We start from the raw sequence: 56962 nt of genomic DNA, 5'->3' as shown, positions 1-56962 counted from the left end.
TGCTGAACTGGTTCTTCACGCCCCCGGTCGACCGGATCACCATCGCCGATCCCCGGAACATGCTGGCGCTGGCCATATTCGTGGGCGTCGCGCTCTCCGTGGCCTCCGTCGTCGACGTCGCGGCCCGCCGCACCCACCAGGCGGCCCGGCTGCGCGCCGAGTCCGAGATCCTCTCCTTCCTCGCCGGCGACGTGCTGCGCGGCGAGACCAGCCTGGAGACGCTGCTGGAGCGGGTCCGCGAGACGTTCGGCATGGAGTCGGCCGCCCTGCTGGAACGGGAGGACGACGTGGCGCCCTGGACCTGCGCGGGCCGGGCCGGGACAGGCCCCGCGGTGCGACGACCCGAGGACGCGGACGTGGACATGCCGGTCGGGGACCACATGGCCCTCGCGCTGACCGGCCGGGTCCTGCCCGCCGAGGACCGGCGGGTGCTGGCCGCCTTCGCCGCCCAGGCCGCCGTCGTGCTGGACCGGCGGCGCCTGCGCGAGGAGGCCGACCGGTCCCGCGCCCTCGCCGAGGGCAACCGCATCCGTACGGCGCTGCTGGCCGCCGTCAGCCACGACCTCCGTACCCCGCTCGCCGGCATCAAGGCGGCGGTCACCAGCCTCAGGTCCGACGACGTCGCCTGGTCCGAGGAGGACCAGGGGGAGCTGCTGGAGGGCATCGAGGAGGGCGCCGACCGCCTCGACAACCTCGTGGGCAACCTGCTCGACATGTCCCGCCTGCAGACCGGCACGGTCACGCCGCTGATCCGGGAGATCGACGTCGACGAGGTGGTGCCGATGGCGCTCGGCGGGGTGCCCGAGGGGAGCGCCGAGCTGGACATCCCCGAGACCCTGCCGATGGTCGCCGTGGACGCCGGGCTGCTGGAGCGGTCGATGGCCAACCTGGTGGAGAACGCCGTCAAGTACAGCCCCGCCGGCCGCACCGTCCTGGTCGCCGCCAGCGCCCTCGCGGACCGGGTCGAGGTACGGGTCGTCGACCGGGGGCCGGGCGTGCCGGACGAGGCCAAGGACCGCATCTTCGAGCCCTTCCAGCGGTACGGCGACGCACCGCGCGGCGCCGGGGTCGGTCTCGGCCTGGCGGTGGCCAGGGGCTTCGCCGAGGCGATGGGCGGCACCCTCAACGCCGAGGACACCCCCGGCGGCGGCCTCACCATGGTGCTCACCCTCCGCGCGGCGGGCTCCTCCCCCGCCGCGACAGCGCTCTTTGAGGCAACGCGGTCCACGACCGCGGAAAGGCAGGCCGCCCGATGACCAGGGTGCTCGTGATCGACGACGAACCGCAGATCGTGCGTGCCCTCGTGATCAACCTCAAGGCCCGGCACTACGAGGTCGACGCCGCCCACGACGGTGCCACCGCCCTCCGGCTCGCCGCCGCCCGCCAGCCCGACGTGGTGGTGCTGGACCTCGGCCTGCCCGACATGGACGGCGTCGAGGTGATCAGGGGCCTGCGCGGCTGGACCCGGGTGCCCATCCTGGTGCTGTCCGCCCGGCACGCCTCCGACGAGAAGGTCGAGGCGCTGGACGCGGGTGCCGACGACTACGTCACCAAGCCCTTCGGCATGGACGAACTGCTGGCCCGGCTGCGGGCCGCCGTCCGCCGGGCCGAGCCCATCCCGGGCGACGCGGGCGACGTGGTCGTGGACACCGAGGAGTTCACCGTGGACCTGGCCGCCAAGAAGGTGCACCGGGCCGGGAAGGACGTACGGCTCACCCCCACCGAGTGGCACCTCCTGGAGGTGCTGGTGCGCAACTCCGGGCGCCTGGTCAGCCAGAAGCAGCTCCTCCAGGAGGTGTGGGGGCCGTCGTACGGGACCGAGACGAACTACCTGCGCGTCTACATGGCGCAGCTGCGCCGCAAGCTGGAAGCGGACCCGGCGCATCCGCGGCACTTCATCACCGAGCCGGGCATGGGGTACCGCTTCGAGAAGTGAGCCTCGCGATACCGGCCCGGAGAGGGTGTCTGCCTGTCGGCGACCCCCGGTACGCTCTAGATATGAGTGCTGCTCCGCGTTCCGACAAGCCGGTGGGCCGGTTCCGGCGCATGTTCGACCGGCTCTCCTCGTCCCAGGAGGACCTGGAGTCCGAGGAACTGCGCGAGGACGCAGACACCGCCGGCTGCACCCGTATCTGCGACTGCCAGGACCGGCAGATCGTCTCGGTTACTGGTACCTTGCGCACGGTCACCCTGCGTCCCCGTGCGGGCGTCCCCGCCCTGGAGGCCGAGCTGTTCGACGGTTCCGCCGCCCTGGACGTGGTGTGGCTGGGCAGACGCTCCATCGTGGGCATAGAGCCGGGGCGCAAGCTCATCGCATCGGGCCGGATCTCGATGAGCCGGGGCCGCCGGGTGCTCTTCAACCCGAAGTACGAACTGAGACCCCTCGGACGGGAGTAGCCGGTGACGTCGCTCGACAAGCCGACCGAACAGACGGAAGCGGACGACGCCCGGGCGGTGACGGAGGCCGCGCTGTTCGAAGCGTTCGGCGGCGTGCGGGGCATGATCGAGACGGTCCTGCCGGGTCTGCTCTTCGTCACGATCTTCACGCTCAACAACGACCTGCACATGTCGGCGATCGCCGCGCTCGCCGTGTCCCTGGTGCTGGTCGTGGTCCGGCTGGTGATGAAGGACACCGTCAAGCACGCCTTCAGCGGGGTCTTCGGCGTCGCCTTCGGCGTGGTCTTCGCGATGATGACCGACAACGCCAAGAACTTCTACCTGCCCGGCATGCTCTACACGCTGGGCCTGGCCCTGGCCTACATCGTGACCTCGCTGGCCGGTGTCCCGCTGATCGGCCTGATCCTCGGCCCGGTCTTCAAGGAGAACCTCTCCTGGCGCACCCGTAACCCGGGCCGCAAGAAGGCGTACACGAAGGCCAGCTACGCCTGGGGCCTGATCCTGCTCGCCAAGAGCGCGATCCTCTTCCCGCTGTACTGGTGGGCGGACACCGAGCAGCTCGGCTGGGTGCTGGTCACCCTGAAGATCCCGCCGTTCCTGCTCGCCGTCTGGCTGACCTGGGTCTTCCTGGCCAAGGCGCCGGCGCCCATCGACGTGTTCGCGGAGATGGAGGCGGCGGAGCAGGCCGAGAAGGAACGCGAGGAGCGGGCGAAGGCCGAGCGTGAGGCACTGGGCGGCGACGCCGTGGACCCCGCGCAGAGCGGCAGGCACCGCAAGGGCTGACCGCGCCGAGGGCGGGCGGGAGCGAAAGGCTGCCCGCTCGCCACGCCGGCGACGGGGGGCGAAGGCCGCCAGCTCGTCACGCCGACGTCGTACGACGGTGGGGGCGCCCGGAGATCTCCGGGCGCCCCCACCGTCGTACCGCCCGGCGTCCCCGCGGCGCACCGCGGGTCCCGCCCCGGCTCAGCGCGCGGTGTCGGTCCGCCGTGCCGACAGCAGGTCCTCCAGCTGCTCCTCACGGGCCTGTGCCGCCACGAACAGCAGCTCGTCGCCCGCCTCCAGCGAGTCCTCCCGCGACGGGGTGAGGACCCGGGTGCCGCGGATGATCGTGACCAGTGAGGTGTCCTCGGGCCACTCGACGTCGCCGACCTGGGTGCCGGCCAGCGCCGACTCCTCCGGCAGCGTCAGCTCCACCAGGTTGGCGTCGCCGTGGCTGAAGCGCAGCAGCCGGACCAGATCGCCGACGCTCACCGCCTCCTCGACCAGGGCCGACATCAGCCGCGGGGTGGAGACGGCGACGTCCACGCCCCAGGACTCGTTGAAGAGCCACTCGTTCTTCGGGTTGTTCACCCGGGCGACGACCCGCGGAACGCCGTACTCCGTCTTGGCCAGCAGGGAGACGACGAGGTTGACCTTGTCGTCGCCCGTCGCGGCGATGACGACGTTGCAGCGCTGGAGCGCCGCCTCGTCCAGGGACGTGATCTCGCACGCGTCGGCGAGCAGCCACTCCGCCATCGGCACGCGCTCGACCGAGATCGCGGTCGGCGCCTTGTCGATGAGCAGCACCTCGTGGCCGTTCTCCAGCAGCTCGCCCGCGATCGAACGGCCGACCGCACCGGCTCCGGCAATGGCGACCCTCATCAGTGACCGCCCTCCTCTTCGGGACCCTTGGCGAACGCCGCCTCGACCTTGTGGACCTCGTCGGTGCGCATCATCACGTGCACCAGGTCCCCCTCCTGCAACACGGTCTGCGAGGTGGGCACGATGGCCTCCCCGAGCCGGGTGAGGAACGCCACCCGCACCCCGGTCTCCTCCTGGAGCCGGCTGATCCGGTGGCCGACCCAGGACGTGGAGGTGTGCACCTCGGCGAGCTGGACGCCGCCGGTGGGGTCGCGCCACAGCGGCTCGGCGCCCGAGGGCAGCAGCCGCCGCAGCATCTGGTCGGCCGTCCAGCGCACGGTGGCGACGGTCGGAATGCCCAGGCGCTGGTAGACCTCGGCGCGGCGGGGGTCGTAGATGCGGGCGGCGACGTTCTCCACGCCGAACATCTCGCGGGCCACGCGGGCGGCGATGATGTTCGAGTTGTCGCCGCTGGAGACGGCCGCGAAGGCACCGGCCTCCTCGATGCCGGCCTCGCGCAGGGTGTCCTGGTCGAAGCCGATACCGGTGACCCGCCGACCGCCGAACGTGGAACCGAGACGGCGGAACGCGGTCGGGTCCTGGTCGATCACGGCGACCGTGTGCCCCTGCTGCTCCAGGGTCTGCGCCAGGGCGGAGCCCACGCGTCCGCAGCCCATGATGACGATGTGCATCGCCTCACACCCCGCTTCCTGCGGGGCGCCCGCCGGCCTCTGTGGATGTCCTGCTCATGTCTCTCTTTCGGCTCGCCTGGCGACACGTCGCGGCCGGTGTGCGGGCCGCAGGGGAACATCATGCCGGTGGGCGGCGACACCGGACCCTCTCGGGGCCCGGGAAGCCGGATCCCCCCGTCCGGGAAGCCGGAGCCCCGCCCGGGACAACCGGGTCTCCTGCCCGCACCCACCACACGTAGGCACCCAACGTAGTGCCAAGCCTCCGGAGCCCGCAGGACCGTCTCAGCCCCCGGCGGACGACCCCCGTCGGCCGATGCTGCGGATGCTCGCAACGGTCAGGAATCCGAGGCCGACGAGCGTCGCGGCGCCGCCGATCAGCTCTGCGCTCAGGTGCATGGGACCTCCCGGACGCGGCAACGGCCGCGCACTCGACGGCAATCGGGCGATGTTTGTCATATAGGCAGCCATATAGACACGCAGACCTCGCAACCTACGGAATCCGCAGCCGCACCGCCCTCGAATTCACCCGTAGGGCAGACGGTGGAGCGATCGGGGGTGGCGGGTGGGCGGGCGCTCGTTCGAACGCTTACGATCCTCTGTTGTGTCCAAACTGACCGACGTGCCCAAACGGATTCTGATCGGGCGCGCACTGCGCAGCGACCGGCTGGGGGAAACGCTCCTGCCGAAGCGCATCGCCCTCCCCGTCTTCGCCTCCGACCCGCTCTCCTCCGTGGCGTACGCGCCCGGCGAGGTGCTGCTGGTCCTGTCCATCGCGGGCGTGTCGGCGTACCACTTCAGCCCCTGGATCGCCGTCGCGGTCGTCGTGCTGATGTTCACCGTGGTCGCCTCCTACCGGCAGAACGTGCACGCCTATCCCAGCGGCGGCGGCGACTACGAGGTGGCGAACACCAACCTCGGCCCCAAGGCCGGCCTGACGGTGGCCAGCGCCCTGCTGGTCGACTACGTCCTGACCGTCGCCGTCTCCATCTCCTCCGGCATCGAGAACCTCGGCTCCGCGATCCCCTTCGTCGTGGAGCACAAGGTCCTCTGCGCGGTCGGCGTCATCCTGCTGCTGACGCTGATGAACCTGCGCGGGGTCAAGGAGTCGGGCAGTCTGTTCGCGATCCCGACGTACGTCTTCGTCACGGGCGTCTTCATCATGATCGCGTGGGGCGCGTTCCGCGGGTTCGTGCTGGACGACACCATGCGCGCGCCGACGGCGGACTACGAGATCAAGCCCGAGCACGGCGGACTGGCCGGCTTCGCGCTGGTCTTCCTCCTCCTGCGGGCCTTCTCCTCCGGCTGTGCCGCGCTCACCGGCGTCGAGGCGATCTCCAACGGCGTCCCGGCCTTCCGCAAGCCCAAGTCGAAGAACGCGGGCAACACCCTGGCGCTGATGGGCCTGCTCGCCGTCACCATGTTCTGCGGCATCATCGCGCTGGCGTCCGCCACCGACGTCCGCATGTCCGAGAACCCCGCCAAGGACCTCTTCCACGACGGCGTCCCGCTCGGCGCGGACTACGTCCAGCACCCGGTGATCTCGCAGGTCGCCGAGGCCGTGTTCGGCGAGGGCAGCTTCCTGTTCATCGTCCTGGCCGCGGCCACCGCCCTGGTCCTCTTCCTCGCCGCGAACACCGCCTACAACGGCTTCCCGCTGCTCGGCTCGATCCTCGCCCAGGACCGCTACCTGCCGCGCCAGCTGCACACCCGTGGCGACCGCCTGGCCTTCTCGAACGGCATCGTGCTCCTCGCCGGCGCGGCCATGCTCCTCGTCTTCATCTACGGCGCCGACTCCACGCGCCTGATCCAGCTCTACATCGTCGGCGTCTTCGTCTCCTTCACGCTCAGCCAGATCGGCATGGTCCGGCACTGGAACCGCCACCTGGCCACCGAGCGTGACCATGCCAAGCGCCGCCACATGCACCGCTCCCGCGCGATCAACGCCTTCGGTGCCTTCTTCACCGGCCTGGTGCTGGTCGTCGTGCTGGCCACGAAGTTCACCCACGGCGCCTGGGTCGCCCTGCTCGGCATGTGCATCTTCTTCGCGACGATGACGGCGATCCGCAAGCACTACGACCGCGTCGCCGAGGAGATCGCGGCCCCGGAGGACCCCGAGGAGGCCCAGAGCGACGACATGGTGCGCCCCTCCCGGGTGCACTCCGTCGTCCTGATCTCCAAGATCCACCGCCCCACCCTGCGCGCCCTCGCCTACGCCAAGCTCATGCGCTCCGACTCCCTGGAGGCGCTCAGCGTCAACGTCGACCCGCAGGAGACGAAGGCACTGCGCGAGGAGTGGGAGCGGCGCGGGATCGCCGTACCGCTCAAGGTCCTGGACTCCCCGTACCGCGAGATCACCCGTCCGGTCATCGAGTACGTCAAGAGCCTGCGCAAGGAGTCCCCGCGCGACGCGGTCTCGGTGATCATTCCCGAGTACGTGGTCGGCCACTGGTACGAGCACCTGCTGCACAACCAGAGCGCCCTGCGCCTCAAGGGCCGCCTGCTCTTCACGCCGGGCGTCATGGTCACCTCCGTGCCCTACCAGCTCCAGTCCTCCGAGGCCGCCAAGCGCCGGGCCCGCAAACGGCAGGACTGGAACGCCCCCGGCGCGGTCCGGCGCGGCCCGGCCCACCACGACCGGGCGAGGGACAGCTCCTCGTCGAAGTAGACTGGACGGCTGTTGTCCTTCGACGCTCGCCCTCCGGCGTCCGTCCCCCGTCGTCACCGTTCTCTGGAGTCACCCCGCCATGCAGGCAGAACCGAAGAAGTCGCAGGCGGAGTCCCGGGTGGGGTCCCACGAGGAGTCCCGGGCGGCCTCGCTGGTGGGGGAGGAGTACGAGGTCGAGATCGGCCCCGTCGCCCACGGCGGCCACTGCATCGCCCGCACCTCCGAGGGACAGGTGCTGTTCGTCCGGCACGCGCTGCCCGGCGAGCGCGTCGTGGCCCGGGTCACCGAGGGCGAGGAGGGGGCCCGCTTCCTGCGCGCCGACGCCGTCGAGATCCTGGACGCGTCCAAGGACCGCATCGAGGCACCCTGCCCCTTCGCGGGCCCCGGCCGTTGCGGCGGCTGCGACTGGCAGCACGCGAAGCCGGGGGCGCAGCGCCGCCTCAAGGGCGAGGTGGTCGCCGAGCAGCTGAAGCGCCTCGCGGGCCTCACGCCCGAGGAGGCCGGCTGGGACGGCACGGTGATGCCGGCCGAGGGCGACAAGGTGCCCGCCGGCCAGGTCCCGTCGTGGCGCACGCGCGTGCAGTACGCCGTGGACGACGAGGGGCGCGCGGGACTGCGCAAGCACCGCTCGCACGAGGTGCAGCCGATCGACCACTGCATGATCGCCGCCGAGGGCGTCAGCGAGCTCGGCATCGAGCGGCGGGACTGGAGCGGCATGGAGTCGGTCGAGGCGATCGCCGCGACGGGCTCCCAGGACCGCATGGTGATCCTGGAGCCGCGGCCCGGCGCCCGCCTCCCGCTCGTCGAACTCGACAAGCCCGTCTCGGTCATGCGGGTCGAGGAGAAGGACGGCGGAGTCCACCGCGTCCACGGCCGCGCCTTCGTCCGCGAACGCGCCGACGACCGTACCCACCGGGTGGGCAGCGGCGGCTTCTGGCAGGTCCACCCGCAGGCCGCCGACACCTTGGTCAAGGCGGTCATGCAGGGTCTCCTCCCACGCAAGGGCGACATGGCCCTCGACCTCTACTGCGGCGTCGGCCTCTTCGCCGGCGCCCTGGCCGACCGCGTGGGCGACAAGGGCGCGGTCCTCGGCATCGAGTCCGGCAAGCGCGCCGTCGAGGACGCCCGGCACAACCTCGCCGCGTTCGACCGCGTGCGCATCGAACAGGGCAAGGTCGAGGCGGTCCTGCCCCGCACGGGGATCTCCGAGGCGGACCTCGTCGTCCTGGACCCACCGCGCGCGGGGGCGGGACGGAAGACGGTCCAGCACCTCTCGTCCCTGGGCGCGCGGCGCATCGCGTACGTGGCGTGCGATCCGGCGGCGCTTGCGCGGGATCTGGGGTACTTCCGGGACGGGGGGTATCGGGTGCGGACGTTGCGGGTGTTCGATCTGTTTCCGATGACGCATCACGTGGAGTGCGTGGCGATTCTTGAGAAGGGCGCAAAGGACGTCTGACCTGCGGTCGCGCGGCCCAGGTGGGTCGCTCGACCTGTTTTCCTCCGTTCAGCGGGTCGGGCGCACCCACCGCTTGTTCAAACTCGCCTGACCTGCGGTTGCAGGGTGTGGCGGGGGTCGTACGAATGATTCGGCGACGTGCATTCGTCATTGTTGACGCTCGAATGACGCTCGATTCGTGAGACTGAAGCAGGGCCGCGTTGCTCGGCCGGCGATGGGCGAGTGGGGCCGGCAGGTTGCCCTCGGTGGCGCGGCACGTCCCGGGTGCTCCGATCCGCTTCAGCCGCCGATGGGCGTGACCCCTGAGGTCGCCGGGACCAGTCGGTACCCGCCGGCCTCGCGTAGCACGTGTCCGGCGGTCGGCGGCGGGAAGTGGCTCCCCAGCAGGAGAGTTGACGTACCGGCCAGTGAGCCGAGCACCTGGTTCCGGGTCCTGGCCGCGAGTTCGGGAGCGACGTCCACACAGCTGCAGAGCTCCGGATGCGCCATCTGGACCGGGTGGTGGATGCTGTCACCGGTGACCAATGCGGTCTCGCCACGGCTGCTCAGTTCCACCGCTACCTGTCCCGGTGTGTGGCCGGGGGTGGGCAGCAGGCGGATGCCCGGCGCGACGTCCGTCCCCTCGTCCGCGACATCGATGAGGTCGAACAGACCTGCTTCCCGGACGGGATGGACCGAGTCCCGGAACATCTGCCGACGCGCCTCCTCCATGTCGACACCCGCCCAGTAGTCCCACTCGGTGCGTGAGGTGAGATAGCGCGCGTTCGGGAAGGTGGGCACCCAGGCGTCGCCCTCGGCACGCGTGTTCCACCCCACGTGGTCGGCGTGGAGGTGGGTCAGGACCACGACGTCAACGCTCTCCGGCGCGAAGCCCGCCGCCCGTAGCCGTGCTTCGTAGTCGCTGTTCAGGTTGTGCCAGGCGGGGTTGGCGCGCCGCTTCCCGTTTCCGATGCCGGTGTCCACCAGCACCCGCATGCCGTCCACCTCGACGGCGAAGCTGTGACTCGCCAGGCGCAGGACGCCTTGTTCGTCGGCGAATTCGGGGCTCAGCCAGGGCGTCCGGCTCACGAGGTCGGTGGTTGCCCCGGGCAGCAGCCACGGACCGGTCCGGGCGGGCAGGACCACTTCGTCGATGCGTCGTACGGTGTGGTTGCCCACCGTCCAGGAAGAGGCGGGGGGAGTGATGGACTTGGTCGTTTGCGATGAGGTGAACACGGCGACTTTCCTTACCTGTTAGGGGTCGCGAGGACGGAGATGTCTGGAGCGGGTGTGTCGGGTGAGGCGGATGTGTAGTTGCTCGTTGCCGGGCGGGAGTGGGTGTCCGGGGACGGTGCCCGGCGTCGACTGCGCAGCGACGCGGTCAGCGTCGCGACTGCGACGGTCGCCAGTACGGCCACGCAGCCGGCATAGGCCAGTGCTGCCGCACGCAGCCCGAAACCGGCGGTGAGGGCGCCGGCGCCGATGGCGGGCAGACTCATCGCCAGGTAGCTGAGTACGTGATAGGAGGCGAGCGTGCCGCCCTTCTCCCGGGCCGGGACCGAGTCGACGACCGCGCGCAGCGCACCCTGGGAGACGGCTCCGAAGCCGAGCCCGGCCAGCGCCGCCGCGGCGAAGAGAAGTACGGGGCCGGCGAGATGGAGGGCACCCAGGGTCAGGACGGCCGCCGGAATCACCGCGCAGCTCCCGAGAAGAGCGGAGACGTCGGCACGCATCCTGCGCGTGAAGTACATCGTCGGGGCGGCGACGGCCGTCAGGGTGAAGAAGACCATGCCGCCGGCGCATTCGGGTCCGCCGGGAGAGATGAGCCGTGTGAAGCCCGGTCCCAGGGACGAGTAGAAGCCGCCGAGTGCCCAGACGGCGACGACGCCGGCGCCGTTGAGCAGGAGGGCGTGGGCGGCCGCCGACGGCAGCGCCAGGTGGGGCCGCGTCGAGCGCAGTGCTCCGGGACGGCGGCGGACGGTCTCGGGCGTCGAGACAAGGGCGATGGCCTGCGCGGCGAACACGACGATCAGGGCCGCGTACACCGTGATCGTCGGAACGGGGGCGAAGCGCACCATGAGGGTGGCTGCCAGGACGCCGGCCGCCATGCCCGTCGCCGGCGCGATGCTGTTGGCCAGAGCGGGGCGACCCGGCCGGGCGGGGTCTTCCAGGTCGAGGAGAGCCGCACCTGCTGCGCTGGTCGCCGCGCCAGTCGCGATGCCCTGCAGCACGCGGGCGCCGATCAGGTTGGTCAGGCCGCCGGCCGTCGCGAACAGTGCCATGGAGGCGACCTGGACCGCGAGCGCGCCCAGGAGCACGGGGCGGCGTCCGACATGGTCGGAAAGGGTTCCGGTCGTCAGCAGTGCGATCAGGAGCGCCAGGGCGTAGGCGCTGAAGACCACGGTGATGTCGAGGGACGACAACTGCCACTGAGCCTGGTAGTGGGGGTACAGCGGGGTCGGCGCGCTGGATGCGGCGAGCAGCGCGATCAGGATCGAGGCGTGCAATGCGAACGGCAGGCGTCCGGATGGGGAGGTGCGGGGCGGCGCGAGGCCCGCAGGGACGCTCTGCATGAGGGCCCTCCAGTGCTAAAAGCGATTGGTTTGCTTTAAGCCACCTTAGGTTCTACGATCGACTAAAGCAAACGATTCGCTTTTGCGGTGGTCGGAGGTCCTGTACCAGCCCCGGCCCGTCGCGCCGTACAGATCCGGAAGGAAGCCATGACCAGCGAACTCACCCCCCAAGAGGCAGCCCGAGGGGCGCTGCGGGCGGGGCTCCCCCTCGGGGACGGCCGACACGAAGGAGTGGCCATGACGGCCAACTACATCCACTCCGTGATCAGCACGTTGCGCGAGCTCGACTTCGGCGAGACCCCTCCCGCGTCCTCCTACCGAGCCGGACAGGGGAACGCCGATGCAACCGTTTGAGCTGTCGCTGACCGAAGCCTCCCGTGCGGTGCGCGCACGGGAGCTGTCCCCCGTCGAACTCACCGAATCGGTGCTCGCCCGTATTGCCGCCGTCGAAGGACGGCTGGGCGCCTACGTCACCGTCGCCGCCGACGCGGCCCTGGCCGCAGCGGTCCGCGCCGAACGGGAGATCTCCGGAAGCGGACCGCGCGGGCCACTGCACGGCATCCCCATGGCGCTCAAGGATCTGATCGACGCAGAGGGGATGCCCACCACGGCGAGCTCGCACGTCCGGGCAGGGCACGTGGCGGAACGCGACAGCCGGGTGGCCGAACGGCTCGGCGCCGCCGGGGCCGTCCTCCTGGGCAAGACGCACACGCACGAGTTCGCCTACGGCCTGACCACTCCGCAGACGAACAACGCCTGGGACCACAGCCGGGTTGCGGGCGGGTCGAGCGGCGGCTCGGCGGTAGCCGTCGCCGCCGGCGGGGCGACGTTCGCCATGGGCACGGACACGGGTGGTTCCATCCGGGTCCCCGCTGCCCTGAACGGCGTGGTGGGCCTCAAGCCGACCTACGGCCTGGTCCCACGCACAGGCGTGACCTCGCTGTCCTGGTCCCTGGACCACGTGGGCCCTCTCACCCGCACCGTCCAGGACGTCGCGCTGGTGCTGTCGGCGACCGCCGGCCACGACCCGCGCGACCCGGCGAGCGTGTCCGGCCCGATGCTGGACCGCTTCCCGGGAGGTGACCTGCGAGGACTGAAGGTCGGCGTGCCGCGGAACCACTACTTCGACCGGGTCGCGCCCGAGGTCGAGGAGTCCGTACGCGGCGCGATCGAGCGGCTGGCGGAGCTGGGGGCGGAGCTCGTCGACGTGGAGATCCCGATGGCGCGTTACGTCCAGGCCGTTCAGTGGGGGCTGATGGTGCCCGAGGCCACCGCCTACCACGAGCGGTCGCTGCGGGCCACCCCCGACCTGTACGCGGCGGACGTTCGCATCCTGCTGGAGGCCGGCGAACTCACCTCTGCGGGCGACTACCTCCGCGCCCAGCGGGCCCGCACCATGATGCGAGACGCCTGGGCTCGCATGTTCGACGGAATCGACGTCCTCGCCGCGCCGACGGTGCCGATGACCGCCGCCGAGGCCGGGCAGGAAGCCGTCGAGTGGGCCGATGGCACGACCGAGGCCGTGTCGGACAGCTACGTCCGCCTCTGTGCCCCAGCGAACATCACCGGCGTCCCGGCCCTCACCCTGCCGGTCGGTCACGACCGCGCCGGACTGCCGATCGGTATGCAGCTGATGGCGCGCCCCTTCCAGGACGCGACGGTGCTCCGTGTGGGCCGGGTCTACGAGGAGTCGGTGGCCGGCGCGGGGCGGCTTGCTCCCCTCGCTGCCTGAGGGGAGGCGGACGTTCCAGCCGGCATGTGGTCGCGTCGCTGCGGGGGCGTCCGCCGTGCTCGGGCGCCCGGACACGTAGCCCCGCGGGTCGCCGACGCCGGCCACCGCCTAGAAGCAACAAAATCGCATTAAGGTGGATCGCATGAGTCCCAAGCCCATGGTCCGCCCCGGCGGGCGCAGCGCACGCGTACAGGAGTCCGTCCATGCGGCGGTACGTGAACTCGTAGGGGAGGTGGGCCGCGACGCGCTCACGGTCCCGATGGTGGCCACTCGGGCGGGCGTGACTCCCTCCACGATCTACCGTCGTTGGGGCGACCTGCAGGAACTCCTGTCCGACGTGGCCGTCGAACGACTGCGCCCGGAAACGGATCCGGCCGATCTCGGAAGCCTGCGGGCCGATCTCGACGCGTGGGCGGAACAGTTCGTCGACGAGATGGCCTCGCCGCCCGGGCGCGCCTACATCCGGGATGCCCTGCTCGGCGACCCCGACGGAACCAATGCCGGTCAGTGTTCGGCGTATGCCGCAGAGCAGATCGACGTCGTGTTGGCCCGTGCGGCGCAGCGGGGGGAGCCGGTGCCCGAGACGGAACTGCTGATCGACCGTGTCGTGGCGCCGATCATGTACCGCATCCTCTTCCGCCCTGGCCGACTGGACGCCGCATACGCGCGCGAGCTCGTGACGAACGCCGTGTACGCCCAGCAGATCGAGGCAGGCGCTCGCCCCACCCAGGCCGCCGCCCCTCGGCGCTCGAAGAAGAAGACCGACAACTGACCACTTCGCTCATCGGGCGGTCTGGCCGCTGGGCCGTGGAGGCCAAGCGGCTGGCTGTACTGGCAGGGGTCATGAAATCCCCAGCAACGACCGACCAGGACGCCGGCCCCTGGGCGTGACGCCCGTTTGACGCTCCGTGCGCACGAAGGGCCCTCCGGCGGAGCAGAAAACGGCTCCTGACCTGGTGTTATGCGAGGCCGCGTTCCTCCCTCACGACCGCTGTCTCGGGGCTCAGGAAACGGGGAAACATACCCCAGGCACCCGGCGATGACCGGTACGTCAACCTGGTCCTGCACGACTTCCTCGACGAACGGGCCGGCCACGGAGACGGGCGGCGGGACAGCGTCGGCACGGACGCCGTTGAACCGCGGGAAGACAGGTCGAGCAACCCGCCCCGGACACCAAGAGCCCTGATCAGGACCCCTTGCCCGCAGGCTCCAGAATCGCCACGCACTCCAGGCACGAGCCGCGTGGCGAGGGCCGCCGCCGGTACGGCGGCGGCCCGGGGTCGTCAGTCATGTCCTCCCGGTGGGGCGGGCGGAGCCGCCTCGTAGGCCGTCATCGTGGCGGGTCCCGTCAGGTGCGGGTCCAGCGCTGGTTGCTGCCGTTCGAGCAGGAGTACAGCTGGATCAGGGTGCCGTTCGCGGTGCCGGCCGCCACGGCGTCGAGGCAGCGGCCGGACTGGACGCCGACGATGGATCCGTCGGAGTTGAGGCGCCACTTCTGGTTGTCGCCGCCCCAGCAGCTGTAGACCTGCACCTTCACGCCGTTGCCGGTGCCGGCGGCGTCCAGGCACTTGTTGCCCTGGATTCTCAGCTCGCCCGCGTCGGTGTAGGTCCATTGCTGGCCGGTGCCGCTGTTGCAGTCCCACAGGCGGACCTGTGTGCCGTCGGTGGTGCCGGGCGCGTCCAGGCAGCGGCCGGAACCGACGCCCTTGATCTGCCCGGAGCCCGTGGGGGGCGTGGTGGAGCCGCCGTTGAGTGCGTTGAGGACGGCGGTGTAGGCGGGCTTCTTGCTGCCGTCGCCGTTGAACAGCAGCGGCGTCTGCTCCGCTCGCCAGGAGTCGGTGTCGCGCACCCCCCAGACGGTGATGCCGAGGCAGCGCGGGACGGCCAGGCAGTCGTTGGTCACGTTGGCGTAGGTCGAGGCCGACGCGCCCTGGATGTCGAGTTCGGTGATGGCGACGTCGACACCGAGGGCCGCGAAGTTCTGCAGGGTGGTACGGAAGTTGGCGTTGTAGGGGCTGCCGCTGTTGAAGTGCGCCTGGAAGCCGACACAGTCGATCGGCACGCCCCGCTGCTTGAAGTCCCGGACCATCGCGTACATCGCCTGGGTCTTGGCCCAGGTCCAGTCCTCGACGTTGTAGTCGTTGTAGCAGAGCTTGGCCGCCGGGTCGGCGGCGCGTGCGGTGCGGAAGGCGACCTCGATCCAGTCGTTGCCGGAGCGTTGCAGGTTGGAGTCCCGCCGGGCCCCCGAACTGCCGTCGGCGAACGCCTCGTTCACGACGTCCCACTGGGCGATCTTGCCCTTGTAGTGGGCCATCACGCCGTTGATGTGGTCGATCATCGCCTGGCGCAGTGCGCTGCCGCTGAGGCTCTGCATCCAGCCGGGCTGCTGGGAGTGCCAGGCCAGGGTGTGGCCGCGCACCTGCTTGCCGTTCTGCACCGCCCAGTTGTAGACGCGGTCGGCGGCGGCGAAGTTGAACTGCCCCCGCTGCGGTTCGGTGGCGTCGATCTTCATCTCGTTCTCGGCCGTCACCGAGTTGAACTCACGGTTCGCGATCGTCGTGTACGTCGAGTCGTTCAGCTTGCCCGAGGCGATGGCGGTACCGAAGTAGCGGCCGCTCTGCGCCGCCGCGGCGCCGAGCGTGCTCTCGGCGGCCTGTGCGGTCGACGGTGCGACCAGCGCGGTGGCGACACCGAGGATGCCGACGAGCACCGCCAGCAGCAGGCCGCGGATCTGTCGGCGGATGCCGGGTCTGGGGAGGGCGTAGGAGCCCATCACTGTGCCTCCAAGGTCGAAATCACGGAAGGACTGAAGCGCAGGATTGGGTGTTGACCGAGCATCGTCAATACTCGACGCAGAAAATGTTTCTGTTCCTTCTTCGAAACTTTCGAGACGCCCTGACTCCAGGGGTGCCTCAGTTTTCGCGCTCTACCGAGGGCTTGAGGTGGCGAGCGGGGGACCTTATGTCGCGGCACCGGCTTGAATGTTTCGCTTCCTGAAGCGATAGGTGCGAGAGGGGTTGACGCCCGTCCTCGGCTCTCTAGCATTCAGCCTGCTCGATATTCCGGCTCTCGTTCGATATTCCGAACGTTCCGCATCGTCCCCTCACGGTAGAGGAAGTCCCCATGCGCAGAGTAAGTCCCACCCGCGGGCGCCCGTCCGCGCTGCTCGCCGCCGTGGTCGCCGCCGTCGCGGTGCTGGCGGCGCTGCTCGTCGTCACCCCGGCGCAGGCGGCCGCCACCGGAGCCCTGCGCGGTGTCGGTTCGGGCCGGTGCCTCGATGTGCCCGGTGCCGTCCGGACCGACGGCACGTACGTGCAGGTGTACGACTGCTGGGGCGGGGCCAACCAGCAGTGGACGCTGACGGACAGCCGGCAGCTGACCGTGTACGGCGACAAGTGCCTGGACGTTCCGGGTCACTCCACGGCGCCCGGGACGCGGGTGCAGATCTGGAGCTGTTCCGGCGGTGCGAACCAGCAGTGGCGGGTGAACCCGGACGGCACGGTCGTCGGCGTGGAGTCCGGGCTGTGCCTGGAGGTCGCGGGCGCCGGCACGGCCAACGGCACGGCGGTCCGGATCGGGACGTGCGGCGGTGGCGCCGGCCAGAAGTGGTCCGGTCTGACCGCGACGCCGCCGACCGACGGGGTGTGCCCCCTGCCGTCGACGTACCGGTGGACCTCGACGGGTGTACTGGCGCAGCCGGCGAACGGATGGGCGGCGGTCAAGGACTTCACCGCCGTGACCCACAACGGCAAGCGCCTGGTCTACGCGTCGAACGTGTCGGGGTCGTCCTACGGCTCGATGATGTTCGACCCCTTCACGAACTGGCCGGACATGGCGTCGGCCGGCCAGAGGGGGATGAGCCAGGCCGCGGTGGCACCCACCCTGTTCTACTTCGCGCCCAGGAACATCTGGGTGCTGGCCTACCAGTGGGGTGCGTCGCCCTTCGTCTACCGCACGTCCAGCGATCCCGCCAACCCCAACGGCTGGTCCGCCCCGCAGCCGCTGTTCACCGGGAGCATCTCCGGCTCCGACACCGGCCCGATCGACCAGACCCTGATCGCCGACGGACAGAACATGTACCTGTTCTTCGCCGGGGACAACGGCAAGATCTACCGCGCGAGCATGCCGATCGGGAACTTCCCGGGCAACTTCGGCTCCTCGTACACGACGATCATGAGTGACACCAAGGCCAACCTGTTCGAGGGCGTACAGGTCTACAAGGTCCAGGGCCAGAACCAGTACCTCATGATCGTCGAGGCGATGGGCGCGAACGGTCGCTACTTCCGCTCCTTCACGGCCTCCAGCCTGAGCGGCTCGTGGACCCCGCAGGCCGCGAGCGAGAGCAACCCCTTCGCGGGCAGGGCCAACAGCGGGGCCACCTGGACCAACGACATCAGCCACGGTGACCTGGTCCGCGACAATCCCGACCAGACCATGACCATCGACCCCTGCAACCTGCAGTTCCTCTACCAGGGCAAGTCCCCGACCGCGGGCGGGCCCTACGACCAGCTGCCGTGGCGGCCGGGCGTGCTCACCCTGCGGCGCTGACCTCCCGGCACCGGCCCGCGCGGACGCTCGCCCCGGGCGTCCGCGCCTTCGGACAGGGCCGCTAGGAACCCGCCCGACGGATGCGTACCGGCCCGCGGGCCTCGGTCTCCGTGACGGGTCGGCCGGCCTGCGTTCACCTCGACCTCGCCGGCCGCCACCAGACGCCAGGCCGCCCGGCGGGCGGGCTCCATCAGGGCTCGCCAGCCGTCGTCGTCACCCTCGTGGACCCGGCGCGCGGCGTCGGACGGACAGATGGAGGCCGTGGCCGCCCGTTGCTCCAGCAGGTCCCTGATGGCCTGCTCCAGCCGCTGAACGAGCTGCCGATCCGCCTCCGTCACGCCTTCCAGTGTGCGCCGGTCGCGGCGTCCCGGCCGCATGGTGCCCGTGCCCGGCGACCGGGGGCGGGGCGGGCCCGCCGACGGCACGTGGCCCGCGCGCAGCCGCCCCGCGCAGGGCGGGGCGGCTGACCGGCCTCGTGCCGGACTCCGTGCGGGGACCGGCACGGGGGAGGGTCAGGGCAGGGTGACCTCGCCCTGGTTCAGCACACGCGGGTGGAAATACGCCGCCTGAATTTCGGCGTTGGAATTGTTCCCGCGCAGATGCTCGGACCACATCATGAACCATGTCCACCGCGTCTGACTGTCCAGCAGTGCGGCGGTCGGCATTTTACCCAGCTCCGCGAGCGCCATGGGTTTTGTTCCCGCGATACTCCGCATCTGCTGGTAGTCGGCGGAACTCGGGTGGTTCTTGTACCAGACGTCCAGCGACACGACATCCACGTACTGGTCTCCCGGATAGTAGCTGCTCCAGTTTCCCGCCGGATTGTCCTGGACGTTCCAGACCCAGATCAGATTGTCCAGCCCTTTCGTCCCGGCGAGGTAATCGCGGGTGATCTGGTAGAGGCGCGCGCTGCCGTTCGCGCCGGGCCGGTTCCCCCACCAGTTCCAGGCCTCGTTCATCTCGTGCAGCGGCCGGAAGAGGACCGGGACGCCCGCGTTCTCCAGCTGCTGGAGGTAGGGGACGACCTCGTCGAGGCGCCGCTTCCAGGCGTTGTTCAGGGCACTGCCCTGCGTCAGGACCTGCGCGAACTGGGCGTTGGTCAGGTTGGACTTGACGCCGCCCTCGAACGCGCAGGTGCTGCCGCCGGTCGGCGGACAGACGTGCCAGGTGAGCGAGACCAGGGAGCCGTTCGCCCACTCGGTCCTGGCCTGGTCGACGACGCGCTGGCGGCCGGCCACGTCCGCCGCGGCGAACATCAGGTCACCGCCCCACAGGCCGGGGTACTGCCCGGTGACGTCCTTGACCTGCTGGGTGTACTGACCCGGAGCGGAAGCGGGTTCCTTGTTGTGCTGTCCGGATACGATGTGATTTCCGGAAAGGGAGCGGAGGTGGTTCAGTACCGTCTGCTTCGGGGTCGGGGGAAATGCTTGGGCGGATTGTGTCGCCGGCCCGAGAAGGAGGGTCGCGGCAACGGTCGTGAAGGCCACGGCGAGGCGGGCGGAATGTCGAATTGCTCTCATGGGCGTCCAAGCTCTTGGGGGTGAACTCGATATGTGCCGCCAATGTGGCCGCTGCGCCGGGGCGCGTCAATGGGTTGCCGTCCTTGGCAATCCGTCCGCCCAATTCTTTACTTAACTTTTCCTAAACACTGTCGCGAAGGTGGCGTCTTGTCCCACCTTCACGCGAAAGCCGGGGGAGGGGTGCGAAAGCCTCGGAAGGTCACCGGTCCGCGGGTCCGGAAGCCCAGGCGTTCGTACAGCGCGATCGCGCCGGTGTTGGTCTCGGCGACGTGCGGCGAGCAGCCCGGGGGTCGCAGGCGCTCTCCCGCCATGGCGACCAGCGTGCCGCCGGCCCGGACACCGAGGTAGGTGCCGGGTTCGTGGGTGCGGGGCCGGAAGGGGCCCGGCTCGGTCCGGGCGACGGGGCCGAGCATCTCGGGCACGTCGTCCGCGCCCAGTTCGACCGCGTCGGTCCCGGGCTCGGTGAGGGAAGGGGCGAGGGCGCGGTCGGGGCGGGCGGCGTCGGCCAGGATCAGTTGGCGGCGCAGCCCGGCGAGGTCGGCCCAGGCCTCGGCGCTCGGGTCGGCGGGCACGGCGGAGAAGGTCGCCACGTCCGCGACGTAGGTGGCGGCCCGGCCGAGCCGGCGGGCGAGGTGCGCGTGTCGGCCGCCGAGTGACCGGCCCACGGGGTCGTCGAGGGCGGCCTCGTCATCGGTCATCATCGTGCTGCTCCCGATCCCCATCGTGTTGTTCACCCGCCTGAGGCGGCGTCGGACGGTCGCGGGCCGGCCCGGGGACCGCGCACGACCACCCGAAGGTTCTCGGAGTCACCGGCCATCCGACCCGCCAGTACGGCGGCCGGGAGGTGCGGACGCACGAGGGGAGGGGGGCGGGGTTCGCTCAGTGGTGACCGGTTCCAGGTCGGCGCGGGTGGGGCGGGTCGCGGGGGTGATGCCGCGCTCGCGTTCGTAGCCGGCCGGCTCGGCGGCGGTCACGGCGGCCCCGCCGGGGTGCGGGACGACCACGGCCTTGACCGCCTCGCCCCACCGCTCGTCGGGGACGCCCACGACGCAGGCGCGCCCGTCAAGAGGGGCGTCGGCCCACACGGTCGAAAGGGAGGGGCGGTGGCCGGGTGGGGCCGGGGCGGCGACGGGCGTGCGCGGCGTGACGTCTTTCTGACGGTCCGTCATCCATGGAGGCCGCGCGATGACGGGATCGTCACCAGCTGTGGCCAAATGATTGCAGGCTGTGGCGAGTTGTGGTGCCCCGACACCCCTGCCGGGGTGCGTGCGGTGGGCTTCCCCCCACCACGCCGAGGAGCGGGAGTGCTCCGCGCGCGGGGCGTGGCGCCCGGGGAGCGAAGCGGAACGAGTGTGCCCGGTGTACCTGGGGAAGGCCGGGGTGCATTGGCGATGCTGGTCGCAGTCCACTCGCAGCAATGACGAGGCCCCCACGAGGACTCCTATGACCTTACGCACGCTTCGACCCGCCGGCGCGGCGCCCCCCTCGGGCCCCACCGCGGGGCACACCTTCGACTCGCTCGTCTCCGACGCATGTGCGGAGTTACTCGGTTCGCTCCGCCGCGCGGACCAGCGCAGAAGGGGGGAGCAGTACATCCGCGGACTGCTCACCGCCCAGGGACGCAAGACCGCCCGGAACCTGGCCGCCTTCGTCGGAGAGGGTGCGGCGGAGCAGAGCCTGCACCACTTCGTCGCCGGATCGACCTGGGACTGGGGTGAGGTGCGGGCCGCGCTGGCCCGCTACGTGGACGACAGGCTGACCCCCGACGCCTGGGTGATCGCGCCGATGGTGGTCTCCAAGGCGGGTGTGCGCTCCGTCGGGGTGAGCCGGCGCTTCGTGTCCGACCTGGGCCGGGTGGTGAGCTGCCAGCAGAGTCACGGACTGTGGCTGGCCTCGGGCCAGACGGCCGCCCCGGTCAGCTGGCGCCTGACGCTGGGCGGCGCCCGGAGCGGCGAGGGCGCTGCCCGGCACCCGGGCACACCCGGGGAGGAGGAGAACATCGTCCGCCTGGTGGCCGAAGCCGCCCAGGCCAACCGCGCCTTGGCGCGCCCCGTGGTGATGGACGCACGCGCGGCCGTGCTGCCACGCCTGGTGCGGGGGCTCGGTCTCGCGGGCCTGCCCTTCATGGTGCGGGTGGGCGGGAACCTCCGGCTGGCCTCGGCGAGCGGCCGCGGCCCGGTGGACCACCACACGGGGACCACCTCGGCCCAGCAGTTGATGGAGCAGCTGAAACGGCTGAGCCGCCCCGTGGAGTGGCGGGGCTCCCTCAGTCTCGTCGTCCCGCACCCCGTCGTGCTGCCGGGCGTGGTCCCGAGGCGGACCCTGGTGCTGATGGGGGTGTGGCGGGGCAACCGGCGGCGCCCGGCCGACCTGTGGCTGACCGACCTCACGTCCTGGGACCGCGGCGCCCTGCTGCGGCTGGCGATGCTCACCGAACAGGTCGACGCCGACTTCGACCGGGTGAGCGTGGGCGTGGGCATGCGCGACTTCGAAGGACGGTCGTTCCAGGGCTGGCACCGGCACGTGACGCTGGCGTCCATCGCCCACACCCTGCGGCTCGCGCAGCCCTCCGCGCGCGGCGACCTCGGTGAGGCGACGGCGGTGTGACCCCGCCCCGTCGCGGCCGGCCGGGCAGGCGTGCCGGTCGCGACGGGGGAGGAGTGCCCGGGACGGACGGCCGCCGAAATCGGCCGCCCGCTTTCACCGTTCACGACGAACCGCGGTACCGGAAGGAAGAAAGGGCCGCACCCTTTGGGTGCGGCCCTTTCCGCCCGCCGGAGGCGAGTCGCCCCGCGCTGCGGGAAATCGCGTTCAGATTCCCGTGCGATCACCGGCGGCGGGCACGGACTTGCGCACCCGTAAGCAGTCCTCGTACGTGGGCAGAATTCCCGCGGAAGCGGCCGCCCGCAAGGACGGCGCCGCCGCGTCCCTGGCGGAGCGGACGGGTTTCCCGGTCAGTTCCCAGGGCAGGCCGAGTTCGGGGTCCAGCGCGTCGACGTCGATGACCATGCCCGGGACGTACTCCTCGGTGCACAGGTAGTTCATGCAGGTGTCGTCCGCGAGGGCCACATAGCCCAGGCCGATGCCGTCCGGCAGGTAGAGCGCCGTGCCCGCCCCGGCGTCCTGCCGCAGCGCCTCGTACCGCCCGAAGCCCGGCGACCCGACCCGCATGTCGACCACCATGGTCAGCGCCGCCCCCCGCACACAGGTGAGGATCTTGGCCTGGCCCGGCGGCAGGCTGGTGGCGTGGAGACCGCGCAGCACGTTGCGCCCGGAGACGGTGCAGTGGACCTGCCGTATCTCCACCGCGTGCCCGACGGCGGCCTCCAGCGGGCCGCGGCGCACCGCCTCGTAGAACCGGCCCCGGTGGTCCGGCAGCGGCTGCGGATCGATGCGGAAGACGTCGGGCACTGCTGTCTCGGTGATGAGCATGGAGCGATCCCGCCGGTCGGTAGGTGGACGCGTGTCGGACGCGGGCGCTTCAGCCCACCCGGGGCAGCAGTCCCTCGATCGCGTCGGCCGCCGCGGGCGCCCCGCCGGCCGCCGTGATCTGCTCGCGCAGCCTCCGCAGGTTCCCTGGGACCGCGGGGTCCGCCAGTACCCGGCGTACCGTGGCGCGCAGGGACCCGGCCGTCAGCTCCGAGTTCAGCAGCTGGTCACCGACGCCCAGTTCGACGATCCGCCGCGCGGTGGCCCGGGGCTCGGGCATCACCGGGATCGCCACCACCGGCACACCGTGCGAGAACACCTCCATGGCGGTGCTCATCCCCCCGTGGTTCACCACCACCGCCGTGTGCGGCAGGACATCGCGCAGCGACACGAAGTCGGTCACCCGGACGTTGCCGGGCAGCGGGCCCAGGTCGGCCGCCGGCACCCCGCCGCCCAGCACCAGGAGCACGTTCCACGGCTCGTCGCCGAACGCCTCCAGACAGGTGCGGAAGAAGTCCGGCCGGTCGTTGTACAGGGTTCCGAGACTCACCAGCACCAGCGGCCGGCCGTCCTCGTCCCCCGGACTCCACTCGCCGTGGAACGCGGTGCGGGGCGGGCAGGGACCGACGAAGTGGTGCTGCTCGTCGAAGGTCTCGCCCGCGTACTGGAAGGAGCGGGGCATGTACAGCAGGGCCGGCCCGCCGTGCAGGACATCGGTGAAGCCGGCCAGGTCGTGCTCGACGCCCTGCTCCTCCAGCAGCCGCTCGATCCGCGCCAGCAGCTTGTGCAGCTCGGGGTCGTCCGGTGGCTCGGCCGAGTCGACCGGCGGATGCAGCGACCAGTGTTCGTTGGCGGCGTAGGTCGGCGTGCTGCGGATGACCGGGATGCCCCACCGGTCCGCCAGCAGCCGCCCCGTCCACAGCGACGACGGGTCGTTGACGACGACGTCGGGACGGTTCTCGGCGAAGTGCCGCTCCAGCGGTTCCATGGTCTGCGCCGTCATGTCCAGCAGCCACTCCAGGACCCGTACGAACTCGTCCTCGTCCGTGTACTCGTCCGCGTCCTGGCGAGGCACCATCTGGTCCAGGAACCGCTGCCGGTCCACCGGATAGGTGACCACCTCGGCGCCGATCAGCCGGGCCCGCTCGGCCAGGTCCTCGGAGAGCGCGAACGTCACCCGGTGGCCGCGCGCGACCAGTTCCTCGGCGACGCCCAGGGTCGGATTCACATGCCCGGCAACCGGAAGGATGAAGAATGCGATATGAGCCACGTGAAACCCTTCATGCGTCGAGGTCCTTCGAACCGCGGGTCCTTGGCGGACGGCGGACCCAATTCCGCCGTGCGTTCACCGGGCGCACTTTAGGGAGGGAACTCCGGGGCGGACAAGGCCGAGATGACATAGCCTCCGCCGGGCCCCGCCCCGCTTCCTAGGTGACAAAGTCACGGCCGGGTGATGGAGCGCGGAAGCGATTCGGGACAGCATTTCGCACAGCCGCCGCCCCCGGGATTCTGGAGGATCCGTGCCCGATTCCAAGGAAAACTCCCCGCTCGTCGTACTCGGCGCGGGCGTCATGGGCACGGCCATCGCGGCACTCGCCGTCGGACACGGGCACCCGGTCACCCTCGTCGACACCTCCCCGCAGGCGCGCGCGTCCGCCGCCGACGCGGTCGCACTGCACCTGCGTACGGCCCGGCTGATGGGCGCACTGCCCCACGACCGCCCGCCCGGCGAGCTGACCGTCGAGGAGACGCCGGCCGCCGTCGCCGGCGCGACCGCCGTGATCGAGGCCGTCACCGAGGACCCCAAGAGGAAGGCCGAGGTGCTGGCGGACCTGGCGTCCGTGGCGCGCCCCGGGACGCTGCTCGTCAGCAACACCTCGGGCGTCCCCATCGACGAGCTGGCCGACGCCGTACCCCGCCCCGAGGACCTGGTCGGCGTGCACTTCATGAACCCCGCGTACGTGATCCCCACGGTCGAGGTGGTCCTCGGCCCGCGCAGCTCGGAGGCGGCCGCTCGGGCGACCCGGGAGCTGCTGGCCGGACTGGGCCGCCGCGGCATCGTCGTCGGCGACGGCGCCGGCTTCGTCACCAGCCGCCTGCTGCACCGGATGCTGAACGACGCCATCGCGGTGGTGCACGAGGGCCGGGCCACCCCGGAGACCGTGGACGCGCTGATGCGCGACTGCATCGGCCACCGCACCGGACCCCTGGCCACGGCCGACCTGATCGGCCTGGACAACCTGGCCGACTCGCTGCGGGTGATGCACGAACGGACCGGCGACCCGGCGCTCCGCCCGAGCGAACTGCTGCTGGACAAGGTCCGGCAGGGCCTGCTCGGCCGCAAGAGCGGCCGGGGATTCTACGACTACCAGGAGGCCACGCGATGACCACGACGTCCGGCCGGCCGGACCCCACCGGCACCACCCCCGCAGCCGACGAGGTCGCCGAGGAACTGCTCGCCTTCCTCACGGACCGCACCAAGACCACCTGGGAGCGCGACCAGGACCTGTTCGCCGTCGGCGGGATGTCCTCGCTGTTCGCCATGCAGCTCGTCGTGCACCTGGAGAAGACCTACTCCATCGTCATCAGCGGCGCCGACCTGATGCTCGACAACTTCCGCACCGTCGACGCGATGGTCCGGCTGGTCGGACGGCTGGCCGCGCCCGGCGAGGCGACCGGGCACACAGGTGGCTGACATTCCCCACGCCGACGGCACCGAGGCCGAGGACCTGTTCACCGCCCTGGTCGGCGACCGGGCGGGCGACTGGGACCGGACGGGCGAGCTGCCCCTCGGCCTGCTGCGCGACCTCGGCTCCCGGGGCCTGCTGTGCGCCCAGGCGCCCGCCGTCCACGGCGGCCTCGGCTGGACCAGCCGGCGCAACGGCGAACTCACCGCGCACGTCGGCGCCCTGTGCAGCTCGCTGCGGAGCGTCATGACCTCGCAGGGCATGGCCGCCTGGACCCTGCGCCGGCTCGCCGGAGCGGCCCAGCAGGCCGTCCTGGTGCCCCGGTTGACCGGCGGTGAGCTGGCCGCCGTGGCGTTCACCGAGACCGGCGCCGGCAGCGACCTGTCCGCCCTGCGGACCCGCATCACCACCGACGGCGACGAGATCGTCGTCGACGGGGCCAAGGTGTGGGCGACCAACGCCGCCTACGCGGACCTGCTGGTGGTCTTCGGCCGCACGGAGCGGGGCGCCGGTGCCGTGGTGGTGCCCGCCTCGACCCCGGGTGTCCGCGTCGAGCGCATCACCGACGCGCACGGCTGCCGCGCGGCCGGACACGCCGACATCCACCTGGACGGGGTCCGGCTGCCGGCCGACGCCCTGCTCCAGGGCCACGACCGCACACCCGCCCTGCTGGTCACCACCGCCCTGAGCTACGGCCGGATGTCGGTGGCCTGGGGCTCCCTGGGCATCCTGCGCGGCTGCCTGGCCGCCGCCGCGCGGCACGCCGGCGGACGGGAGCAGTTCGGCACCCGGCTCTCGGACCACCAGCTCGTCGCCCGGCACCTCGCCGACCTGTTCGTCGCCGAACAGCACGCCACCCGGGCCTGTGAGCACGCCAGCGCCCAGTGGGACGAGGGCAGCCCCGAGATGGTGGTCGCCGCCGTCCTGGCCAAGCACGTCGCCGCCACCGGCGCCGCCCGCGGGGCCGAACGGGCCCTGCAGGTACTGGCGTCGGCCGGGGCGCGGGACGGACACGTCGTCGCCCGGGCGCACCGCGACGCCAAGCTCATGGAGATCATCGAGGGCAGCAACGAGATCTGCGAACTGATCCTGGCCCGGCACGTGATGTCCGCCGCCGGGTGAACCGGCCCGTGTCGTCGCCGGCCGCGAGCCGAGTACGCCCTGCCGAGGAGTCGCGGTCCGCGACCGCCGTAGCGAGAGAAGGGAACGACGTGCACCGGGACAACGCCGCCGAGCAACCGGTCAAATGCCTGGTCTGGGACCTGGACAACACCCTCTGGCAGGGCACCCTCCTCGAGGAGGACGAGGTCCGGCTCGCCCCGGAGGTCCTGCGGATCATCACCGAGCTGGACGCGCGCGGCATCCTGCAGGCCGTGGCCAGCAAGAACGACCACGACCACGCCTGGGCGAAGCTGGAACAGCTCGGCGTCGCCGAGTACTTCGTGCTCCCGCGCATCGGCTGGGGCCCGAAGTCCAAGTCGGTCCGCGAGATAGCCGACCGGCTGAACTTCGCGCCGGGCACCGTCGCCTTCATCGACGACCAGCCCTTCGAACGGGCCGAGGTCAACCACGAACTGCCGGAGGTCCGCACCTACGCCGCCGAACAGGCGACCCTGCTGACCGGCCTCCCGGAGTTCAGCCCCGGCACCGTCACCGTCGACTCGACCCGCCGCCGCTCCATGTACCAGGCGTCCTTCCGCCGGGACGCCGAACGCTCCGACTTCACCGGCCCCGACGCGGACTTCCTGCGCTCGCTCGACATCCGGATGCGGATCAGCCGCGCCACCCCCCTGGAACTCTCCCGGGTCGAGGAACTCACCCTGCGCACCAGCCAGATGAACGCCACCGGAGTGCACTACTCCGAGGACGAGCTGCGCGCCCTCATCGACGACCCCGACCACGAGGTGCTGGTCACCACCATGACCGACCGCTTCGGCCCCTACGGCGCGGTCGGCGTCGTGCTGCTGCGGCGCGGCCCCGAGGCCTGGCGGATCAAGCTGCTGGCCACCTCGTGCCGGGTGGTGTCCCTCGGCGCCGGCACGGTGCTCCTGCACTGGCTGACGGACCAGGCGCACCGGGCCGGGGTGCACCTCGGCGCCGACTTCCGCGCCACCGAACGCAACCGGATGATGGAAGTGGCCTACCGCTTCGCCGGCTTCACCGACGACCCCTGCCCCTGCCAGGACGCCTCCGTCGCCACCGGCGCGATCGGCCGCCTGCACCTGGTGCCGTCCCCCCGGCCCGCCCCCGACACCCTCCGTCTGGAAGCTCCCGACCTGGCCCCGGACCGGCGGCGCCCCGCCCAGGATCCCGAAAGGACCCCATGATTGCCACCGCGTGCCGCGTCTGCGGCAACAAGGAGCTGCTGTCCGTACTCGACCTGGGCGAACAGGCGCTCACCGGGGTGTTCCCGGCCACCCGCGACCAGGTCGTACCGTCCGTGCCGCTGGAACTCGTCGCGTGCTCACCGGCCGGATGCGGCCTCGTCCAACTGCGCCACACCCCCGACCCGGACCTCATGTACGGGGAGGGTTACGGCTACCGCTCGGGCATCCGGCCCTTCATGGTCGACCACCTGCACGGCAAGGTCGCCGCCGTCCGCCGGCTGGTGGACCTCGGCCCGGACGACCTGGTCCTCGACATCGGCAGCAACGACGCCACGCTGCTCAAGGGCTACCCCGCCGACGGCCCCCAACTGGTCGGCATCGACCCGACCGGCGGCAAATTCCGCGAACTGTACCCGCCGAACGCCGAGTTGATCGTCGACTACTTCACCCGCGCGACCTTCGAGAGCCGCTTCGGGGCGCGCCGCGCGAAGGTCGTCACCTCGATCGCCATGTTCTACGACCTGCCGGATCCGCTGCGCTTCATGAGCGACGTCCGCGACGTCCTCACCGAGGACGGCGTCTGGATGATGGAGCAGAGCTACCTGCCCGCGATGCTCGAAGCCGACGCGTACGACATCGTCTGCCACGAGCACCTGGAGTACTACGCGCTCCGCCAGATCGAGTGGATGGCCGAACGCGTCGGCCTCACCGTCATCAGGGCCGAGCTGACCGAGGTGTACGGCGGCAGCCTGTGCGTCACCCTCGCCAGGACCGGCTCCCCGCACCCGAGGGACGAGGCGGGCCTGGCCCGCGTCCGGGCCGCCGAGGCCGCCGCGGGACTGGACGGCACGGCGCCCTTCGAGGCCTTCGCCCGCCGCGTCACCGACCAGCGGGACGCCCTGCGCGGCTTCCTCGACCGCTCCCGCGAAGAGGGCCGGCTGACCCTCGGCTACGGCGCCTCCACCAAGGGCAACGTCATCCTGCAGTACTGCGGGATCACCGAGCGGGACCTGCCCTGCATCGGCGAGGTGAGCGAGGAGAAGGCGGGGCGTTTCACCCCCGGGACGGGCATCCCCATCGTGTCCGAGCAGGACGCGAAGGCGCAGAAGCCGGACCAGCTGCTGGTCCTGCCCTGGATCTACCGGGACGGATTCGTCGAACGGGAACGGGAGTTCCTCGACGGCGGCGGCCGACTGGTCTTCCCGCTGCCCGCGCTCGACGTCGTGTGACCGGCCGCATCGGCCGGCGGGACGTCGGCCGATGCACCCCGTTCAGCTGAGCCACGCGTCCGGCGCCCGGCCACCCTTGCCCAGGGGCGGGAAGATGGCGTCCAGCTCGGCCAGTTCGTCCTCACCGAGGACCAGGTCCAGCGACCGCAGCGCCGAGTCCAGCTGTTCCACCGTGCGCGGACCGATCACCGCGCCGCTGATCCCCGGCCGGGACAGCACCCAGGCCAGACCGACCTCGGCCGGATCCGCGTTGATCCGGCCGCAGAACTCCTCGTACGCCTCGATCGTCGCGCGCAGCTCGGGCAGCAGCAGCTGGGCCCGCCCCTGCGCCGACTTCACCGCGACGCCCGCCGCGAGCTTGCGCAGCACCCCGCTGAGCAGCCCGCCGTGCAGCGGCGACCAGGCGAACACGCCCAGCCCGTAGGCCTGGGCGGCCGGCAGCAGCTCCAGCTCGGCGTGGCGTACCGCCAGGTTGTACAGGCACTGCTCGGAGACCAGACCGAGGGACTGGCGCCGCCGGGCCGCGTCCTGCGCGGCGGCGACGTTCCAGCCGGCGAAGTTCGACGACCCCACGTAGGTCACCTTGCCACTCGCCACCAGACGGTCCATCGCCTGCCAGATCTCGTCCCAGGAGGCGGCATGGTCGACGCGGTGCATCTGGTACAGGTCGATGTGGTCCACGCCCAGGCGCCGCAGTGACTGCTCGCAGGCCGTCACGATGTGCCGCGCCGACAGTCCGCCGTCGTTGAGCCGTTCGCTCATGTCCCCGCCGACCTTGGTGGCCAGCAGGACGTCCTCCCGCCGTGCGGCGCTCTTGGCCAGCCAACGGCCCACCAGTTCCTCGGTGTGCCCCTTGTGGATCCGCCAGCCGTAGATGTCCGCCGTGTCGATGCAGTTGATGCCGCGGTCGACCGCCGCCTCCATCAACTGCATCGCGTCGCCGTCCTCGACCCGGCCGCTGAAGTTCACGGTGCCCAGCCAGAGCCGGCTCACCAGGGTCGCGCTGCGGCCGAGCCGCGTGTGCGCGGCCTGCTCCCGGTCCGTGCTCACGTTCGGATCCCACCCCTCGCTCCGTCGGCCACCATCGTCTCCGCCACGGCGTCGAGCCCCGTCCGCAACGGCACGAGGGGGGACCACCCGGTCACCGCGCGGAACGCGGAGGGGTCGCAGACCGCGCTCTCGAAGTCGCCCGCCTCGGCATGGTCGGGCGGCTCCGTGGACACCACCGGCACGGGCGGCCGCCCCGTCCGCTCGGCCACCAGCCCGGCGACGGCCGAGAACACCTCTCCCAGGGGCTCCGGCCGGCCCGTGCCGACGGGCCACGTGCCGCCCTCCAGCCCCACCACGTGGCCGAGCGCCGCCGCGAAGGCGCGGGCCGCGTCCTCCACATGGAGCAGATCGCGCCCGACCGTGCCGTCGTGCCACATCGTGACCGGCTCGCCCGCCACGGCCTGCCGCGCCACCGACGCGACCACCCCGCGACCGGTCCACCCGGTCAGCGGGCTGCGGCCGTAGACGGTCGGCAGCCGCAGCACCACCCCGCGGACCACCCCCTCGGAGGCGGCCCGCAGCAGCACCTCCTCGGCCGCCGCCTTCTGCCGGGCGTACGCGCCCTGCCGGGCGGCGTCGGCGCCGGCCTGGAGGGTACTGGCGAGGACCACGGCCGGGGCGGGCCCCGGCCGGTCCCGGAACGCGTCGGCCACGTCGTGCAGCAGGCCGACGTTCACCCGCCGCGACCGTTCGTCGGCCGCGCGCCACGACCGCGCCCCGCCGATGTGGGCGGCGAGGTGCACGACGGCGTCCGCCCCCTCGACGGCGGCCCCGACCTCGCCACTCCGGGCGAGGTCCGCGCGGCGGACCTCGACGGCCGCCCGCGCGTCCGCCGGGACGGGTGTCTCGCGGCGGGCCACCGCCCGCAGCCGCACCGGCATGCGCGCCAGCTCGGCGACCAGGGCCGAGCCGATGAAGCCGGACGCGCCGACCACCGTGATCAGCGGCCCGCGCGGATCGTTCGAACGGTTGAGTACTTCCAGATTCACGTCACACCGCATCCTCGTTCGGGTAACTCCGCGGCATGCCCGGCCGGGGCCCCGGGTGTTCCAGGAGTCCGACCGCCGCCGACGGCGACGGCAGCAGCGCCATCTCCTCGGCGAGCCCGGCTGCCGCCTTGGCATACAGGGCGTTCTCCAGCAGTTCGGCGCACCCCGCGGCCACGGCCGCGGGAGTGGCCCGGGACGGCGGTACGAGCAGGGCCGCACCCGCCCCCGCCAGTGCCCGCGCGTTGTCGAACTGGTCGTCCAGCCGGGGCATGACGACCTGCGGCCGACCCGCGGCCAGCGCGGTCAGGGACGTGCCCTGTCCGCCGTGGTGCACCACCGCGTCGCACGCGGGCAGCACCTCCGCCAACGGCAGCCGGCCGGCGTGCCGCACCGCCGGGGGCAGCGGTGGCCACCGCGCGACGACGTCGTCGTCGACCGCGACGAGCAGCTCGCAGTCCCACCCGCGCGTCTCCGCCACCAGCTCCGCCAGGAAGTCGCCCGTCGCGGCCGCGCCGTGCCGGGGCAGCATGGTGCCGAGCGTCACGCAGATCCGCGGCCCCCGACCGCGCGTGAACGCCCAGTCGGGAACGGGGACGTCCCCGTGGGCCGGTATGTGCCGGACGCCGTCGTGGGCGACCGCGTCCGGCCGGCGCAGCGACACCGGCCACGGGTCGAGCACGCGCGCCGGTTCCGGGAACCGGTCGAGGCCGAGCGCGGCCAGCTCGGGCGCGAACTCGGCCTCGGCCGCGCGCCGGTACTCCTCCAGGGACGAGACCGACCAGTGGTAGCGGACCCACGGCACGCCGAGGGCCGCCGCGACCAGCGGCCCGGCGTACTCGGCCCGCTCGCTGACGATCAGGTCCGGCCGCCACACCTCCGCCAGCCGGCGCACCCCGGCCAGTCCGCCCCGGGCGACGCGCGCAAGCGCCCCGCTCAGGACACCCCGGGCCTCGCCGCGGGGCCGCGCGAGCGCCCCCGCCCCGACCGCGCCGGCCAGGTCCGCGGGGGGCCCGCACGAGGCGGACGGCAGACCCGAGCGCAGGGCGACCGGCACGAAGTCCTCCCGGGTCGCGACCAGTACCTCGTGGCCGGCCGCCCGCAGGGCCCATGCGGTGGGCACGAGCGGAAGCAGGTGGCCCGCGAGCGGCGCGGTCGTGAAGAGGGCCCGCATCAGCACTCCAGTGTCGGGCGCGGACGGGCGAACCGGTCCACGGCTGAGTCGACGAGATCGATCACATGCGAAAGTCGGGGAAGGCGGCCACCGCCGGCGGCCGGCACGGGCCCGGTCAGGTCGCCCGGCGGTGCTCGGCCGTGAGGCGCTCCAGGGTCGGGACGATCCCCGCCGGACTGGGCATGGCCCGCATCCGCTCCTTCAGCCGCCGCGCGCCGTCGCGGAACTTCGGCTCCTCCAGCAGGCGTACCAGCGCGCTCCGCAGCGCCTCGCCGGTCACCTCCTCCGGGGCGAAGGTGAGGGCGGCGGAGGACTGCGCGAACATGTGCTGCCGCACCGCGGCGTCCAGGATGCCGCCGAGGATGATCTGCGGCACCCCGTGCAGCGCGGCGGTGTTGCACGTGCCCGAACCGCTGTGGTTGATGATCGCCGAGCACGTCGGCAGCAGCGCGTCCATGGGTACGAAGTCGACGATCCGCGTGTTGTCCGGGATCCGCGGCAGCAGGTCCCGCTGGGCGTCGTCCAGGGTCGCCACCAGCTCGATGTCCAGGTCGGCCAGCGCCTCGACGAACTTCTGCACCGGGACCTCGTCCTCACTGTGCTCCCGCGAGGACACCCCCAGGGTCAGGCAGACCCGAGGCCGCTTCGGCTCCTCGGTCAGCCACTCGGGAATCACCGCCGAGCCGTTGTACGGGGTGTAGCGCATCGGGACCGTCGGCAGGTCGAGGCCGAGACTCACGCCCTCCGCCATCGGGTCCACGCTCCACTGACCGAGCACGTCCTCCTCCCGGAAGTCGCACCCGTAGCGTGCCAGGGCCCAGGTCATCCACTCCGCGACCGGATCGTCGCGGTGCTCCTCGGGCTGGAGCGCCTGGGCCTGAAGGAACTTCGTCCGCAGCAGCCCGATCGTGTCCGGCCCCCACAGGACGCGGGCGTGCGCGGCCCCGCACGCCCGGGCCGCCACCGGCCCCGCGTAGGTGAACGGTTCCCAGAGCACCAGGTCGGGCTTCCACGCCCGGGCGAAACCGACGATGCTGTCGAGGGTCGTCGCCCCGTTGAGCGGTTCCAGCCACAGACCGGACAGGATCACCTGCTGGGCGAGCAGCTTCTCCCAGTCCAGCTCGTCCTTGAGGGTGCCGAGGAAGTCGAACTCGTCGATGCCGTGCTGGTACGGCTGGAGGTCGCCCTCGACCTCCTCGAAGATCTGCGCCAGCGACTCCTCCTCGGCCAGGGGGAACGCCGGGATGCCGCTGGCGGTGATGGCGTCGACCAGCGACGGCTGGCCGGCCGCCACCACCTCGTGCCCCGAGGCGCGCAGCGCCCAGATCAGCGGCACCAGGTGGTAGTAGTGCGTGTGGTGCGGGATGGAGGTCACCAGGACGCGCACGGCACTCCTTTCATCGGACTTCGTGGGGGGACTGAGGGGGCAGCGGCCGCGGGCCCGTCAGGAGTACGCGACCGGGAACCGCGCGTACCTGCCGAGGACCGGGGAACGGCGCCACCGGACGATGTCGCCGTCCCGCCGCAGTCCCGGGGCGGCCTCGGCCAGCACGCCCAGCGCGGTCTCCGCGGTCCGTCCGACGAACTCCCCGGACAGCGCGAACCACAGGTCGTCCGGCAGGCCCGCCGCCGGCGCGTCCGTCAGGTCCGCGGGCTCCCCGTCCTCGGCGACCGCGCGCCGTGCCGCGCCCACCAGCACCACCACGTGGCTCCCGGCGGGCAGCGCACGGCCCGCCACCGTCACGTCCTCGTGGGCCACCCGGCTCTCCAGCCGCACCGGGGGCGCGTACCGCAGGGTGTGCCGGACCGCCGCCGGCGCCAGGGCGGGGGAGTCGCACAACCGCCGCCACCACCCGGGCCGGTCGAGCAGCGACCGGACCGCCTCGCACACCAGCGTCGCCGTCGGCTCGACGGCCGAGAGCGCCAGGCACACGGCGGCGGCCACCGCGTCGTCCCGGGCGGCCCCGGCGCCGATCATGCGGGCCACCGCGCCCTCGCCGGAGCGTGCGGCGGCCACCTCCTCCAGCAGCGCGCGCAGGCCTTCGGCGGCATCGTCCGCCGCACGGGTGGCCGCCAGCGTCTGCGGGCACAGCAGACCGTCCAGCAGCGGCCCCGCCGCCCGCAGCGACTCCTCCCACGCGTCGAGCCGTTCGTCCGGCACCCCGAGCCAGGCGGCCAGGACCAGCGCGGGCAGCCGGCGGGCGAAGTCCGCCGCCAGGTCGAAGCCGGAACCGCGCCCGGCGAGCAGCCGGCGCCCGGCCTCCTCGCCGAGCCGACGCCACTCGGCGGCGGCGTCCGCGCCCAGCACGGGCTCGGCCACCCGCCGCAAACCCACGTACCCGGCACGGTCCAGCCCGAGGCACGAGGCGGGCGACGGCCGCAGGTACTCCTCCGGGCGCCGCCCGGCGCGGTCCAGCGCACCGAAGCGCGAGTCGCCCAGCACGGCCGTGGCCACCTCCGGGTCCGCGGTCACCCACGTCCCGGTACGGCTGCGGAACAACGGCCCGCCCTCGCGGACCCGCTCCTCGTACACCGCCGGGTCGTCGCACTGGCCGCGCAGGATGAGCGCGTACGGGTCACCGTAGTTGCCGAAGTACCAGTGGGCGCCGCGTATCCGGTGCAGTCTGCGGCCCAGTTCGCGGTCGGCCAGCTCGGTCGTGATCGCGTCCGTCACCCGCGTCTCCTCTCTCCAACGGCGTGCCCCGAGGGCCGCTTCGGACCGGCGTCGCGGTCACCGCGGGCGCCGCGCTCACCTAACCCGGGCGAGCGCCGCCCCGTCCACAGATTGGTCGGCGTCATGTCAGGTCAGCGGGTCCGCGGGGCACCCGGGGCCCCTCGGCGCGGCACTGTGTCAGATCGGCCTTGCCGTCCCGTCCCGCCGCCGGGTAGCTTCAGGGCCGCCCATTGCCGGAAGCGACTCGTGGGTGTGCGCCGGCCGTTCACCACGCTGTGCCGTGACCATCCGGACCGATTGACGGAACCATCCATGACCGCCCTGGGTACTTCTGCTGAACCGTTCGCCGCCCCCGGCCCGCCGCGGCCGGAAGCGTCCCCGGTGCTGCGCTTCGGAGCGATCGGCTGCGGCGACATCGCGGGCCGTCGCACCCTGCCCGCCCTGCTCTCCACCCCCGGCACCGTGCTGACCTGCGTCGGCAGCCGCGACCCGGAGCGCGCCAAGGCCCTGGGCAAGCACTTCGACTGCGAGGCGGTCGCGCCCTACGAGGCCCTGCTGGAACGCCCCGACGTGGACGCCGTCTACATCGCGGTGCCCAGCATGCTGCACGCCGACTGGGCCGCGGCGGCGCTGCGGGCGGGCAAGCACGTCCTCGTGGAGAAGCCCGCCGCCGCCAACCACGCCGACGCGCACCGGCTGTTCGCCATGGCGCGGGAGCGCGGACTGATCCTGATGGAGAACTTCATGTTCCTCCACCACTCACAACATGCGACCGTCAAGGCCTTGTTGGAGGCGGGCACGATCGGCGAGCTGCGCACCTTCTCCGCCGCCTTCACCATCCCGCCGCGCCCCGACGACGACATGCGCTACCGACCCGACATCGGCGGCGGCGCGCTGCTCGACAACGGCGTCTACCCGCTGCGGGCGGCCCTGCACTTCCTCGGTCCCGACCTGCGTCTGACGGGCGCCGTGCTGCGTCGCGACCGCCGCCGGGGCGTGGTCGTCTCCGGCAGTGTCCTGCTGGCCGCTCCTCAAGGAGTCGCCGCTCACCTCGCCTTCGGCATGGAACACGGCTACCGCTCGGCGTACGAGCTGCACGGCAGCACCGGCTCGCTCGCCCTGAGCCACGTCTTCACGACCCCGGACAGCCACCACCCCGTGCTGCGGCTGTCCCGCCAGGACCACCGGGAGGAGCGCGTACTGCCGGTGGACCGGCACTTCGTGAACATCCTGTCGGTCTTCCGCCGCGCGGTGATCCGGGCCGAGGACGTCTCCGCCGAGTCGTACGCCGCGCTGCGCCAGGCGGGGCTGGTCGACGAGATCGTCGCCCGCGCCGAGACCTTCACCGTGTAGGTGCGCGCGAGGCGCCCACGGGACGCGCGGCACGCGGGGCGGACACACGAGCACCGCTCCCCGCGAGCGGGAAGCGGCGTCGCCCTCCTCGGGGGCCGCGTCGTCAGCCCGCCGCACCGCCGCGAGCGTCCCACGCGGCGAGCAGCTCCTTCTCCCGGGCCAGGGACAGGCCGCAGCCGACCGCGAGCGGCAGTTCCGGAGCGGGCCGGTCCCGGACCACCTCCCAGGCGTCACGGACGGTGTCGGAGACGGGCCGGCAGGTCAGTCCCGCGGCCCGGGCGCGCGGTGCCCCGGCCGCCCACACCAGGGTGTCCCGCGCGGTGTCGGGCACCCACATCGGCAGATCCGTCCACGGACTCACCCCGTGCTCCGCGATGAACGCCTCGTCGACCCAGACCGGCTCCGCGGCCGAACCGGTGGCCTTGACGCACTCCGTGAGCAATTCCCCGAAGGTGGTGTTCTTCTCCGGCGGGTTGACGATGTACGCGCCGGTGCGGCCCTCGGCGAGGCAGTCGAGGCCGAAGACGGCGACATCGCGTGCGTCGATCAGGCGCATGCCCACCTCGGGGTTGCCCGGGGCCAGTACCCGGCGGTGCTCCCCCTCGGCGAGGCGCATGCGCCACAACCAGGCGTCCAGCATCCGCATGGTGTCGTGCGGCCCGAGGATGACTCCGGCCCGCAGGTGCAGCGTCCGGCCCGCGAAGTGCCGGTCCACGGCTCGCTCGCACCCGGCCTTCAGGGTGCCGTAGTCACCGTCGGCGTGGTCCGGACCGGCGTCCGGCGGGCAGTCGTAGGCGGGTGAGTCGTCGTCCACCGGGCGGACTGCCCGCGACCAGTCGGGCAGACAGGCGATGCTGGAGACGTAGAGGTAGGTGTCCGCGTGCCCGGACAGCGCCGCGGCCGAGGCCCCCACCGTGCGGGGCACGTAACCGCAGGTGTCCACGACCGCGTCCCAGTGCCTCCCGGTCACCAGCCGCTCCAGGTCACCGGCCTCCTCCCGGTCGCCCCTGACCGCCTCGACCCCGGGCAGGTCGGTGCCGCTGACACCCCGGTTGAACGTGGTGACCCGGTGCCCCGCCGCCAGTGCCTCGGCGGCGAAGGCCCGGCCCACGAACTGTGAACCTCCGATAATGAGTACGCGCATGACATCCACACTCACCCGCCTCACGCCCGCGGGCGCAGTACCCGGTGCACACTCTGTCAGCTGGGGGCGTGATCGCTGATACGTCCTTGCACACCACGGCGGGATGGCTAGGGTGGACGGCATGTGAGTTCCGGCAGCGACCTCCACGGCACCGGCCCCTGACGGCGAGGTGCGGACCCGTCGGCCCCGACCCCCCCCCGGCCCCCGCGCCCGGCCCCGCCGGCCGGTCGCACCCCGCGCCCGGAACGCAGCCGAACACCCCCCAGATTGGAAGTACTTTGACGCATCCCGAGGACTTCGCCGGCGCACCCCAGCGAGCCGACGCACTGATGGACGACACGATCGCCGGCGCCGACGCCGAGGAGTGGGACGGCGACCAGTTAGACCGCGAGGACCGGGCCTCCCTGCGCCGCGTCGCGGGGCTCTCCACCGAACTGACCGACGTCACCGAGGTCGAGTACCGCCAGCTGCGACTCGAACGGGTCGTGCTCGTCGGCATCTGGACCTCGGGAACGGCCGCCGAGGCCGACAGTTCACTCGCCGAGCTGGCGGCGCTCGCCGAGACCGCGGGCGCCCTCGTCCTGGACGGCGTCGTGCAGCGCCGGCAGAAGCCGGACCCGGCGACGTACATCGGCTCGGGCAAGGCGTCGCAGCTGCGCGACATCGTCGAGGAGACCGGCGCCGACACCGTGGTGTGCGACGGGGAACTGAGCCCCAGTCAGCTGATGCACCTGGAGAAGGTCGTGGGGGTCAAGGTCGTGGACCGCACGGCCCTGATCCTCGACATCTTCGCGCAGCACGCCCAGTCCCGGGAGGGCAAGGCGCAGGTGGCGCTGGCGCAGATGCAGTACATGCTGCCGCGGCTGCGCGGCTGGGGCCAGTCGCTGTCCCGGCAGATGGGCGGCGGTGGCAGCGGTGGCGGCGGCATGGCCACGCGCGGCCCCGGTGAGACGAAGATCGAGACGGACCGGCGCCGGATCAACGACAAGATGGCCAAGCTCCGCCGGGAGCTGGAGCAGCTGAAGACCGGCCGCGACGTGAACCGGGAGGAGCGGCGGCGCAACAAGGTGCTGTCGGTCGCCCTCGCCGGCTACACCAACGCCGGCAAGTCATCGCTGCTCAACCGCCTCACCGGAGCCGGCGTGCTGGTGGAGAACGCCCTGTTCGCCACCCTGGACACGACCGTGCGGCGGGCGACGACGCCGAGCGGGCGTTCCTACACCATCGCCGACACCGTGGGCTTCGTACGGCATCTCCCGCACCACCTGGTGGAGGCGTTCCGCTCCACGATCGAAGAGGTGGCGGACGCGCATCTGGTGCTGCACGTGGTGGACGGGTCGCACCCTGACCCCGGCGCGCAGCTGGCCTCGGTGCGCGAGGTGCTGCGGGACGTGGGCGCCGGCGAGTCCACCGAGGTCGTCGTCGTCAACAAGGCCGACGTCGCGGACCCGGACGTCCTCGCCCGGCTGCTGGAGCAGGAGCCGGAGGCGATCGTCGTCTCCGCCCGCTCGGGCCGGGGCATCGACGAGCTTCAGGAACTGATCGACCGCCTGCTGCCGCACCCCGAGGTGGAGGTGGAGGTCGTGATCCCCTACGACGAGGGGAGCCTGGTCGCGCGGGTGCACGACGAGGGCGAGGTGCTCAGCACCGAGCACACGCCGGAGGGCACCCTGCTCACCGCGCGGGTCCACCCCGACCTCGCCTCGGAGCTGCGGACACGTCCGCGGCCGTGAACGCCCTGGAGGGGAGGACCGCCCCGGCCCTCCCCTCCCCGTGTGCCGCCGCCCGTCAGGAGTGCTTGAGTACGAACTCCCGCACGGTGTCGGCGACATAGGCGATCATTTCCGGGGTGATGCCCGGGAAGACCCCGATCCAGAACGTCTGGTCGGTGATCAGGTCGCTGTTCTCCAGGGACCCGGACACCCGGTACTGGCGGTCGGTGTAGGCGGGGTGGCGCACGAGGTTGCCCCCGAACAGGCGGCGGGTGCTGATCCGGCGCGACTCCAGGTGGTCGACCAGGGCCGCCCTGCTGTACGCGGCGTCCGGGGACACCGTGATGAGGAACCCGAACCAGCTCGGATCGCTGCCCGGTGTGGCCTCGGGCAGCAGCAGACCGGGCAGCCCGTCCAACGCGGTGCGCAGATGACGCCAGTTGGCGCGCCGCGCCTCGGTGAACTCCTCGATCCGGGTCAGCTGGGACAGTCCGAGGGCGGCCTGGAGGTCGGTCGACTTCAGGTTGTAACCGACGTGCGAGAAGATGTACTTGTGGTCGTACCCGGGCGGCAGGTCGCCCATCTTCTGGTCGAAGCGCTTGAGGCAGCGGTTGTCCTCACCCGGCTCGCACCAGCAGTCGCGTCCCCAGTCGCGCAGTGATTCCACGATCCGCGCCAGGGCCAGGTTGTCGGTGAGCACGCAGCCCCCCTCGCCCATCGCGATGTGGTGCGCGGGGTAGAAGCTGACGGTCGACAGGTCGCCGAAGGAGCCGGTGAGCCTGCCCCGGTAGCGGGACCCCACCGCGTCGCAGTTGTCCTCGACGAGGAACAGGTCCCGTTCGTCCGCGAGGCGGGCCACCTCCTCGGCCTCGAAGGGGTTGCCCAGGGCGTGCGCGATCATGATCGCCTTGGTCCGGGGGCCGATGGCCCGCTCGATGCGCTCGGGCGTCGTGTTGTACGTGCCCAGCTCGACGTCGACGAAGACCGGCACCAGCCCGTTGTGGAAGATCGGGTTGACCGTCGTCGGGAACCCGGCGGCGACCGTGACGACCTCGTCCCCCGGACGCAGCCGTCGCTCCTCCAGTTGCGGCGAGGTGAGCGCGGTGAGGGCGAGCAGGTTGGCGGAGGAGCCGGAGTTGGTCAGGTGCGCCTTCCGGAGCCCGAGGTACCGGGCGAACTGCCGCTCGAAGCCCCGGGAGGCCGGGCCGGCCGCGATCCGCATCTCCAGCGCCGTCTCCACCAGCGCCAGCCGGTCCTCCTCGCTCAGCACCGCGCCGGAGACCGGTACGTGCGTCGTCCCGGGAACGAAGTCCCCGGGCGCCTGTTCCCGGTGGTACGCGCGGACCAGCTCGGTGATGCGGTGCCTGAGATCGCCCATGGTCGACCCTCTCCTGAAAGACCGCTGTAGTTGCTCCCGAGGCTAGGCACCCGGCCGTCGGACGAGCGATCATCCCGTTCCGACTGCATCACGTCGGCCGGTGCGGCACGCATACCGTTGCGCGGCTCCGGGTAGCAGGGCTATAGTTCTGCGCATGGGATCTCTGTGATAGATGAGGATGCCCGGCGTTGAGCTGACTCCGCCTGCCGCATCCAGCAGCGCGCTCGTGACACCCCCTGACCGGCCATGTCCGCAGTGGTGGCGTCCGTTCTGCTTCCCGTTCCTTCTGCGAGCGCGCTCACGCATCCACTCATCCTCATCGTGGAAACAGGAGACTCACGCGTGTCGATTGCGCAATACGCCCTGCACGACATCACCAAGCGCTACCACGACGTCGTCGTGCTCGACCGGGTCGGCTTCAGCATCAGGCCCGGCGAGAAGGTCGGCGTGATCGGCGACAACGGTTCCGGCAAGTCCACACTGCTCAAGATCCTCGCCGGTCGCGTGGAGCCCGACAACGGCACGCTCACCGTGGTCGCCCCCGGCGGCGTCGGCTACCTGGCGCAGACCCTGGAACTGCCCCTGGACGCCACCGTCCAGGACGCCGTCGACCTGGCCCTGTCCGACCTGCGCGAGCTGGAAGCGGCGATGCGCGAGGCCGAGGCGGAGCTGGGCGAGCGCGACGAGAAGGGCTCCGAGCGCGAGCTGTCCGCCGTCCTCCAGCGCTACTCCGCCCTGGTCGAGCAGTACCAGGCGCGCGGCGGCTACGAGGCCGATGTGCGGGTGGAGGTCGCGCTGCACGGTCTCGGACTGCCGAGCCTGGACCGCGACCGGAAGCTCGGGACCCTCTCCGGGGGTGAACGCTCCCGCCTCGCGCTCGCCGCGACCCTCGCGTCGTCGCCGGAGCTGCTGCTGCTGGACGAGCCGACCAACGACCTCGACGACCGGGCGATGGAATGGCTGGAGGACCACCTGGCCGGCCACCGCGGCACGGTGATCGCGGTCACCCACGACCGGGTCTTCCTCGACCGGCTCACCACTACGATCCTGGAGGTCGACTCCGGCAGTGTCACCCGCTACGGCAACGGCTACGAGGGCTACCTGACGGCCAAGGCCGTGGAACGCGAACGGCGGCTGCGGGAGTACGAGGAGTGGCGTGCCGAACTCGACCGCAACCGCGGCCTGATCACCTCCAACGTGGCCCGGATGGACGGCATCCCGCGCAAGATGTCCCTCTCCGTTTTCGGCCACGGCGCCTACCGCAGGCGAGGGCGCGACCACGGCGCGATGGTCCGGATCCGCAACGCGAAGCAACGCGTGGCGCAGCTGACCGAGAACCCGGTGCACGCTCCCGCGGACCCGTTGTCCTTCGCCGCCCGCATCGACACCGCGGGTCCGGAGGCGGAGGAGACGGTGGCCGAACTCACCGACGTGAGCGTCGCGGGCCGGCTCACCGTCGACTCGCTGACGATCCGGCCCGGCGAACGGCTCCTCGTCACGGGCCCCAACGGGGCGGGAAAGTCCACCCTGTTGCGGGTGCTGGCGGGTGAACTGGAGCCGGACGGCGGCTCGGTGAGCGTCGGCGGCCGGGTCGGGCACCTGAGGCAGGACGAGACGCCCTGGGCGCCCGGACTGACCGTGTTGCGGGCCTTCGCCCAGGGCCGGGAGGGGTACCTGGAGGACCACGCGGAGAAACTGCTGTCGCTCGGCCTCTTCAGCCCGTCCGACCTGCGGCGACGCGTGAAGGACCTGTCGTACGGGCAGCGTCGCCGGATCGAGATCGCCCGGCTGGTGAGCGATCCGATGGACCTGCTGCTGCTGGACGAGCCCACCAACCACCTCACCCCGGTGCTGGTGGAGGAGCTGGAGCAGGCACTGGCGGACTACCGCGGCGCCGTCGTGGTGGTCACCCACGACCGGCGGATGCGGTCCCGGTTCACCGGCGCCCGGCTGACCATGGGAGACGGGCGCATCGCCGAGTTCAGTGGCGGCTGAACCGGGCCTGCCCCAGGCGCCGTCCCCCGCGGGACCGGCGGCCGACGCCCGCCCGCCCGCCGGCGCACTCCGCGCCGGCGGGCGAAACCGTTGCCCGCGGTGCCCGTCGGCCGGCGGGGCGGGCGGGTCCGGCGCCGACGGTGCCGGAGGTCACTCGCGCAGCGATCCGAGGACGGCCCGGGTCTCGGACGAGGGGTGCGAGGAGAGCGCCGAACGCACCTGGTACAGCCGCAGGGCCAGTTGGATGTCCAGCACCCGCTCCGGTGACTGCCAGTCCTCTCCCAGCAGCACTCCTATGCGCTCCAGCCGCCGCGAGACGGTGTTCGGGTGCACGCGCAGGGTCTCCGCGGCCCGGGTGGGGCTCCGGCCCGACTCCAGGTACACCCGCAGGGTGGGGACCAGATCCGTGAAGCGGTGGGTGTCGTAGTCGACCACGGGGCCGATCGTGGTCCGGATGTAACCGGGGACATCGTTCTCCTCGGCCAGGAGCATGCCGAGGAACCCCAGGTCGGAGGCGCAGGCGGTGCCACCGTCGCCGCCGAGCGCGCGGAGCGTCTCCAGGCACTTCGCGGCCTCACGGTGCGCGTCGGCGATGCCGTCGACGGTCGAGGCGGGGCCCGCGACGCCCACGGTGACCGGGTGTCCGGCCCGGTCGGTCAGCTCCGGGGCGGCGGTCTGCGCCACGGCGACGGGGTCGTCGCCGGGCAACAGCAGGACCACGGTGCCGTCCCGCACGCTGCACAGCCCGCCCAGCTCCTTCGCGTAGTCGGCGCCGCAGGCCTCCAGCCGCGGCGAGGCCCCGCGGGACCCGCCCGCCACCAGCACCACGTGCGGGCGGCGGAAGCTGAGCGAGAACATCAGGGCGCGTTCCCTGAGGAGGGTCGGCGAGCGCGGCGCCCCGATCAGGTCGTCGAAGAACTCCTGGTGGCTCTGCGCCTTGGGCGAGTCGTCGTGCTGGACGCGCAGATGCAGCGCGAGGGTGCGGGCGACCATCGGGAGCAGGGGGATGGCGGTGTGGTCCGCGTCAGGTCCGAGGTCCGTCAGCAGGAAGCCGGCGTTGCCGCCGGGGATCAGGGGCACCGTCCAGAGTCCCGGGGCCACCGAGGTGGGCCGGCCGGTCTCCGCGGCCCGGCGGCACGCCGCGCGCAGGTCCGCGGGGGCGACGGGGCGCAGGGTCCCGTACTCGGCGAGCGGGCGCCCGAGCGGACTGCACAGGCCGGCTCCGCCGCCGAGCGCCTCGGCGGCCGTGGCGAGCAACGAGTCGACCCCGCGCCTGTCCATCACCTGCGTGATCAGATGGGACTGGAGATCGGCGGACCTGCGGGTGCACGCGAGGGCGGTGCGGGCCTCACCGATGTCCTGGCGCAACTGCCCGATCGTGTCGCGGAGCTCCTCGACCAGCCGGTTGTGCTCGATCGCCACGGCGGCCAGGTCGGCGAGCGAGCACAGCAGGGTGACCTCGTTGGGGGTCAGGTGCCGCACCTGGCGGTCGGCGACGTAGAGCACCCCCATCGGTTCGCCCCCGGCGGTCAGGGGAACGGCCAGGACCGCGCGCAGGCCCTCGGCGCGGACGATGTCGTCGATGGCCTCGACGTGCACGAAGCTGTTGTCCCCGAGGTAGTCCGGGGTCCAGAAGGGAGCGCGGCAGGTGCGCACCATGGCGCCCAGTCCGCCGTCGGGCGGCAGCCGGTAGCTCTCGGCGATCTTGACCGCGTTGCCGTCGGCGCTCAGCACCACCGTGCCGGGCCGGTCCTCCTCGTGCAGGCCGACGTAGGAGACGTCCAGTTTCAGCAGCAGCCGGGCCCGGCGGGCGATGGACTCGAGCAGGTCCTTGGCCCGGCGGGCCGCGACGAACTCGTGGGCGGCGTCGACCAGCGCCGCCAGCTCCGCCTCCCGGTCGCGGCGGTACTCGATCATCGACTGCGCGGTGAGGGCGAGCCGGTTGAAACGCTCCAGCCGACGCATCCGGTCCTCGTCGGCGCCCGAGCGTTCGGCCCGTGCCATGAGTCCGTCGTATTCGCTCCGGGGTGCCGACCGGGCGATGAACTCGAGGAAGGCGAGCGCGTCGTCCGACTCGTCTTCGTCGGACCCTTCTTCGCCAGAACCCAGGTCACTCATCCCGCAGGCACCCCCATCCCTGTGCTTTACCAAAGCATTGACAGGCTATTACGCATTCAAGCACCCCGTCTAGATCGTCCAGTCCAACCGTTCGTCCCCTTCGTCCGGTTCCGGCGGCTCCCTCGAAGGGCATACTCTATTCACCGCCAGAGGGTGGCTGGCCGAAAAGCCGGGGCTTCGTGGCCGATAGACGACCGCGCCCCCGTGACGTCGCGGCGCGATGGAAATGAATTCCATAAAAGCCGTTTCCGGGTCGAACGCTGCCTGTTCAACCGTTGCACCGAACGAGGCTTAAGCTACCCGGCGACCCGGGCCGCACACCGTCGTTTTCGGTAGAACCGGCAACCGGTTGTCCGAATCCGCGCCCGTCTTCCGCGAGCCCTCGCCCCGAAGGCGGGCCGCCCGACTTGACTGACCGGGCCGCCGTTCCTTGACCGCGACTCGGCGTGAACTGTTGGGTGTCCGTACGGAGATCATCGCGAGGACGGCGGCGGACGGCGCCTGCTCCCGCTCCCGCTCCCGAGCGCACGGCGCACTCCTCTTCCCCTCCCTGCACCCCCACGGTTCCCCCTACGGCCCGGAGGATTCCCATGTACGAGAACGACAGTGCCGCCGAGGTCTACGACCTGCTCTACCAGGACCGCAAGGACTACGCGGGCGAGGCCGCCCGGATCACCGAGCTGATCCGGGAGCGCACGCCGGACGCCGCCGGCCTGCTCGACGTCGCCTGCGGCACCGGCACGCACCTGGAGGCCTTCGCCAAGCTCTACGACCGGGTGAGCGGCCTGGAGCTCTCCGAGTGGATGGCGGCCCGCGCCGAGGAGCGGCTCCCCGGCGTCACCCTCCACCGCGGCGACATGCGCTCGTTCGACCTCGGCGAGACCTTCGACGCGGTGGTCTGCATGTTCAGTTCGATCGGCTACCTGGAGACCACGGCCGACCTGGAGGACGCGGTCGCCGCCATGGCACGGCACCTGACCGCGGACGGCGTCCTCGCCGTCGAGCCGTGGTACTTCCCCGACACCTTCCTGGACGGCCACGTCTCCACGCACGCCCTGCGGACGGAACCGGGGGACCGGGGCGTCGCCCGCGTCTCCCACTCGACCCGGGAGGGCGGGCGGACCCGGATGGAGATCCACTACCTGATCGCGCACACCGAGGAGGGCATCCGGCACCGCAGTGAGGTGGACTACCTCACGCTGTTCTCGCGGGCGCAGTACGAGACCGCGTACCGCAAGGCCGGCCTGGACGTGGAGTACGTCGAGACGGGCGGCGGCTCACCCGGCTTCTTCCTCGGCACGCGCGGCTGACGAGCCGACAGGGCGACGGCGGCCCGGACCCGGACCGTCCCGACCGCGCCGCGGCCCCTGTACCGGCGGTCACCGCCGGTACAGGGGCCGCGGCGCGTGCGTCAGGCCGGGGTCCGGGCCGCGGCGCCCACGGCCCTGCGCAGCGAGGACACCACGGTGCGGACGTCGCTGTCCGACAGGCCGGGATGCAGGGGCAGGCACAGCGTCCGCTCGGACGCCCGCTCCACGCCGGGCAGTTCGCCTCCGGCGTGGCCGTAGGCCGGCACCTTGTGCAGGGGCGCGTAGCGGAAGGTGGTGTAGATGCCGTCGTCGAGCAGGTCGCGTGCCACCCGGTCCCGGACGCCGGGGGCCAGCTGGATCCAGTAGAAGTAGTGCGTGGACTCGTGCCCCGCCGGTGGCGCGGGCGGCGTCAGCACACCCTCCAGGGTGCTCAGTTCGCTGTCGTACAGGGCGACGATCTCCCTGCGGCGGGCCACGAAGCCGGGAAGCCGGCGCAGCTGCACCGCGCCGATCGCCGCGGTGAGGTCGTTCCCGATGACGCGCCGGCCCGGTTCGGGGACCTCCATCTCCCACCAGCGCGCCGAGACCCTGGCGTATCCCAGGCCGCTGGAGCGGGTGAGGCCGTGGTAGGCCAGGCGCCGGATCCGGGCGGCCGACTCGGGGTCCTTGACGTAGATCATGCCTCCGTCCCCGGTGACCAGGACCTTCATGGCGTCGAAGCTCCACATGGCGAGGTCGCCGAAGGTGCCGACCGGCCGGCCGTCGACACGGGAGGCCACGGAGCAGGCGGCGTCCTCGATCAGGGTGATGCCCCGCTCCCGGCAGCGCCCGGCGATGCGCACGATGTCCCCGGGGTGGCCGCCGTAGTGGAGGGCGATGACGGCCCTGGTGCGCGGGGTGACGGCCGCATCGACGTGCTCCAGGGCCGGGTTCAGCGTCCGCTCGTCGGTGTCGCAGAAGACCGGGCGCGCTCCCGACAGCTGCACGGCGTTCGCCGCGGCGAGGAAGCTGGGCGAGGGCAGCACGACCTCGTCGCCGGGCCGCAGACCGAGCGACTCCAGGGCCAGGAAGAGGCCCGCGGTGCCCGAGTTGAGGAAGACGACGTGCTCCGCCCCGACCCCGAGGTGATCGGCGAACGCGGACTCGAACGCCGCGGTCCGGGGGCCGTGACCGAGCCACTGGTCGTCGAAGACCTCGGACACCGCCGCCAGTTCCTCGGCCCCCATCTGAGGCTGAAAAAGATTGATCATTATCGCCTTTCGCGTCGCGCTGTCTCGTCCGGACCCGGGCAGGTGCGCCGGCCGCCGACCGCCGTCCCCGCGAAGTCGCCGTCCGTTGCGCCGGGTATTCGCCCGGCACTCGTGAGACGCCCATTTCCGGGAACGCGAAAGGGAATTCCGTCGCCCGTCGGGGTGGTATTCCGTTATTCGGGCACGAAGTAAGGGCGGTCCCGCGTCGGGGCGCACCGCGGCGGGAGAAAGCGGTTACCCGCATGGGGTTCCGCGGGCTTCTCTCCGGTAATTGCGCGCGGTTCGGGGCGGCCGTTCAGCCGCTTCCCGTGCTGGGCCGATAGCGGGAGGACGCCGCTTTACCTTCCGGGAGGCGACCGGCCGGGGGCGCGCCGCCGATTCTCCGGCGGTGCAGCTTCCGTGACCATTCAGTAGGAGGCGTGTGCGCACGCCAGGAGGGTGCGCAGTTCGACGTTGAGATAGTTGCCGTGCGCGAGCAGTTCGGTGAGCTGGCCGAAGGTCGCCCAGCAGAAGCCGGGCGGGCAGCCGATGTCGAGTTCCGGCCCCGCCTCGACCACCATGTAGCGGTTGCGCGCGTGGTAGAAGCGCCCGCCCTCCTCCGACTGCACCGCGTCGTAGCGGACGCGGTCGGCTCCGGCCGTCAACACCCGGTCCAGGTACGGGGGCGACTGGCCGTCCGGCTCGTCCGGCCGGCATTGGACGGTCGGCCCGAACTCGGCGACGTTGAGCGTGCCCACCTCCGACCGCGCCGCCACCAGGGCGTGCAGCACCCCGTTGATCCGCCGGGTGATCAGGGCCGCCAGCCCCTGGGAGCACGGGCGCAGCAACGGCTGGGTCCACGAGGCCACTTCACGGCGCTCCGCCGTCACCTCCACCGCCATGATCTCGAAGTCCCTGCCGCTGCGATGCCGGATCGCGCTCCCGGTCCACTCCCAGCCGTCCCGCCGGGCGTCGTCCAGCGGCACGCTCTGCTGACGCAGCACGCGCAGCGCCCGGACGTCGGTGAGGCAGCTGGTGATGGCGTGCAGGTCGTGCAGCGGCGCGGCCTCCCCGTAGAGGGAGCGGCGCAGCGCCGCCGGGAAGGCGTCGTCGCCGTCGTCGGGCGTGCCGTGCACGGTGGGCAGACAGGCCAGCACACTGCGGGTGTCCATGTTGACGAGGTCGTCCTGGAGCATCAGCCTGCGGATCTGCCCGAGGGTCAGCCAGCGGAAGGCGGCGTCCTCCTCGACGCCGGTGTCGATCTCGACGACCATGTTGCGGTTGCGCTTGTGCAGGAACCAGTCGCCCTGTTCGGACTGGATGGTGTCGATCAGGACCCGGCGGCCGGGGCGGTGGATGAAGTGGTCGAGGTACGGCGTGGAACGGCCGTGGTGCACCTCGTCGAAGTTGCTGCGCGTGGCCTGCACCGTCGGGGAGATCTGCAGCCCGTTGACGTTGCCGGGCTCGGGCTTGGCCTGCATCAGGAAGTGCAGCACCCCGTCGAACTCCCGGGCCAGGATACCGAGGAGCCCCACCTCGGGCTGCACGATGATGGGCTGCACCCGGGCGACCGGAACGGCGTCCGAGCTGGTCCGCAGCCCCTCCACGGAGAAGAAGCGGCCCGTCTCGTGCCGCAGGTCGCCGGTGCCCGGCTCGAAGGACCACCGCCGGAGCCGGTCGAAGGGGATCCGCTCGACGTGGAAGCGGTGCGCCCGGTGGTACTCCTCCAGCCAGCGGGGCACCTCCGCCAGCGCGGTGACCGGACTGTCGAGGGTGTCTGCGGAGGCCAGCACCCGTTCCGCGGTACGCCGGTGGACGGCGTACCCGACCGTGCCCACGTCCCCCGGGCGGACCCGCCGGACGGCACGCGTACCGGCCGAGAGCAGCGGTTCGAGCGTGTCCACCAGGGCCCCGCACACCTCCGCGGTCCGCTGGTAGGGGAAGAAGTGGCCACCGGGGAAGGTCCGCGTCTCGACGCCGGACACCGCCGCCTCGTGCCAGGCCGCCGCCTCGGCCGCGGTCACGGAGGGGTCCTCGGCGCCGGTGAACACGGTGAGGGGACATTCCAGCGGCGCCCCCGGGCGGTGGGCGTAGGCCGCCACGGCCCGGTAGTCGTTGCGGATCACGGGCAGCACCAGCTGGAGCAGCTCCGGATCGGCGAACACCTGGCTGTCGGTGCCGTCGAGCTCGCGGAGTTCCTCCACCAGCCGGTCGTCGTCGTAGAGGTGGACGGTCATCGGCCGGTCCACGGCGGGGGCCCGGCGCCCGGAGACCACCAGGCGCACCGGAGCCGCGCCCCGCTGCTGGAGCGCGCGGGCGACCTCGTACGCCACCAGTGCGCCCATGCTGTGCCCGAACAGCACCACCGGCGGGCCGGCCTGCGCCTCCAGCAGGCCGGCCAGGGGTTCGGCCAGGCCCTCGATGGTGTCGATCAGCGGCTCGCCCCTGCGGTCCTGGCGTCCGGGGTACTGGACGGCCACGACCTCGATCCGGTCCGGCAGCTGCCGGGTGAACGGCAGGAACGAACTCGCCGAGCCGCCCGCGTGCGGGAAGCACACCAGCCGCACGGCGGGCGACGCGGACGGCTGGTACCGGCGGAGCCACAGGTCGAGCTGGTCCACGGATGCGGACGTCACCGTCATCGCCCCCTCTTCGCGGGCGCCCACCACGCGCGGTTCTCCCGGTACCAGTGCACGGTCCGCTCCAGCCCTTCGTCGATGGTGATCCGCGGCGCGTAACCCAACTCGTCCGCGATCTTGGTGTAGTCGACGGAGTAGCGCCGGTCGTGGCCCTTGCGGTCGGGCACCCGCCGCACCGCCGACCAGTCGGCTCCGCAGAGCTTCAGCAGGCGCTCCGTCAGCTCGACGTTGCTCAGCTCGGTGCCCCCGCCGATGTTGTAGACCTCGCCGGGCCGGCCGCCCCGCGCCACCAGGGCGATGCCCCGGCAGTGGTCGTCCACGTGCAGCCAGTCGCGCCGGTTGCCGCCGTCGCCGTAGAGCGGGACGGTGCCACCGTCGAGGAGGCTGCTGGTGAACAGCGGGATGATCTTCTCCGGGTACTGGTAGGGCCCGTAGTTGTTGGAGCAGCGGGTGACGCACACCGGCAGCCCGTGCGTACGGTGATGCGCCAGCGCCAGCAGGTCGGAGGACGCCTTGGAGGCGGCGTAGGGGGAGTTGGGGTGCAACGGGTGCTCCTCGGGCCACGACCCCGCCTCGATCGAGCCGTACACCTCGTCCGTCGAGACGTGCACGAACAGCCCGGGGCGTACGGCCAGTGCCTCCTGGAGGAGGACCTGGGTGCCCAGCACGTTGGTGCGTACGAAGGCGTCGGCGTCGTCGATCGACCGGTCCACGTGCGACTCGGCCGCGAAGTGCACCACCAGGTCCACCCCCGCCATGGCCTGGGTCACCGCCGCGCGGTCGCGGATGTCCCCCGGGAAGATCCGCAGCCGGGGACAGTCGCCCACCGGGGCGAGGTTGGCCAGGTTGCCCGCGTAGGTGAGCGCGTCGAGCACCCTCACCTCGGGCTTGCCGAACTCCGGCAGGGAACCGTCCAGCAGTGCGTTCACGAAGCGCGAGCCGATGAAGCCGGCGCCCCCGGTGACCAGGATCCGGGCCGGCGGCCGCCGGCCGGCGGTGCGGGCGGGCCCGCGCGGGGTCTCATGCGGTGCCTGCACGGGTGGCCACCTCCATCAGGTACGCCCCGTATCCGGAGGTGCCCAGTTCGCTGCCGAGCCGGTGCAGGGTGTCGGCGTCGATGAAGCCCATGCGCAGGGCGATCTCCTCGATGCAGGCGATCCGCACGCCCTGGCGCTGCTCGATGAGCTGGACGTACTGGCCGCCCTGGAGGAGGGAGTCGTGGGTGCCCATGTCCAGCCAGGCGAAGCCGTGGCCCAGTTCGATGAGCCGGGCCCGCTTCTGCTCCAGGTAGGTCTTGTTGACGTCCGTGATCTCCAGCTCGCCGCGCGCGGAGGGCCGGATGTTCTTGGCGATGTCGACCACGTCGTTGTCGTAGAGGTAGAGGCCGGTCACGGCGAGGTTGGAGCGGGGACGGGCCGGTTTCTCCTCCAGGGACAGCAGCACGCCCTGGTCGTCGATCTCGCCGACGCCGTAGCGCTTGGGGTCGCTGACCGGGTAGCCGAACAGCACACAGCCGTCGAGGTGGCGGATGCTGCCCTGCAGCACGGCCGAGAAGCCGGGGCCGTGGAAGATGTTGTCGCCCAGGATGAGCGCGACCGGGGAGTCGCCGATGTGGTCGGTGCCGATGGTGATGGCCTGGGCTATGCCCTCGGGCTCCGCCTGCTCGGCGTACGTGATGTCCAGACCGAGCCGGGAGCCGTCACCCAGCAACCGCTGGAACAGCTCGATGTGCTGGGTGGAGGAGACGACGAGGATCTCCCGGATACCGCCCAGCATCAGGACGGACAGCGGGTAGTAGATCATCGGCTTGTCGTAGACGGGCAGCAGTTGCTTGGACAGCGTGCCGGTCAAGGGGCGTAGGCGGGTTCCTCCGCCGCCTGCGAGGATGATCCCTTTCATTCCGGGACGCCCTGACATGACCTCGGTCATCGTTTCTCCGTCACTAGAGGAAAACGCTGGCCGTCCGGCGTCGGGTACGCCGCCAGCCCTGTCGGGTACGCCGCCAGCCCCGCGGACGCCGCTCGGACCGCCGCCACGACGGCGCGGGCCTCGTCCTCCCCGAGGTGCGGTCCCAGGGGGAGGCTCAGGCTCTGCGCCGCCAGGCGTTCACTGAGCGGGTGGGTCCCCGCCGGCGCGCCCGCCGGGTCGTCGGCGTAGGCCGGGGACCGGTGCGGGGGCACGGGGTAGTGGATCAGGGTCTGCACCCCGGCCCGTTCCAGCCGGCGGCGCAGCTCGTCACGCTCCGCGCAGCGGATCACGTACAGGTGCCACACCGGGTCGGCCCAGCGAGCGGTCACGGGGAGGGCGAGCTGCGGCAGTGCGCCCAGGGCCCGGTCGTACCGCTCGGCGATGCGGGCCCGGCGGGCGTTCCAGGCGTCGAGCCGCGGCAGTTTGGCCCGCAGCACGGCCGCCTGGAACTCGTCGAGCCGGGAGTGGGTCGAGCGCACCTCGTGCCGGTACTTCTCCCGGGAGCCGCAGTTGCGCAGCAGCCGGATCCGCTCGGCCACACCGGAGTCCCCGGTGACCACCGCGCCGCCGTCCCCCATGGCACCGAGGTTCTTGCCGGGGTAGAAACTGAACGCGACCACATGACCCGAGCCGATCCGGCGTCCCCGGTAGCGGGCCCCGTGAGCCTGGGCCGCGTCCTCGACCACGGCCAGGCCGTGCCGTGCGGCGATCGCCAGCAGCGGGTCGAGGTCCGCCGGGTGCCCGTGCAGGTGCACCGGCATCAGGGCCCTGGTACGAGGGGTGAGGGCCGCCTCCACCAGCACCGGGTCGAGGGAGAGCCCGTCCGGCGTCGGGTCGACGGCCACCGGCCGCGCCCCGGTGGCGGACACGGCCAGCCAGGTCCCGATGAAGGTGTGCGCGGGCACCACCACCTCGTCCCCGGGACCGATGTCCAGCGCCCGCAGGGACAGCTCCAGCGCGTCGCAGCCACTGCCCACCGCCACGCAGTGGTCGTTGGCGCAGTACGCGGCGAACTCCTCCTCGAAGGACGCAAGTTCCGCGTCGAGCAGATAACGGCCGGAGGCGGCCACCCGCTGGAGCGCCGCGTCGATGTCGTCCCGCAACTCCCGGTAACCGGCGCCCGCGTCGAGGAAGGGGATGGTCATGTCAGGCTCCGTGCGTCATGCAGGAAGGTGTCGTAGTCGCGGTAGTAGTCCGACTCCTCGTAGTGCTGCGAGGCGAGGACCAGCGCCACGGTGTCGGGGTCGAAGTCCTTCAGGACGCGCCAGACCATGGGGCCGATGCAGAGCCCGGCCCCGGGCTCGTCGAGACGGTAGGTGGCGTGCTGGAAGCCGTCGTCGAGGGTGATGGAGAAGGCACCGTGGACGGCGATGACGAGCTGCTCCAGGGTGCGGTGCGCGTGCAGGCCGCGCGGGGGCGAGGACTGGGTCTGCCCGTGCATGTAGTAGACGCGTCGGACGGGGAAGTCCACGGTCACGCCCGACTCGATCACGGAGAGGCTGCCGCGCGGGTCGATGTGCTGCTCCAGCCTGATCAGCCGGCACGGCTTGATCCTGCCGACCCGCCGGGCAGGAGGCTCGGCTGTGTTCTCGGCGATGGCGGCGCTCCTTATCGGGCGGTCGTGATCGGGCGGTCGTGAGGTCCGGGGCCGGCCGGCTCGGGACGGCCCCGGACTCCGGGACGGGACCCTCGGGGTCAGTTCCAGTCGACCCGGACGGGCAGGTACTTCGGAGTGAGCTGGTCGGCCTCGTAGAACACGGTGTGCTCGTGGTCGATGCGGAAGCCTTCGACCCGGTCCAGGAGGAGTTCGAGCATGACCTTGCCCTCCAGGCGGGCGAGGGCGGCACCCAGGCAGTGGTGGATGCCGTGGCCGAAGGCCATGTGCCGGGTCCCGTCCGAGCGGCGGATGTCGAAGGTGTCCGGGTCCGGGAAGTGCCGGGGGTCCCGGTTGGCGGACTGGCTCCAGGCGATCACCATCTGGCCCTTCTCCATGAGCGGACCGAGGACGGTGGTGTCCTCCTTGACGAACCGGAAGATGTTGTTGAAGGGGCTGCGGTAGCGCAGCGTCTCCTCGATCGCCCCGGGCACCAGGGAGCGATCGGCCCGCAGGTCCGCCAGCGCCCGCGGGTTCTCCTCCAGGACGAGGAAGAGGTTGCTGAGCAGGGTGCTGGAGGAGACGTGCCCCGCGGTCAGGAGCAGCGCGACGATGTTGACGATCTCGACGTCGGTCAGCCGGCGGCCGTCCTGCTCGGCCTGGACCAGCCCGCTGACCAGGTCGTCGGCGGGCGCGTCCCGCTTGGCGTGGATCTGCTTCAGGAGGTAGTCGGTCATCTCCTTGAGGGCCGGCGCGATCGTCTCGGTGAAGTTGTCCGGGAGGTTCGGGTACTCCAGGCCCTCGTTCGTCAGCAGGGTGTCGACCCACTCCCGGAACAGGTCGCGGTCGCCGGCGGGTATGCCCAGCAGTTCGGCGATCACGATGACCGGCAGTGCGTAGGACAGGTCGCCGACGGCGTCGACGACGTCCTGTTCCCCCACCCTGTCCAGGAGCTCCTCGGTGATCGCGCGCACCCTGGGCTCCAGCCGGGCGATCCGCCGGGGGGTGAAGGCCTGGCTCACCAGTTTGCGCATCGGCCCGTGCGCGGGCGGGTCCAGCGCGCCGATCGTGCCCGGACCGATGATCATCTCCAGTTCGGGCGGCGTCGGCATCACCATGTTGAAGTCCGAGGAGAAGTACTGCGGATGGTTCGACACCGTCACGTAGTCGTCGTAGCCGAACACCTGCCACGCCTGCCGGGTCTCGTCCCAGAACACCGGATGACGTGTCCTGTTGTACGCGAACCAGTCGAGCAGCCCCCGGGCGTCCGCGTCCTTGCTCAGCTCCATCGGTCCCGTCACGGCCTCACCCATCAGTCGAACTCCTCGAAAAGCGGTGTGTGGACCGAACGCGCGGCACGGTGGTTCCGGTCCCGGTTACCGGCAGAGCTTAGGAATCGCCGGAGAATGTCGGCAAGGCGGACCTGACACAATGAGTATCCGTCTGAAATCCCGGCCGAGATGCCGGTCCGGGCAGCGCGCGAGCGGCGGGGGCGGGGCAGGGCGGAGGGCTCGGGGCGACCTGACATATTCGTCGCGAATTATTTGTCCCGGGCCGCTCGGTGCTGAAATCTTGCCCGTTCGCCCGATATTCGGGTGCCGTGCGCGGCCTTGCGTGACCGCTCGGGCGCCGGGCATCGACCCAGTTGACCTGGTGCGATGCCCAAGCCACTCCTAGGCGGACCCCGACGAACTCGCCCGACTCCGGGGGAATGCCGGCTGCGTCGGGCGATCCCGGGCGTTGCCGTGCGGTGCCGTGCGATGAGAATCCGCGGGCACCTTCGAACTTGACACAATTGATTGTCGTTCGTCGGCCGTTCCTGTCGCCCGGCAGTTCGCCCGCTGTACGCTCATGAAGATCAAGAAAAGACAGGAAAGCTACGGCGCGGTACGGCGAACATATGAGGGATGCAGGTGTCTGAAGAACTCGCGATTTCCCGAAGTGGCGACCGCTCCGACGCCGTTGCCGTGGTCGGAATGGCGTGCCGATTTCCCGGCGCACCCGGAATCGCGGAATTCTGGAAACTGCTGACCGACGGAAGGGAAGCGATCGACCGGGACGCCGACGGCCGTCGGCGCGGCATGATCGAGGCACCCGGCGACTTCGACGCCGCCTTCTTCGGCATGTCACCCCGCGAGGCCGCCGAGACCGACCCCCAGCAGCGCCTGATGCTCGAACTCGGCTGGGAGGCCCTGGAGGACGCCGGCATCGTCCCCGGTTCCCTGCGCGGCGAGGCGGTCGGAGTCTTCGTCGGGGCCATGCACGACGACTACGCCACCCTGCTGCACCGCGCCGGCGCGCCGGTCGGCGCCCACACCGCCACCGGCCTCCAGCGGGCCATGCTCGCCAACCGGCTCTCCTACGTCCTGGGGACGCGCGGCCCCAGCCTCGCGGTCGACACCGCGCAGTCGTCCTCCCTGGTCGCCGTGGCCCTCGCCGTCGAGAGCCTGCGGGCCGGCACGTCCCGCATCGCCGTCGCCGGAGGCGTCAACCTCGTCCTGGCCGACGAGGGAACGGCCGCCATGGAACGCCTCGGCGCCCTCTCACCCGACGGCCGCTGCCACACCTTCGACGCCCGCGCCAACGGCTACGTCCGCGGTGAGGGCGGCGCCGTCGTCGTCCTGAAGCCCCTCGACGACGCCCTGGCCGACGGGGACCCCGTGTACTGCGTGGTGCGCGGCGTCGCCGTCGGCAACGACGGCGGCGGCCCCGGGCTGACCGCTCCCGACCGCGAGGGACAGGAGGCGGTGCTCAGGGCCGCCTGCGCCCAGGCCCGCGTCGACCCCGCCGAGGTACGTTTCGTCGAACTGCACGGCACGGGCACCCCGGTGGGCGACCCGGTCGAGGCACACGCCCTCGGCGCGGTGCACGGCTCCGGTCGGCCGGCCGACGACCCCCTGCTGGTGGGCTCGGTGAAGACCAACATCGGCCACCTGGAGGGCGCCGCAGGCATCGCGGGCCTGGTCAAGGCCGCACTGTGCCTGCGGGAACGCACCCTTCCCGCCTCGCTGAACTTCACCACCCCCTCCCCGGCCATCCCTCTGGACCGGCTCCGGCTGAAGGTGCAGACCGCCGCGGCCGAGCTGCCGCTGGTCCCGGGCGGCACACCCCTGCTGGCGGGCGTCAGCTCCTTCGGGATCGGTGGCACCAACTGTCATGTGGTGCTGGAGCACCTGCCTCGGGCCGTCCCGGGCGTGGCCGTCGTCGGCTCCGAATCCGACTCCTTCGCCGGCTCCGGCTCGGGCTCTGTCTCGCTTCCGGGTGTCCCGCCGTTGTTGGTTTCCGCGCGTTCGGAGGGGGCGTTGCGGGCGCAGGCGGCTCGGTTGCGTGATCTGGTCGGGCGGTCGGGTGTGGATCTGCGGGATGTTGCTTCTTCGCTGGTTTCGACGCGGACGCTTTTCGAGCGTCGTGCTGTGGTGGCGTGTGGTGGGCGGGATGAGGTGGTGGCTGCTCTGGATGGGTTGGCGGGTGGCCGGGCGTCTGCGGGTGTGTGGACGGGGTCGGCGGTGCCGGGTGGGGTGGGGGTGTTGTTCTCGGGTCAGGGGGCGCAGTGGGTGGGTATGGCGCGTGGGTTGTATGCGGGGGGTGGGGTGTTTGCGGAGGTGCTGGATGAGGTGTTGGGGCTGGTGGGGGAGGTGGGTGGTTGGTCGTTGCGGGAGGTGATGTTCGGGGATGTGGGCGTTGGTTTGGGGTTGTTGTCGCGTACGGAGTTTGCTCAGCCTGCGTTGTTTGCGGTGGAGGTGGCGTTGTTCCGGGCGTTGGAGGCTCGGGGGGTTGGGGTGTC

General features: G+C 71.8%; 46 protein-coding genes and 1 pseudogene (1 of these 47 cut by a window edge). 21 read left to right on the top strand and 26 right to left on the bottom strand.

What is annotated here, in order from left to right; translation table 11 throughout:
* The 4 genes from ACZ6EG_RS30140 to ACZ6EG_RS30125 form a co-directional block, all read left to right on the top strand.
* Positions 1-1256 carry the 3' portion of an ATP-binding protein gene (locus tag ACZ6EG_RS30140; protein WP_391972168.1) on the top strand. The gene continues 1309 nt to the left of window position 1, outside the view, so only the last 1256 of its 2565 coding nucleotides appear in the window; its start codon lies beyond the left edge, outside the window; the stop codon is at positions 1254-1256.
* The gene (locus tag ACZ6EG_RS30135; protein WP_391972169.1) at positions 1253-1936 is read left to right on the top strand and encodes a response regulator; all 684 of its coding nucleotides are present in this window, start codon (positions 1253-1255) and stop codon (positions 1934-1936) included. The genes ACZ6EG_RS30140 and ACZ6EG_RS30135 overlap by 4 nt, the downstream gene beginning before the upstream one ends.
* A gap of 62 nt (positions 1937-1998) precedes the next feature.
* Positions 1999-2397, top strand: a complete 399-nt coding sequence (locus ACZ6EG_RS30130) for an OB-fold nucleic acid binding domain-containing protein (protein ID WP_073731801.1) — start codon at positions 1999-2001, stop codon at positions 2395-2397.
* 3 nt (positions 2398-2400) lie between these two features.
* On the top strand, positions 2401-3180 hold the full coding sequence (locus ACZ6EG_RS30125; RefSeq protein WP_391972170.1) for a DUF3159 domain-containing protein: 780 nt from the start codon (positions 2401-2403) through the stop codon (positions 3178-3180).
* A gap of 180 nt (positions 3181-3360) precedes the next feature.
* Here the strand turns inward: ACZ6EG_RS30125 and ACZ6EG_RS30120 are convergent, their stop codons facing one another.
* Positions 3361-4038, bottom strand: a complete 678-nt coding sequence (locus tag ACZ6EG_RS30120) for a potassium channel family protein (RefSeq protein WP_356612574.1) — start codon at positions 4036-4038, stop codon at positions 3361-3363.
* Positions 4038-4709 (bottom strand): potassium channel family protein, encoded by a 672-nt coding sequence (locus tag ACZ6EG_RS30115; protein ID WP_356612573.1) that lies wholly within the window; start codon positions 4707-4709, stop codon positions 4038-4040. Before ACZ6EG_RS30115 ends, ACZ6EG_RS30120 begins: the two co-directional genes overlap by 1 nt.
* 601 nt (positions 4710-5310) lie before the next feature.
* Between ACZ6EG_RS30115 and ACZ6EG_RS30110 the strand changes: the two genes are divergently transcribed.
* Positions 5311-7374, top strand: coding sequence for an APC family permease (locus ACZ6EG_RS30110; protein WP_391972171.1), 2064 nt, complete (start codon positions 5311-5313; stop codon positions 7372-7374).
* 79 nt (positions 7375-7453) lie between these two features.
* Complete coding sequence (locus tag ACZ6EG_RS30105; protein WP_469609235.1) at positions 7454-8830, top strand: class I SAM-dependent RNA methyltransferase; 1377 nt, start codon at positions 7454-7456, stop codon at positions 8828-8830.
* Positions 8831-9109: 279 nt separating this feature from the next.
* On the opposite strand, the gene ACZ6EG_RS30100 is transcribed toward ACZ6EG_RS30105, so the two are convergent.
* Together ACZ6EG_RS30100 and ACZ6EG_RS30095 are read right to left on the bottom strand one after the other, a co-directional pair.
* Positions 9110-10045 carry an MBL fold metallo-hydrolase gene (locus tag ACZ6EG_RS30100; RefSeq protein WP_469609232.1) on the bottom strand — a complete coding sequence of 312 codons (936 nt, stop codon included), beginning with the start codon at positions 10043-10045 and terminating at the stop codon, positions 9110-9112.
* Positions 10046-10056: 11 nt separating this feature from the next.
* Positions 10057-11382: an MFS transporter gene (locus tag ACZ6EG_RS30095; RefSeq protein WP_469609230.1), complete on the bottom strand. Its 1326-nt coding sequence runs from the start codon at positions 11380-11382 to the stop codon at positions 10057-10059.
* A 147-nt stretch (positions 11383-11529) separates the two neighbouring features.
* Here ACZ6EG_RS30095 and ACZ6EG_RS30090 point away from each other — a divergent pair, with 147 nt between their 5' ends.
* The 3 genes from ACZ6EG_RS30090 (at position 11530) to ACZ6EG_RS30080 (ending at position 13886) form a co-directional block, all read left to right on the top strand.
* The gene (locus tag ACZ6EG_RS30090) at positions 11530-11736 is read left to right on the top strand and encodes a hypothetical protein (protein ID WP_249626581.1); all 207 of its coding nucleotides are present in this window, start codon (positions 11530-11532) and stop codon (positions 11734-11736) included.
* On the top strand, positions 11723-13114 hold the full coding sequence (locus ACZ6EG_RS30085) for an amidase (RefSeq protein ID WP_469609226.1): 1392 nt from the start codon (positions 11723-11725) through the stop codon (positions 13112-13114). Before ACZ6EG_RS30090 ends, ACZ6EG_RS30085 begins: the two co-directional genes overlap by 14 nt.
* Positions 13115-13256: 142 nt before the next feature.
* Entirely contained in the window at positions 13257-13886 is a 630-nt protein-coding gene (locus ACZ6EG_RS30080; RefSeq protein WP_391972176.1) for a TetR/AcrR family transcriptional regulator, read from the top strand.
* A 576-nt stretch (positions 13887-14462) separates the two neighbouring features.
* On the opposite strand, the gene ACZ6EG_RS30075 is transcribed toward ACZ6EG_RS30080, so the two are convergent.
* Complete coding sequence (locus ACZ6EG_RS30075; protein WP_469609223.1) at positions 14463-15887, bottom strand: endo-1,4-beta-xylanase; 1425 nt, start codon at positions 15885-15887, stop codon at positions 14463-14465.
* Positions 15888-16237: 350 nt separating this feature from the next.
* Between ACZ6EG_RS30075 and ACZ6EG_RS30070 the strand changes: the two genes are divergently transcribed.
* On the top strand, positions 16238-17662 hold the full coding sequence (locus ACZ6EG_RS30070) for a non-reducing end alpha-L-arabinofuranosidase family hydrolase (RefSeq protein WP_391972178.1): 1425 nt from the start codon (positions 16238-16240) through the stop codon (positions 17660-17662).
* A 61-nt stretch (positions 17663-17723) separates the two neighbouring features.
* On the opposite strand, the pseudogene ACZ6EG_RS30065 reads toward ACZ6EG_RS30070, so the two are convergent.
* From ACZ6EG_RS30065 to ACZ6EG_RS30050, 4 genes and pseudogenes are all read right to left on the bottom strand, one after another.
* Positions 17724-18000: pseudogene (locus ACZ6EG_RS30065) on the bottom strand (DUF3253 domain-containing protein).
* Between the two features lie 174 nt (positions 18001-18174).
* Positions 18175-19149 carry a glycosyl hydrolase gene (locus ACZ6EG_RS30060; protein WP_391972180.1) on the bottom strand — a complete coding sequence of 325 codons (975 nt, stop codon included), beginning with the start codon at positions 19147-19149 and terminating at the stop codon, positions 18175-18177.
* 191 nt (positions 19150-19340) lie between these two features.
* On the bottom strand, positions 19341-19880 hold the full coding sequence (locus ACZ6EG_RS30055; protein ID WP_469609406.1) for a GNAT family N-acetyltransferase: 540 nt from the start codon (positions 19878-19880) through the stop codon (positions 19341-19343).
* Positions 19881-19988: 108 nt separating this feature from the next.
* Positions 19989-20351: an AMP-binding enzyme gene (locus ACZ6EG_RS30050; protein WP_391972182.1), complete on the bottom strand. Its 363-nt coding sequence runs from the start codon at positions 20349-20351 to the stop codon at positions 19989-19991.
* A gap of 274 nt (positions 20352-20625) precedes the next feature.
* Between ACZ6EG_RS30050 and ACZ6EG_RS30045 the strand changes: the two genes are divergently transcribed.
* On the top strand, positions 20626-21789 hold the full coding sequence (locus ACZ6EG_RS30045; RefSeq protein WP_469609218.1) for an IS701 family transposase: 1164 nt from the start codon (positions 20626-20628) through the stop codon (positions 21787-21789).
* Between the two features lie 204 nt (positions 21790-21993).
* On the opposite strand, the gene ACZ6EG_RS30040 is transcribed toward ACZ6EG_RS30045, so the two are convergent.
* Both ACZ6EG_RS30040 and ACZ6EG_RS30035 read right to left on the bottom strand, forming a co-directional pair.
* A complete protein-coding gene (locus ACZ6EG_RS30040; RefSeq protein WP_391972184.1) occupies positions 21994-22614 on the bottom strand; it encodes a dTDP-4-dehydrorhamnose 3,5-epimerase family protein in 621 nt (206 codons plus the stop codon).
* A 49-nt stretch (positions 22615-22663) separates the two neighbouring features.
* Positions 22664-23881, bottom strand: coding sequence for a macrolide family glycosyltransferase (locus ACZ6EG_RS30035; protein WP_469609213.1), 1218 nt, complete (start codon positions 23879-23881; stop codon positions 22664-22666).
* 250 nt (positions 23882-24131) lie between these two features.
* Here ACZ6EG_RS30035 and ACZ6EG_RS30030 point away from each other — a divergent pair, with 250 nt between their 5' ends.
* The 5 genes from ACZ6EG_RS30030 (at position 24132) to ACZ6EG_RS30010 (ending at position 28854) form a co-directional block, all read left to right on the top strand.
* Positions 24132-24998, top strand: a complete 867-nt coding sequence (locus ACZ6EG_RS30030) for a 3-hydroxyacyl-CoA dehydrogenase family protein (RefSeq protein WP_469609210.1) — start codon at positions 24132-24134, stop codon at positions 24996-24998.
* Positions 24995-25306, top strand: coding sequence for an acyl carrier protein (locus ACZ6EG_RS30025; protein WP_391972187.1), 312 nt, complete (start codon positions 24995-24997; stop codon positions 25304-25306). The genes ACZ6EG_RS30030 and ACZ6EG_RS30025 overlap by 4 nt, the downstream gene beginning before the upstream one ends.
* The gene (locus ACZ6EG_RS30020; RefSeq protein WP_469609206.1) at positions 25299-26420 is read left to right on the top strand and encodes an acyl-CoA dehydrogenase family protein; all 1122 of its coding nucleotides are present in this window, start codon (positions 25299-25301) and stop codon (positions 26418-26420) included. The genes ACZ6EG_RS30025 and ACZ6EG_RS30020 overlap by 8 nt, the downstream gene beginning before the upstream one ends.
* Positions 26421-26509: 89 nt before the next feature.
* Positions 26510-27625, top strand: a complete 1116-nt coding sequence (locus ACZ6EG_RS30015; protein WP_469609203.1) for an HAD-IIIC family phosphatase — start codon at positions 26510-26512, stop codon at positions 27623-27625.
* Entirely contained in the window at positions 27622-28854 is a 1233-nt protein-coding gene (locus tag ACZ6EG_RS30010; protein WP_391972190.1) for a class I SAM-dependent methyltransferase, read from the top strand. The genes ACZ6EG_RS30015 and ACZ6EG_RS30010 overlap by 4 nt, the downstream gene beginning before the upstream one ends.
* Positions 28855-28896: 42 nt before the next feature.
* Here ACZ6EG_RS30010 and ACZ6EG_RS30005 read toward each other — a convergent pair whose 3' ends face one another.
* The 5 genes from ACZ6EG_RS30005 to ACZ6EG_RS29985 all read right to left on the bottom strand — a co-directional run bounded on the left by ACZ6EG_RS30005 (position 28897) and on the right by ACZ6EG_RS29985 (position 34738).
* A complete protein-coding gene (locus ACZ6EG_RS30005) occupies positions 28897-29904 on the bottom strand; it encodes an aldo/keto reductase (protein ID WP_391972191.1) in 1008 nt (335 codons plus the stop codon).
* Positions 29901-30893, bottom strand: coding sequence for an NAD-dependent epimerase/dehydratase family protein (locus ACZ6EG_RS30000; protein ID WP_391972192.1), 993 nt, complete (start codon positions 30891-30893; stop codon positions 29901-29903). The genes ACZ6EG_RS30005 and ACZ6EG_RS30000 overlap by 4 nt, the downstream gene beginning before the upstream one ends.
* 1 nt (position 30894) lies before the next feature.
* Entirely contained in the window at positions 30895-32064 is a 1170-nt protein-coding gene (locus ACZ6EG_RS29995; protein ID WP_469609197.1) for a nucleotide disphospho-sugar-binding domain-containing protein, read from the bottom strand.
* 115 nt (positions 32065-32179) lie between these two features.
* On the bottom strand, positions 32180-33451 hold the full coding sequence (locus ACZ6EG_RS29990) for an activator-dependent family glycosyltransferase (protein ID WP_391972194.1): 1272 nt from the start codon (positions 33449-33451) through the stop codon (positions 32180-32182).
* 57 nt (positions 33452-33508) lie between these two features.
* Positions 33509-34738 carry a cytochrome P450 family protein gene (locus ACZ6EG_RS29985; RefSeq protein WP_469609193.1) on the bottom strand — a complete coding sequence of 410 codons (1230 nt, stop codon included), beginning with the start codon at positions 34736-34738 and terminating at the stop codon, positions 33509-33511.
* Positions 34739-35050: 312 nt separating this feature from the next.
* Between ACZ6EG_RS29985 and ACZ6EG_RS29980 the strand changes: the two genes are divergently transcribed.
* Positions 35051-36091 carry a Gfo/Idh/MocA family protein gene (locus ACZ6EG_RS29980; protein ID WP_391972196.1) on the top strand — a complete coding sequence of 347 codons (1041 nt, stop codon included), beginning with the start codon at positions 35051-35053 and terminating at the stop codon, positions 36089-36091.
* A 103-nt stretch (positions 36092-36194) separates the two neighbouring features.
* Here ACZ6EG_RS29980 and ACZ6EG_RS29975 read toward each other — a convergent pair whose 3' ends face one another.
* On the bottom strand, positions 36195-37235 hold the full coding sequence (locus ACZ6EG_RS29975; RefSeq protein ID WP_391972197.1) for an NAD-dependent epimerase/dehydratase family protein: 1041 nt from the start codon (positions 37233-37235) through the stop codon (positions 36195-36197).
* A 329-nt stretch (positions 37236-37564) separates the two neighbouring features.
* On the opposite strand from ACZ6EG_RS29975, the gene hflX reads away from it, so the two are divergent.
* A complete protein-coding gene (hflX, locus tag ACZ6EG_RS29970) occupies positions 37565-38968 on the top strand; it encodes a GTPase HflX (protein ID WP_469609403.1) in 1404 nt (467 codons plus the stop codon).
* A gap of 55 nt (positions 38969-39023) precedes the next feature.
* Here hflX and rfbH read toward each other — a convergent pair whose 3' ends face one another.
* Positions 39024-40325 carry a lipopolysaccharide biosynthesis protein RfbH gene (rfbH, locus tag ACZ6EG_RS29965; RefSeq protein WP_391972198.1) on the bottom strand — a complete coding sequence of 434 codons (1302 nt, stop codon included), beginning with the start codon at positions 40323-40325 and terminating at the stop codon, positions 39024-39026.
* Between the two features lie 342 nt (positions 40326-40667).
* Between rfbH and ACZ6EG_RS29960 the strand changes: the two genes are divergently transcribed.
* Entirely contained in the window at positions 40668-42320 is a 1653-nt protein-coding gene (locus ACZ6EG_RS29960; RefSeq protein ID WP_391972199.1) for a TlrC/CarA/OleB/SrmB family ABC-F type ribosomal protection protein, read from the top strand.
* Between the two features lie 150 nt (positions 42321-42470).
* On the opposite strand, the gene ACZ6EG_RS29955 is transcribed toward ACZ6EG_RS29960, so the two are convergent.
* Complete coding sequence (locus ACZ6EG_RS29955; RefSeq protein ID WP_469609188.1) at positions 42471-44324, bottom strand: helix-turn-helix domain-containing protein; 1854 nt, start codon at positions 44322-44324, stop codon at positions 42471-42473.
* Between the two features lie 704 nt (positions 44325-45028).
* Here ACZ6EG_RS29955 and ACZ6EG_RS29950 point away from each other — a divergent pair.
* The gene (locus tag ACZ6EG_RS29950; RefSeq protein ID WP_391972201.1) at positions 45029-45748 is read left to right on the top strand and encodes a class I SAM-dependent DNA methyltransferase; all 720 of its coding nucleotides are present in this window, start codon (positions 45029-45031) and stop codon (positions 45746-45748) included.
* A 101-nt stretch (positions 45749-45849) separates the two neighbouring features.
* Here ACZ6EG_RS29950 and ACZ6EG_RS29945 read toward each other — a convergent pair whose 3' ends face one another.
* From ACZ6EG_RS29945 to ACZ6EG_RS29915, 7 genes are all read right to left on the bottom strand, one after another.
* A complete protein-coding gene (locus ACZ6EG_RS29945; protein ID WP_469609185.1) occupies positions 45850-46998 on the bottom strand; it encodes a DegT/DnrJ/EryC1/StrS family aminotransferase in 1149 nt (382 codons plus the stop codon).
* Between the two features lie 407 nt (positions 46999-47405).
* Complete coding sequence (locus ACZ6EG_RS29940; RefSeq protein WP_469609182.1) at positions 47406-49619, bottom strand: alpha/beta fold hydrolase; 2214 nt, start codon at positions 49617-49619, stop codon at positions 47406-47408.
* Complete coding sequence (gene rfbB, locus ACZ6EG_RS29935; RefSeq protein WP_391972209.1) at positions 49616-50584, bottom strand: dTDP-glucose 4,6-dehydratase; 969 nt, start codon at positions 50582-50584, stop codon at positions 49616-49618. Before rfbB ends, ACZ6EG_RS29940 begins: the two co-directional genes overlap by 4 nt.
* A gap of 52 nt (positions 50585-50636) precedes the next feature.
* Positions 50637-51515, bottom strand: a complete 879-nt coding sequence (gene rfbA / locus ACZ6EG_RS29930; RefSeq protein WP_383645586.1) for a glucose-1-phosphate thymidylyltransferase RfbA — start codon at positions 51513-51515, stop codon at positions 50637-50639.
* Between the two features lie 26 nt (positions 51516-51541).
* Positions 51542-52729, bottom strand: coding sequence for a DegT/DnrJ/EryC1/StrS family aminotransferase (locus tag ACZ6EG_RS29925; protein WP_391972204.1), 1188 nt, complete (start codon positions 52727-52729; stop codon positions 51542-51544).
* Positions 52726-53118, bottom strand: coding sequence for a sugar 3,4-ketoisomerase (locus tag ACZ6EG_RS29920; protein WP_469609399.1), 393 nt, complete (start codon positions 53116-53118; stop codon positions 52726-52728). Before ACZ6EG_RS29920 ends, ACZ6EG_RS29925 begins: the two co-directional genes overlap by 4 nt.
* A 161-nt stretch (positions 53119-53279) precedes the next feature.
* Positions 53280-54491, bottom strand: coding sequence for a cytochrome P450 (locus tag ACZ6EG_RS29915; RefSeq protein ID WP_391972205.1), 1212 nt, complete (start codon positions 54489-54491; stop codon positions 53280-53282).
* Between the two features lie 663 nt (positions 54492-55154).
* Here ACZ6EG_RS29915 and ACZ6EG_RS29910 point away from each other — a divergent pair.
* Positions 55155-56962 (top strand): type I polyketide synthase (locus tag ACZ6EG_RS29910; RefSeq protein ID WP_469609177.1); only part of this gene is annotated, 1808 nt, incomplete at its 3' end.

This window comes from Streptomyces sp. NPDC041968, from assembly GCF_055589025.1.
The sequence above is the reverse complement of the archived record's forward strand: the minus strand, read 5'-3'. Positions and strand labels throughout refer to the sequence as shown.

What these genes read in the sequence shown, in the direction of transcription:
- ACZ6EG_RS30135 (WP_391972169.1), top strand. Translation starts at nt 1,253, where the DNA reads ATGACCAGGGTGCTCGTGATCGACGACGAACCGCAGATCGTGCGTGCC.
- ACZ6EG_RS30130 (WP_073731801.1), top strand. Translation starts at nt 1,999, where the DNA reads ATGAGTGCTGCTCCGCGTTCCGACAAGCCGGTGGGCCGGTTCCGGCGC.
- ACZ6EG_RS30120 (WP_356612574.1), bottom strand. Translation starts at nt 4,038, where the DNA reads ATGAGGGTCGCCATTGCCGGAGCCGGTGCGGTCGGCCGTTCGATCGCG.
- ACZ6EG_RS30115 (WP_356612573.1), bottom strand. Translation starts at nt 4,709, where the DNA reads ATGCACATCGTCATCATGGGCTGCGGACGCGTGGGCTCCGCCCTGGCG.
- ACZ6EG_RS30105 (WP_469609235.1), top strand. Translation starts at nt 7,454, where the DNA reads ATGCAGGCAGAACCGAAGAAGTCGCAGGCGGAGTCCCGGGTGGGGTCC.
- ACZ6EG_RS30095 (WP_469609230.1), bottom strand. Translation starts at nt 11,382, where the DNA reads ATGCAGAGCGTCCCTGCGGGCCTCGCGCCGCCCCGCACCTCCCCATCC.
- ACZ6EG_RS30090 (WP_249626581.1), top strand. Translation starts at nt 11,530, where the DNA reads ATGACCAGCGAACTCACCCCCCAAGAGGCAGCCCGAGGGGCGCTGCGG.
- ACZ6EG_RS30085 (WP_469609226.1), top strand. Translation starts at nt 11,723, where the DNA reads ATGCAACCGTTTGAGCTGTCGCTGACCGAAGCCTCCCGTGCGGTGCGC.
- ACZ6EG_RS30080 (WP_391972176.1), top strand. Translation starts at nt 13,257, where the DNA reads ATGAGTCCCAAGCCCATGGTCCGCCCCGGCGGGCGCAGCGCACGCGTA.
- ACZ6EG_RS30075 (WP_469609223.1), bottom strand. Translation starts at nt 15,887, where the DNA reads ATGGGCTCCTACGCCCTCCCCAGACCCGGCATCCGCCGACAGATCCGC.
- ACZ6EG_RS30070 (WP_391972178.1), top strand. Translation starts at nt 16,238, where the DNA reads ATGCGCAGAGTAAGTCCCACCCGCGGGCGCCCGTCCGCGCTGCTCGCC.
- ACZ6EG_RS30055 (WP_469609406.1), bottom strand. Translation starts at nt 19,880, where the DNA reads ATGACCGATGACGAGGCCGCCCTCGACGACCCCGTGGGCCGGTCACTC.
- ACZ6EG_RS30050 (WP_391972182.1), bottom strand. Translation starts at nt 20,351, where the DNA reads ATGACGGACCGTCAGAAAGACGTCACGCCGCGCACGCCCGTCGCCGCC.
- ACZ6EG_RS30045 (WP_469609218.1), top strand. Translation starts at nt 20,626, where the DNA reads ATGACCTTACGCACGCTTCGACCCGCCGGCGCGGCGCCCCCCTCGGGC.
- ACZ6EG_RS30040 (WP_391972184.1), bottom strand. Translation starts at nt 22,614, where the DNA reads ATGCTCATCACCGAGACAGCAGTGCCCGACGTCTTCCGCATCGATCCG.
- ACZ6EG_RS30025 (WP_391972187.1), top strand. Translation starts at nt 24,995, where the DNA reads ATGACCACGACGTCCGGCCGGCCGGACCCCACCGGCACCACCCCCGCA.
- ACZ6EG_RS30010 (WP_391972190.1), top strand. Translation starts at nt 27,622, where the DNA reads ATGATTGCCACCGCGTGCCGCGTCTGCGGCAACAAGGAGCTGCTGTCC.
- ACZ6EG_RS29995 (WP_469609197.1), bottom strand. Translation starts at nt 32,064, where the DNA reads ATGCGGGCCCTCTTCACGACCGCGCCGCTCGCGGGCCACCTGCTTCCG.
- ACZ6EG_RS29980 (WP_391972196.1), top strand. Translation starts at nt 35,051, where the DNA reads ATGACCGCCCTGGGTACTTCTGCTGAACCGTTCGCCGCCCCCGGCCCG.
- ACZ6EG_RS29975 (WP_391972197.1), bottom strand. Translation starts at nt 37,235, where the DNA reads ATGCGCGTACTCATTATCGGAGGTTCACAGTTCGTGGGCCGGGCCTTC.
- hflX (WP_469609403.1), top strand. Translation starts at nt 37,565, where the DNA reads ATGGACGACACGATCGCCGGCGCCGACGCCGAGGAGTGGGACGGCGAC.
- rfbH (WP_391972198.1), bottom strand. Translation starts at nt 40,325, where the DNA reads ATGGGCGATCTCAGGCACCGCATCACCGAGCTGGTCCGCGCGTACCAC.
- ACZ6EG_RS29955 (WP_469609188.1), bottom strand. Translation starts at nt 44,324, where the DNA reads ATGGCACGGGCCGAACGCTCGGGCGCCGACGAGGACCGGATGCGTCGG.
- ACZ6EG_RS29950 (WP_391972201.1), top strand. Translation starts at nt 45,029, where the DNA reads ATGTACGAGAACGACAGTGCCGCCGAGGTCTACGACCTGCTCTACCAG.
- ACZ6EG_RS29945 (WP_469609185.1), bottom strand. Translation starts at nt 46,998, where the DNA reads ATGATCAATCTTTTTCAGCCTCAGATGGGGGCCGAGGAACTGGCGGCG.
- ACZ6EG_RS29940 (WP_469609182.1), bottom strand. Translation starts at nt 49,619, where the DNA reads ATGACGGTGACGTCCGCATCCGTGGACCAGCTCGACCTGTGGCTCCGC.
- rfbA (WP_383645586.1), bottom strand. Translation starts at nt 51,515, where the DNA reads ATGAAAGGGATCATCCTCGCAGGCGGCGGAGGAACCCGCCTACGCCCC.
- ACZ6EG_RS29925 (WP_391972204.1), bottom strand. Translation starts at nt 52,729, where the DNA reads ATGACCATCCCCTTCCTCGACGCGGGCGCCGGTTACCGGGAGTTGCGG.
- ACZ6EG_RS29915 (WP_391972205.1), bottom strand. Translation starts at nt 54,491, where the DNA reads ATGGGTGAGGCCGTGACGGGACCGATGGAGCTGAGCAAGGACGCGGAC.